The organism is Solicola agrisoli (assembly GCF_049059935.1).
Taxonomy (GTDB): domain Bacteria; phylum Actinomycetota; class Actinomycetes; order Propionibacteriales; family Nocardioidaceae; genus JAURVT01.
Window position 1 is genome coordinate 1 of record NZ_JBMGQR010000004.1, and the last position, 56,139, is coordinate 56,139.

Consider the following 56,139-nt stretch of genomic DNA (forward strand, 5'->3'; position numbering starts at 1 on the left):
ACGAGACCTGGAACGCCAAGGCCGAGCTGCAGGCGTACGGCGTGCAGCCCGACTGGTTCGGGCTCGGCGACCGCGACCTCGCCACCCACCTGGTGCGCACGCAGATGCTCTCGGCGGGCTACGGCCTGTCCGACGTCACGCGTGCCCTGTGCCGCCGCTGGGACACCGGCGTCGAGCTGCTGCCGATGAGCGACGACCGCGTCGAGACCCACATCGTGGTCGACGACGACGAGAGCCCCGCCGGGCAGAAGGCCATCCACTTCCAGGAGTACTGGGTGCGCCTGCGCGCCTCGGTGCCCGTGCGCGGCGTCGTCGCGGTGGGCATCGAGGCGGCCACCGCCGGCCCCGGCGTGGTCGAGGCGATCGAGGGCAGCGACGTCGTGGTCGTCGCCCCGTCCAACCCCATCGTCTCGGTGGGTCCGATCGTCGGCGTCGCCGAGATCCGCGACGCCTTGCGCCGCACGTCGGCGCCCGTGGTCGGGGTCTCCCCCATCGTCGGCGGCGCCGCGGTGCGCGGCATGGCCGACCAGCTGCTCTCGGGCCTCGGGGTCGAGGTCAGCGCGGCGGGCGTCGGACGGCACTACGGCTCGCGGGCCCGCGGCGGGCTGCTCGACGCCTGGCTGGTCGACAGCGGCGACGAGGACGAGGTCGCCACGCTGCGCGAGGCCGGCGTCGAGGCGCACGCGCGTCCCCTCCTGATGAGCGACGACGCGCTCACCGCGGCGCTCGCCGCCGACACGCTCGAGATCGGGCTGGCCCTGCGCGACCGGGCGTCGTCGTGACCCTCGAGGTCGTCCCGGCCCGCGGCTTCCCCGAGGTCGCCGCGGGCGACGACCTCGCCGCCCTCGCGGTGCGGCACCTGCCCGGGCTGCGCGACGGCGACGTCGTCGTGGTGACCAGCAAGGTGGTGAGCAAGGCCGCCGGCCTGGTCGTCCCCGGCGACCGGGCCGACCTGCTCGACGCCGAGACCGACCGGGTGGTCGCCGCCCGGGGGCCGCTGCGGATCGTCCGCACGCACCACGGCCTGGTGCTCGCCGCCGGCGGCATCGACCGCTCGAACACCGCGGTCGGGACGGCCGTCCCGCTGCCGCGCGACCCCGACGGCGACGCGCGCACGATCCGCCGGGCCCTCCACGACGCGACGGGCGCGACGGTGGCCGTGGTCGTCACCGACACGGCGGGCCGCGCGTGGCGCGAGGGCCAGGTCGACCTCGCGATCGGCGCGGCCGGGCTGCTGCCGCTGCTCGACCTCTCGGGCACCACCGACCCCCACGGCAACGACCTGCAGGTGACGGCCCCCGCCGTCGCCGACGAGGTCGCCTCGGCCGCCGACCTGGTGGCCGGCAAGCTCGCCGGGGTGCCCGTGGTGCTCGTCCGCGGCCTGGACCCCGCGCTGCTCACCGCCGACGACGGGCCGGGCGCCGCGGCGCTCGTCCGCGCCGAGGACACCGACCTGTTCGGGCTCGGCGCCGTCGACGCCGTGCGCGCAGCCGTCCGTCGCGACGGCCACCGCGGCTTCCCGGTGACGGGGCCCGGCGCGCTCGAGTCGGTCCTGCGGGACGCGTCGGAGGGCACCCCGGTCGAGCTGCGCGCCGAGCGCGACCGCGTCGAGGTGGTGCCCGCCTCGACGCAGGTCGACGCCCTCGTCGAGGCCGGCGCCGTCGCCGAGCGGGTGCGGGTGCTGGCCGCGGCCCACCGGCTCGCGGTCGAGGTCGTCGTCACCACCTGACACGCTGGGGGCGTGCCCCACGACACCGTCCCCGCCCTGATCGCGTCCGCCCTGGCGTCCGACCCCGGCCGCCCGTTCGTCACCTACTACGACGAGGCCACCGGCGAGCGCATCGAGCTCAGCGTCGCCACCACCGCCAACTGGGTGTCCAAGACGGCCAACATGCTGCAGGACTCACTGGCCGCCGACGACTCCACCACGGTGTCGCTCCGGCTGCCCGCGCACTGGGAGTCGGTGGTGTGGCACCTCGCGTGCTGGAGCGTCGGCTGCACCGTGGTCGCGGCGAACGCCGACGCCGACCTCGTGGTGCTCGGCCCGGAGGTGCTGACCGACGACGTGCCCGACGCCGACGAGGTGGTGGCGCTGTCGCTGCGTCCGCTCGGCGCCCGCTTCGCCGAGGCGCTGCCCGCGGGCGTCGTCGACTACAACGCCGAGGTGCTCGGCCACGGCGACGTGTTCTCCGCCTACGCCCCACCCACGCCGGCGTCGCACGCCGACCTGGTCGACCGGGGCCGCTCGGCCGCGCTCGAGCCCGGCGAGCGGGTGCTCGTCGTCGGCGACGTCGACGTGGTCGAGCCCCTGCTGGGCGTGCTCGTGGCGGGCGGGTCGCTCGTGCTGCTGCGCGACTCCTCGGGCGCCGAGGTGCCCGCCGGTCGCGCCGACGACGTCGCCGCGACCGAGCGGGTCAGCAGGCCGACGCGAGGTCCTGCGTCTCGTTGACCGTGGTCGAGCGCTCCTTGTCGACGTCGGGCGCCTGACCCGCCGTCTTGGCCTTCGCCGCCTTCTCGGCCGCCACCTGCTTCTTCGGCTTGGGGACGGTCTTGCCCTCGGAGACGTCGACGGCGCGCGACACCATCGCCCGCACCTCGTCGAAGTCGGGGTTGGAGGTGTTGATCGCCGGCGGCACCACCGACACCGTCGACACCTTGGCCGAGCGGGCCTTGAGCGCGAGGTCGATGAACGTGTCGAGCTCGCTCTGCGGGATGTCGGTCTCGAGCATCCGCTTGGAGGAGTTGGCCAGCGAGTTGACGTTCATCAGCACGGTCTGCGGGCTGAGCTGCTGCAGCATCGCGCTCATCACGCACTTCTGGCGCGCCATGCGCGAGTAGTCGTTGTTGGCGACGCGGCTGCGGGCGAACCAGAGCGTCTCCTTGCCGTCGAGCTTGTAGGTGCCCTTCTTGACGTACCCGGTGATCGGGGCGCCGATGCCGCCGATCGGGACGCGCTCGGGCACCGTCAGGCGCACGCCGCCGACGGCGTCCACGAGGTCCTTGAAGCCGTGCAGGTTGACCATCGCGTAGTAGCCGATGTCGAGGCCGGTGGCCTGCGAGACGGCCTGCTTGGTGGCGGCGATGCCCGGGTGGGTGACGCCGGGGAACAGCTCCTTGTGGTCCTCGGCCCAGGTGTTGACGCCGTTGAGGTAGCAGCCGTCGCAGTCGAAGCCCTTGGGGAACTGCTCGCGCATCGTCGACCCCTTGGGGAACGGGACGTTGGCGAGGTTGCGCGGAAGGCCGACGAGGACGGTGCGGCCGGTGTCGGCGTCGATGCTCGCGACCATCAGGGAGTCCGGACGCAGGCCGACGCGGCCCTTGCCGGAGTCGGCGCCCAGCAGCAGCACGTTGTAGCGGCCCTGCTCGGCGATCGAGACGGTCTGCTGGCCGAACACGTCGTCCATGAAGCTCTTCTGGACGGCCATCACGTGGGCGCCGAAGAACAGGCTGCCGGCGGTGACGAAGCACAGCACCGAGTTCACGCCGGTCATGGCCAGGCGGTGCGGGCGGCGCAGCTCGAGCGGCGCGCCGAGGCGCCAGGCGTCGACGAAGAGCACGACCCACCCGAGCGCGGCGCCGATGAGCAGCATCCGTCCGACCCACAGCAGCGAGCCGCTGGTGAAGACGCTGAGCAGGCTGCTGCGCGACGTCATCGCGAGGAGGACGAGCACGAGCAGCACCGTCCACGCGGCGAGCCAGCAGCGGATCGCGATGCGTCCGACGCGCTTGTTGCCCAGGACGAGCTGGGCCGAGCCGGGCATGACGAGGGTCATCGCCATCAGGACGAGGGCCCGGCGGAACCGGACCCGGGCCGAGACGTCCTCGGCCGGTTCGGGCCCGAACAGGGGCGTGCGGGGGTGCGACATGTAAAGAGATCCTCACGGGGGAAGACGCGAGCAGTGCCCGTCAGTATCACCTCGCCGACGGCCGTGACCTGCGCCGACGCGCCGTGCGCTCGGGTACCGTCGTCGCCATGCCCAACCGCGACCACGGGCCCGGCGAGGGCTCCTCGTCCGAGGACAAGTACGGCTGGCTCTACGGCGGCCCCTCGGACTCCAGCAGCCCGCCGGCCTCCCCGCCGCGGTCGGACCTCCCCCCGCCCGCGCTGCCTCCCCCGTCGTGGGCCAGCACGCGGGACGCCTCGAGCCGCAGCGGCGGTGGAGGCCCGGTCCCGCCGACCGATCGTCGGGCGTCCCGCTCCCCGCGCCCCAAGGGCAACGGCCGGCGCACCCGCCGCATCGTGCTCGCCCTCGTGCTGGCGTGGGTCGTCTTCCTCGTCGCGGTGCCGATCTGGGCGTGGAGCAAGATCAACAAGGTGGACGCCGCGCCCGACGGCGACCGTCCGGGCGAGCAGCCCGGCCAGACCTTCCTGCTCGTCGGCTCCGACAGCCGCGCCGGGCTGAGCAAGGAGCAGCAGAAGCAGCTCACCACCGGCTCGGTCGGGGGCAACCGCACCGACACGATCATGCTGATGCACACCGGCAGCGGCCCGACGCTGCTGCTGTCGATCCCCCGTGACTCCCAGGTCCAGATCCCCGGGCGCGGGCGCGGCAAGATCAACTCCGCCTACGCCATCGGCGGCCCGAAGCTGCTGGTGGAGACGATCGAGGAGAACACCGGGGTGCGGGTCGACGACTACGTCGAGATCGGCTTCGGGGGCTTCGTCAACATCGTCGACGCGGTCGGCGGCGTGCAGATCTGCCCGAAGAAGAACCTCAAGGACAAGGACGCCGGCATCAACCTGAAGGCCGGCTGCCAGGAGGCCGACGGCCCGACGGCCCTGGGCTACGCGCGGTCGCGCAAGCAGTACGCCGACTCCGACATCAGCCGCGTGCAGAGCCAGCGCGAGGTGCTGGGGGCGATCGCGGGCGAGGCCAAGTCGCCCTGGACGGTGCTCAACCCCGTCCGCTACGCCCGCGTGGCCGGCAGCGGTGCGTCGTCGTTGACGATCGGCGAGGACGTCGGGCCCCTCGCGCTCGGGCGCTTCGCGCTCGGGCTGTCGTCGGCGATGGGCGGCGGCGGGCTCAACTGCACCGTGCCGATCGCCGACCTCAGCGTCCGCTGGGACCGTGAGAGGGCGCTGAAGATGTTCGGGTACATCAAGCAGGACCGCACCGCCGACATCGGTGACCTGTGCACCGCCAACGGCCAGGTGGGCGGCTGACGTGGCACTCGTCCCCGCCGCCGTCCTCCTCGACGACGCCCGTGAGGCCGACGTCGCCGTCGGCGCCTTCAACGTCATCACGCTCGAGCACGCCGAGGCGGTCGTCGCCGGCGCCGAGCGCGCCGGGCGTCCGGTCGTGCTCCAGCTCAGCGAGAACGCGATCGCGTTCCACCGCTCCCCCGACGCGATCGCCGCGGCGTGCGTCGCGGTGGCGCGGGAGGCGTCGGTCGACGTCGCGCTGCACCTCGACCACGTCACCGGCGACGCCCTGGTGCGACGCACGGCCGAGCTCGGGTTCAGCTCGGTGATGTACGACGGGTCGACGCACCCGTACGAGCAGAACGTCGCCGCCACCGCTGACGCGGCAACCTGGGCGTCGGAGAACGGCGTCTGGCTGGAGGCCGAGCTCGGCGAGGTGGGCGGCAAGGACGGTGCGCACGCGCCCGGCGTCCGCACCGACCCCGCCGAGGCCGCCGCGTTCGTCGACGCGACCGGCGTCGACTCCCTCGCGGTCGCGGTGGGCTCCTCGCACGCGATGACCACCCAGGACGCCCGCCTCGACCACGACCTGATCCGCGCCCTGCGCGACGCCGTGCCGGTGCCGCTCGTCCTGCACGGCTCGTCCGGCGTGCCCGACGACGAGCTGCGCGCCGCCGTCGAGGCCGGGATGGTCAAGATCAACGTCGGGACGGCGCTCAACGTCGCGTTCACCGGCGCGGTGCGTGCCCGCCTGGCCTCCGACGACGCGGTCACCGATCCGCGGAAGTACCTGGCCGGCGCGCGCGACGCGGTGAGCGACGTCGTCGCCCACGTGCTCGGCGTGCTGGCGCTCAGTCCTGGTTCGTGATGGACGCGCGGAACCGGTAGCGGTCGCCGCGGTACGCAGCCACGGTGTACTCCAGCGGCCGGTGGTCCTGGTTGTACGACAGCTGGGTGGCCACCAGCACCGGCACCGCGAGGCCGGCGAGCTCGAGCAGGCGCTCCTCGTCGGCGTCGGCCTGCCGCGCCTCGACCGAGTAGTCGGCGACGCGCGGCACCTGCGGCGGACGACCGGCCGCGAGCGTCGCGTACAGGGAGGCGTCCGCGAAGTCGGTGTCGGCCAGCGCCGGGCACATCGCGAGCGGCAGCCGGTTGCGCTCGTGCACGACGACCAGGCCCTCGAGCGAGCGGAGCCGGACGAGGTCGAACAGCTCGGTGCCGGGCGCCACCCGCAGCACCTCGGCCTCGGCGACGGTGCACGGACGCACCTGCTGCGCGAGCACCTCGGCGGTCGTCGCGATGCCGTGCATCGTCGCCCAGTCGGCGAAGCCCTGCACGTGGGCACCGGGCGCCGGCGCCGAGCCCTCGTCGTCGACGAACCAGCCGCGCGACGCCGACGGGCGCACCACCCGTCGGCGCTCCAGCTCGGCGAGCGCGGACCGCACCGTCACCCGCGACACCCCGTAGCGCTGGGTGAGCACCCGCTCGGACGGCAGGCGGTCGCCGGGACGCGCGCCCGCGTCGACGAGGTCGTCGCGCAGGCGCCCGGCCACCTGCTCGAACAGCGGCAGCGCGTCGTCGGAGAGGAGTCCCCGGGGCAGTCGCTCGTCTGACATACCGGTACCATACCAGTATCAGACAGTTGACGGACCGGTGAGCGCGGCCTACCGTCCGCACGTGACCTCGACCTCCACCAAGCCCCTGCTCGCCGCCGACGCCGACGGCGCGGGGGCCACCACGCAGGAGATCGCGCAGCAGCCGCGACTGTGGCGCGAGCTGGCCCAGCAGGCCGCGGACGACCGCGAGACCACCGACTTCCTCGCACCGGTCCTGTCCCGACCGGACCTGCGGATCGTGCTCACGGGCGCCGGCACGTCGGCCTTCGGCGGCGAGATCCTGGCGCCCGCGCTGCGCCGCGCCACCGGCCGCCGGGTCGACGCCGTCGCCACCACCGACGTCGTCAGCGACCCGTACGGCGCCTTCGCCGAGGACGTCCCGACGCTCCTGGTGTCGTTCGCGCGCTCGGGCGACAGCCCCGAGAGCGTCGCCGCGACCGCGCTGGCCGACCGGCTGCTCACCGACGTCCACCACCTGCTCGTCACCTGCAACCCCGACGGCGCGCTCGCCCGTGACCACGGGCAGCGGGTGTCGTCCCGGGTGCTGCTGATGCCCGAGGGCGCGAACGACCGCGGATTCGCCATGACCTCGAGCCTGACGTGCATGACGCTGGCGGTGCTCCTCGCGCTCGGCCGCGTCGACCGGGCCGACGTCGAGCGCCTCGCGTCCGCCGTCGAGGTCGCGCTCCCCACGCTCGAGCTGGACGCGGCCTCGCACGCCGACCTCGACCCCGTCGCGCGCGTCGTGCACCTGGGCAGCGGGCCGCTGACGGGCCTCGCCCGCGAGTCGGCGCTGAAGCTGCTCGAGCTCACCGCCGGCCGCGTGGCGACGTTCTTCGACTCGGCCCTGGGGTTCCGGCACGGCCCCAAGGCGCTGCTCGACGACAGCACGCTGGTCGTCGTCCACGTGTCGACCGACCCCTACACCCGCGCGTACGACCTCGACATCGTCACCGAGCTCACCGGTGCGCTGCCGGCCGGACGGCTCGTCGTGGTGAGCGCCGAGCGCCTGCCGCTCGACGCCGAGCAGTGGACCTTCCCGTCCCTCGCGGGCGACCGGGACGAGCTCGTCGCGCTCGCCTACGTCGTGGCGTCCCAGGTGCTGGCCCTGCGCACCTCGCTCGCACTCGGCCTGACGCCGGACGACCCGTTCCCGAGCGGGGAGGTGAACCGTGTCGTCGCCGGCGTCACCATCCACGCGCTCGACGCCTGACCGCCGCGCCGAGACCTACCTCGGCGTCGACGGCGGCGGCACCAAGACCGCGCTGTGCGTCCTGCGGGGCGACGGGCGGGTGCTCGCGCGAGTCGAGGCGCCCAGCTGCTACTACCTCGGCCAGGACATCTCCCTGGTCGAGAAGGTGCTCGACCAGGGCGTCACCGAGGTCTGCGCGGCGGCGGACGTCCGTCCGTCCGACCTCTCCCACGCGTTCTTCGGCCTGCCCGGGTACGGCGAGGTGAGCGGCGACCTGGCCGCCCTGGACGCCGCGCCCGCCGCCGTCCTCGGCCACGACCGGTACCGCTGCGACAACGACATGGTCTGCGGCTGGGCCGGCTCCCTGGGTGCCAGCGACGGCATCAACGTCGTCTGCGGCACCGGCTCGATGACGTACGGCGAGCGCCGCTCCCACGGGATGCGCGTGGGCGGCTGGGGTGAGGTGTTCGGCGACGAGGGCTCGGCCTACTGGATCGCCGTGCGCGGCCTCGGCCTGTTCTCGCAGATGAGCGACGGACGTCGTCCGCGCGGCCCGCTCCACGCGCTGCTCCGCGAGCACCTCGCGCTCGAGACCGACCTCGACCTCGTCGACGTCGTGCTCAACCGCTGGGGCGGCGCGCGCGGCGAGGTCGCCGCCCTCAGCCGGGTCGTCGTCGCGGCGGCCGAGCAGGGCGACGCCCTGGCCGAGTCGATCCTGCACGAGGCCGCGCACGCGCTCGTCGACCTCGTCGAGGCCACCCGCGTCGGCCTGGGCTGGGACGACGGCAGCACCGTCCCCGTCTCGTGGTCGGGCGGCGTGTTCGCCTCCACCGTCGTGCGCGAGTCGTTCACCCGCGGGCTCGAGCTGCGCTCGCCGCACTACGAGCTGCGCACCCCGCAGCACGACCCCGTCGTCGGCGCCGCCCTCTACGCCGCCCGCCTCCACGGCACCCCCGTCACCGCACCCCTCGAGGAGACCTGATGACCCGATCGCGCAGCTGGATCCCCTACGCGGGTCTGCTCGTCCTGTTCTGGGGCGTGTGGGGCGCCTTCTCCGGCGAGCCGACCTCGCGGTACGGCTACCCCGACGAGATGGTCTACGTGATCTGGGCGTTCACCATGCTCATCCCGTGCTGGTTCGCGCTCCGCGGCGGCGTCCGGATCGACCGGCGACCGGTCGCGATGCGCTACGGCCTGCTCGTCGGGCTGACGGGCGCCGGCGGCCAGCTGATCCTGTTCAAGGCCCTGACGATCGGCCCGGCCTACCTGATCTTCCCGCTCATCTCGATCTCCCCCGCCATCACCGTGCTCATGGCCGTCGCCCTGCTGCGCGAGCGCATCCCCCGCCTCGCCGTCGTCGGCGTCGTGGCCGCCCTGGTGGCCATCGTGCTGTTCAGCGTGTCGGGCGACGGCGGCGCGGCCGACGCGGGCCCGTGGATCCCGCTGGCGCTCGTGGTCATGGTGGCGTGGGGCGTCCAGGCGTTCTTCATGAAGAAGGCCGCCACCGTCGGCGTCAACGACGGCACCACCTTCATGTGGATGACGGTCAGCGGCCTGGTGCTGGTGCCCGTCGCGATCGTCATGATGGGCGGCCTGCCCACCGGCGCCCCGTGGCAGGCCCCGGCCCTCACCGTGGGCACCCAGCTGCTGAACGCCGTCGGCGCCCTGTTCCTCGTCATGGCCCTCAGCCGCGGCAAGGCCTCCATCGTCGCGCCGAGCACCAACGCCCTCGCGCCCGTGCTCACCATCGTCCTGTCGCTGCTGGCCAACCAGACCCTGCCCTCGGTCTACGCCGCCATCGGCATCGTCCTGGCCATCGGCGGCTCCACCCTGATGGTCTACGCCGACGAGTCGCGCGGCGAGGACCTCCAGCACGCCCCGGAGGAGTCGCTACGCGGCCAGAGCCCCGCGTCGAGATGAGCCTCACTCGCCCGTGATTGCAGGCGAAAGTGACTGTCGGAGGGTCCCGCTAGGTTGGGTTCATGGCCGCAGAAGCATGGTTCGACGCTCGTGAGGAGCTCGCCGACGTCATCGACGTGAGTGCCGAGATCTCGCGACTCGAGGCGGCTCGCTTCCGTGGTGTCGCGGCCTGGGCCGTCGGTGGGACGAGGTCGCAGCGCGGGCCCGTCCGCGTGCTGCCCGGTCAGGAGCAGATGGTCCAGCTCGGCGGTGCCGGGTCGCCTGCGGTGCCCGAGTTCCTGGCCGCCGAGCTCGGCCCCACACTCGGCCTGTCGGCATGGGCGGCGCAGTCGCTGCTCGCCGACGCGCTCTCGCTGGTCCACCGGCTCCCGCACCTGCTCGAGGCCCTGGATTCCGGGGTGGCCGAGGTGTGGAAGGTCCGGATGGTCGCCGCCGGCACCCGCGGCCTGTCCGAGACCACCACGAGGATCGTCGACTGCCACCTGGCCAACCCGGCCCGTGACGGTGTGAAGCCACCCATCGCCCGGATCACCAGGTCGAGGCTGCAGCAGGTGATATCCCAGTACGACTACCTGGACCAGGCCGACGACGAGTCCGCCGAGGCCCGCACCGCGCACGCGTTGTCGCAGCGGTTCCTGCGGGTCCAGCACGGCCTGGACGGCACCGCCGACCTCACCGGACGCCTGTCCTCAGAAGTCGCCGAACGACTCGAGCAGGCCGTCGAGGACATCGCCACCGAGATGGCCGACACCGAGGACGACACCCGCCCCCGCCAGGTCCGCCGCGCCGAAGCCCTCGGACGGCTCGTCGTCCACCCCGGCCTGGCGCAGACCGTCCTGTACGTGCACCTTGATCACGCCACGGGCACCTGGTCGGCCGACAACCTCGGCGCGATCGACCAGACCGAGGCAGAGCACCTGGTCGGCCACGGGAACGTCACCATCAAGCCCGTCATCGACCTCGCCCACGAGATCACCGCCACCGGGTACGCCTCGCCGCCTCGGCTGCGTGAGCAGCTCAGGTTGGCTCAGCACGACACCTGCGCGTTCCCGTACTGCGACCGCCGCGCCGCCAAACGGGCCGACGTCGACCACGTCATCCCCTACGACAGCGGCGGGGCCACGTCGTCAGAGAACACCCACCTGCTCTGCCGCTACCACCACCGCGTCAAGACCCACGGCCGGTGGAAGGCGACCAAGACCGCGCCGGGCACCACCCGCTGGACCAGCCCCACCGGCCAGATCTTCGAGGTCGCCCACGGGCTGACGACACGACTACGAACCTGACGTCGACGGCTGGAGGCTCGACTCCGTGACGGCCTCGGCGCCGTCCTGTGACGAGTAGTCCGTCGATGCCAGCGAGGACGGGACGACGTCCTCCCGCTCGGGCACCTCGGCGTGCGGCGCCCGCTGCCTCGGCGGCGAGGCCGACCAGGCGCGGAGCGAGCCGAGGACGTCTGCGTAGAACTCGTCGACGGCGACGAGCACCGAATCGATGAAGGACCCGCGCCCGCGTCCCCGCTTGGTCCCGAGTGGGCGATCGACCGCGACCCTGAAGCTCCGGAGCTCCCTGGTCGGATCGACGACCAGGACCGAAGCGTCCTCCCGGACGGCCGAGAGCAGCTCGGCCGCCGCCGACCCTCGACCTCGAGCGACGAAGGCCTCGACCCGGATGGACTCCGGTGAGTTCTTGAGCTGTCTGACCAGCCAGTTGACCCGGGTCGTCGGACGACCCTCGCGAGGTGCCTCGATGTCGACGTGGCAGGTGACCTTCCCGGCGCGAAGGTCGGCGGTGACGACCAAGTTGCCCACCGTGTCGGGGATGCGTATCGCACCTGAGAGCTGGGCCGTCTCGCACAGCGCAGTCGCCAGGTGCTGGGACCGGACGGCAGGGTCGGCAGCCTCCTGGCGCGTCAGTGCGGGGATGACCTCGGTGCCCAGCTGCCTCCCGAGCTGGAGACTCGCGAACCGGAGCAACGCGTCGAACCGCGCCGCGACCTCGGCGATGCCCTTGTCGGAGGACCTCAACGTTCCGGCCGCGACCGACTCCCTGGTCGGGACCCAGCACTCGCCCATGTCGTCGAACTCCAGGGCGCCCGACTTCCGGTGCTCCAGGTACCGGATCAGCTCACCGAGGATCCACGCCTGCTCCGGATCGGCCACTCCGCGGAACTCCTTCTGCAGCACCGCCTGCGCGAGCACCTGGCTCCACGAGAGGTGATGGAGGGCCACCCTGCGCAGCTTGCGCCGGTCGACCTTGGTCGGGTGCTGACCTGCCGCGGGCGGGATCTCGTTCGAGATGGTGAGGACCGCGTCGAAACCCTGCTCGCGCGCGATGTCGAGGTAGTTCTCGAGCTGTTCGGCCGAGAGGTCGTTGCTGCCGGTCTTGACCTCGACCAGTGCCGTCCACGTCGTCGAGCCGCGCTTCACCCGGATCAGCCCGTCGGGGTAGAGACGTCGCTCACCCAGCATCATCGGGACCTCGATGTAGCAGTCGATCGCGCCGGCCGGCGCCCCGAACGGCTTGACGAGCCCCCGTCCGAACTCCTTCACGGCCCCGACGACGGCGAGCAGAGCCGACGTGGCCCGTCGCTCCTGCTCCTCGGCCCCGTTGATGCCCGAGGTCGGGATCAGACGCGCTTCGTGCCAGGTCTCTTCGCTCATGTCGCCCCCGAGATTCGATGGTCCGCAGACGGTACCCACATCAAGCGGACTCCGAGGTCGAACCGGAGATCTCGCCCCTCAGACCTCGAACACCGACCAGCAGATCTCGTTCCGCAGCCGCTGGTCGTCGAGCACGAGGTCGCGGACCGCGGCGGGGAGCTGGTCGCGCTGCCACCGACACTCGGCGCGCCCTGCGACGTCGGCCTGGCCGGGTGTCGCCGCGGCCCGAGCGGCCTTGATCGCGTAGGCGGCCGCGCCGAGCTCGTGGGCGGCGACGTGGGCGACGACACCTGCCTGGCCGGCGGCGTAGGCCGCGTGCCGGGGCGCGCCGGACAGGTCGCGGGCCGCGCCCATGGCGTGACCGCCTGCCGCGCGAGCCTCCATCATCCGCAGGTCGCCGCGCACCCAGGCGCGCGCCGCCTCGACGGCCCGTCGCGGTCGCGGGTCGTCGGGGCGGACGGACTCGAAGAGGTCGAGGACGTGCTCGGCGCAGGCGGCCGCCCAGAGCGCGAGCAGGTGGTGGTCCGCGTCGGTGAGCGTGCCGCCGCGTCGGAGCGTCACGAACCGGGGGTCTGGCACCGTCGGGAGGATCATGGTGCGGCCATTGTCTTCCGCCACCGCCCGAACGGGAGCACCATGGCCCGATGACCCACCCCCTCAGCCGCCGCGTGGGCACCGTGGCGCTCGCCGTCGCCGTGCCGCTCACCGGCCTCGCTGCCGTCCCCGCGTCCGCCGCCCCGGCCGGAACCGTCGTGACCAGGCGCGACGTCGACGGCGACAAGCGCAAGGACGCCGTCCACTTCTCCTCCGACGGCAGCGTGCTGACGATCAGCGTCGACCGCGCCCGGGGCAGGACGCTCAGCAAGCGGCTCCGCACGTCCGGCGTCGACGGCGGGATCTGGCACGGGGCGGCGGCGATCGACGGGCGACGCGGGGCCGAGCTGGTCGTCGTGGTCAAGGCCGGGGCGCACACGCTCTACAACACGGTCCTGACGATCCGCGGCGGCAGGCTCGTGACGGCCAGGACGCCGGCGGGCGCGGCCCGGTGGGTCACCGACAGCGCCAATTCGGCGAACATCGGGTGGCGACGCTTCAAGGACGACGGGCGCACGTACGTCACCAAGCGGTCGGTGGGCCGGGACGAGGACGGCGCCTGGGTCGGACGCGCCGTCACCTACCGGTGGACGTCGGACGGCTGGCGCAAGTCGGGCAAGGCGCGGACCCTGCGGCCCACGTCCGACCGCGTCGCCTACCGACTCGGCGGCTGGCGGGTCGCGGGCCTGCGCGTCTTCCCCTAGCGGCTACTCGCCCGCGAGGAACGCCGCCACCCGCGGGACGACGACGTCGGCGTCCTCGTCGAAGAAGCCGTGCCGACCGCCGGGCGTCAGCTCCACCCGGGTGTCGGGGATGCGCGACGCGAGCAGGTCGGCGTTGGCGGCCGGGACCATCAGGTCGTCGGTGCCGTGCAGCACCAGCGTCGGCGCCGCGACCGACGGGAGCCGGTCCCACGCGTCGTGGCCGTCGCTCACCCGCAGGTGGGCGCGGGTGGCCGCCGTCGACATGCCGGGGAAGCCGAGCAGGTGGGTGCGACGTCCGGACGCGCGCCAGGCCGGTGTGTAGAACAGGTCGACGAGCACCTCGCGACGGGCGTCGTCGTCGCGCTGGGCCAGCGAGCGTCGCACGTCCTGGCTCCGCTCGACGGCTTGCGCCCCGCCGGGCGAGCTGCAGGTGAGCACCAGACGGTCGACGCGGTCCGGGTGCTCGATCGCGAGCATCTGCGCGACCCGACCGCCCATCGACGTGCCCCAGACGTGCACGCGGTCGAGCCCGAGCCGGTCGAGCACCGCCACGGCGTCGGCGGCGAACGACGACGTCGACCAGCCGCGCTCGTCGCCCTCGGCACCCACGCTGCCGCCGGTGCCGCGGTAGTCGAACGTGACGGTCCGCCAGCCGACGAGTCGCTCGCGCAGTCCGCTCCACCAGTCGTGCGAGTTGGCCTGCCCGGGGAGCAGCAGGACGGTGGGGGCGCCGGGGCTGCCGACGTCCTGGACGGCGAGGTCGCTCACGGGACGACGCTAGCCCAGCCGCCGGTCCCTGATCCGCTCGAGCCTGGTCCACCCACGCCACCCGCGCGCCTCCATCAGCTCGAGCAGACGGGGCGCGAACGGCACCAGGTCGAGGAACATCGAGTCGAGCATCCGCACCAGGTCGTCCGGCATCTGGTCCTCGAGGTCCTCGGCCCCGCTGTCGGCGTAGGCGTCGAGCAGCCTCGCGAGCCGGTCGGCGATGTCAGCCAGCTCCGCGTCGTCGGGATCGCCGTCGACGGCCTTGGCGACGTCCAGGTAGAAGGCCATCGCCTCGGGGTCGTCGAGCTGCTGGTTCTTCAGCCGCATGTAGAACGCCATGTGCTCGGGCACCTGGGCGGCGACGAGGATCCACGCGTCGCGCTCGCCGCCGACGAACCGCTCGGACAGGCCCAGCGAGCGCAGCCGGTCGAGGTAGGCGACCGCCTCGGCCGGCAGGGCCAGGTCGGGCCCCGCCGGCAGGTGGGCGATGCGCTCGCGGTGCACGCGCAGCTGCCTGATCTCCGCACGCAACCGCCGGTCGATCTCGGCGACGGCCGCCTCCAGCTCGTCGCTGTCGGCCACCATCAGCTCGTGCACCCGGGCCAGGGGCACCCCGGCCTCGGCGAGCGTGCGGATCTTGATCAGCTCCACGGCGGCCGACGCGTCGTAGCGGCGGTAGCCCGAGTGGTCCCGCTCGGGCTCGGGCAGCAGACCGCGCGCGTGGTAGTGCCGCACCGCGCGCACGGTGACGCCGGCGTACGCGGCCAGCTGGCTGATCGTCAGCACGGTCCTGAGTCTCCTACCTGGACGGCACGCGCAGGAAGAGCCGGCGCGACCAGACGAACCCCACCATCGCGATGACGACGCACCAGCCGACGGCGAGCCACACGTCCGAGCCCGTCGGCGCCCCGGTGACCAGGGCCCGCAGCGTGTCGATCATGGGCGTGAACGGCTGGTGCTCGGCGAACAGGCGCAGGCCCGTCGGCATCGCGTCGGTGGGCACGAAGCCGCTGCTGACGAACGGCAGGAGCACCAGGAACATCGGGGTGTTGCTGGCCGTCTCGACGCTGTCGGCCGCCAGCCCCATGCCGACGGTCAGCCAGGTCAGCGAGAAGGCGATCAGCACGAGGAGCCCGAACGTCCCGAGCAGCTCGAGCGGCCCGGCGTCGGAGCGGAACCCCAGCCCGAACGCGACCGCGGCCACCACGACGACCGCGAGCACCGTCTTGATGACGGCGCCCAGCACGTGCCCGGTGAGCACCGAGACGCGCGCGATGTCCATCGTCCGGAACCGGGCGATGATCCCGGTGGTCATGTCGGTCGCGGTGGAGATCGCGGTGCCCAGCGCGACGCTGGCGACGGTCTGGATCAGGATGCCCGGCGTGATGAACACCAGGTAGTCGCCGCGGTCGCCGCCGCCGTCGACGCCGGGCAGCCCGGCGCCCATCGTCCCGCCGAAGACGTACACGAACAGCAGCAGGAAGACGATCGGCTGGACGACCAGGATGACCGACAGCGACGGGTAGCGGCGGACGTGGAGCAGGTTGCGACGCAGCATCGTGGCCGAGTCGCGGACGGTGTGCGTGGCGCTCATGCGTGGACCTTTCCGGTGAGGGCGAGGAAGACGTCGTCGAGGTCGGCCGACTCGACGGTCAGTGCGGTGACGGCGTCGTCGTCGAGGCCGGCGAGCACCTTCTGCAGGCCGGTGACGGTGCCGTCGTGGGGGAGCTGGGTGACCGAGCCGTCGGCGAGCTGGGCCGTGACGTGGCCGCCGGGAACCCGCCGCTTCAGCTCGGCCGCCGTGCCCTCGGCGACCAGGCGTCCGCCGTCGAGCACCCCGATCCGGTCGGCGAGCTGGTCGGCCTCCTCCAGGTACTGCGTGGTGAGCAGGACGGTGACGCCGTCGGCGACGAGCTCGCGGACGATCTGCCACAGGTCGCGGCGGCTGCGCGGGTCGAGGCCCGTCGTGGGCTCGTCGAGGAAGATCAGCCGCGGTCGCGCGACGAGCGTCATGGCGAGGTCGAGCCGTCGCTTCATCCCGCCGGAGTAGGTCTGGGCGCGGCGGTCGGCGGCGTCGACGAGGTCGAACCGCTCGAGCAGGTCGTCGACGGTGCGCGTCGCCGCGGTCCGGTCGAGGTGCGCGAGGTCGGCCATCAGGCGGAGGTTCTCGCGACCGGTGAGCAGCTCGTCCAGCGCCGAGAACTGGCCGGTGACGCCGATGGCGGCCCGCACCCCGGCGGGCTCGCTCCTCACGTCGAACCCGGCGACGCGCAGCGCGCCGTCGTCGGGGCCCAGGAGGGTGGACAGGATGGTGACGACGGTCGTCTTGCCGGCGCCGTTGGGGCCGAGCAGCGCGTAGACGGAGCCCTCGGGCACCGTCAGGTCGACGCCGGCCAGGACGACGTGGTCCCCGTAGGACTTGGTGAGGCCGTGGACCTCGATCGCAGGTGTCGTGGTGGTCATGCGGCCACTGTCGGACCCTGACCCTGCGTCAGGGTCAAGCGTGACTCCCGAGGATCAGAGGTTCGACTGGATCCCGGCGAGGAGCTGGCGGGCCATCACGATCCGCTGGACCTGGTTGGTGCCCTCGTAGATCTGGGTGATCTTGGCGTCGCGCATCATCCGCTCGACGGGGTAGTCGCGGGTGTAGCCGTACCCGCCGAGCAGCTGGACGGCGTCGACGGTCACCTGCATGGCGACGTCGGAGGCGAAAGCCTTGGCGGCGGCGCCGAAGAACGTGAGGTCCTTGTCGCCACGCTCGGAGCGGCCGGCGGCGGCGTAGGTGAGCTGGCGCGCGGCCTCGAGCTTCATGCCCATGTCGGCGATCATGAACTGCAGGCCCTGGAACTCCGCGAGGGCCTTGCCGAACTGCTGGCGCTCCTGCACGTAGCCGAGCGCGTAGTCGAGCGCCCCCTGCGCGACGCCGACGGCCTGGGCGGCGATCGTCACGCGGGTGTGGTCGAGGGTCTTCATGGCGGTCTCGAAGCCGGTGCCCTCGGCGCCGATCATCCGGTCGGCGGGGATGCGGACGTCGTCGAGGTAGACCTCGCGGGTGGGCGAGCCCTTGATGCCGAGCTTGGTCTCGGGGGCGCCGAACGACACGCCCTCGTCGGCTTTCTCGACCACGAAGGCGCTGATGCCGCGCGAGCGCTGGTCGGGGTCGGTCGTGGCCAGCACGGTGTAGAAGTCGGACTCGCCGGCGTTGCTGATCCAGCGCTTGACGCCGTTGAGCACGAAGTGGTCGCCGTCGCGGACCGCGCGCGTGCGCTGGTGGGCGGCGTCGCTGCCGGCGTCGGGCTCGGACAGGCAGTACGAGAACATCGACTCCCCCGACGCGACCGCCGGGAGGTACTTCTGCTTCAGCTCCTCGGACGCGGCGATGACCAGCGGCATCGTGCCGAGCTTGTTGACCGCGGGGATCAGCGACGCGGAGACGTCGGCGCGGGCGACCTCCTCGATCACCAGCACGGTCGCGAGCGCGTCGGCACCGGCACCGCCGTACTGCTCGGCGATGTGCGGGGCGTGGAAGTCCGACGCGCGCAGCGCCTCGTAGGCCTCCCGCGGGAAGCGCGCCTCGGCGTCGACGGCCGCGGCGTAGGGCGCCACCTTGTCGTCGCAGACCGCCCGCACGGCCTCGCGGATCGCGCGGTGCTCCTCGGACAGGGTGAACATCTCGTCGGCGCTCATGGGGTCCATGTTAATCGTCGGTAACATCTGGGACCAGCCCGGCCGCCTAGGATCGACACGTGCCCCAGACGCGTGAGATCACCACCGTCGACGAGCTGCGCGACGTCGTCGGCCACCCGAACGAGCGAGCGGCCGGCAAGGTCCGCGACCGGCTCGACGACCTGCACCGCGCGTGGCTCGCGCGGTCGCCGTTCCACCTGGTGGCGACCACGGGCGCGGACGGCTCGATGGACGTCTCGCCCAAGGGCGACCCGGCCGGGGCGGTGCACGTGATCGACGACCGCACGATCGCGCTGCCCGACCGTCCGGGCAACCGACGCGTCGACGGGTTCGAGAACATCCTGCAGAACCCGCGCGTCGGCCTGATCTTCCTGGTGCCGCGTCGCGGCGACACCCTGCGCGTCAACGGACGCGCGCGCCTGCTCGTCGACGCCCCCTACGCCGAGGCGATGGAGGTCAAGGGCCACCGTCCGACGATCGTCACCGAGGTCGCCGTCGACGAGGTGTTCTTCCACTGCTCCAAGGCGTTCCTGCGCTCCGACCTGTGGGACCCCGAGGCGTGGCCCGCGGACGACCTCCCGACTCAGGCCCAGATCGCCAAGGCGGCGAGCCCGGACACGCCGATGGCCGAGCTGCAGCAGCACTACGACCCCGAGCACTACCGCTCCCTGATGTACTGACCCTTCGCGCGCGCCACGTCGGCCAGCTCGGCCTGGAACGCGATCATCTTCTCGCGCAGACCCTCGTCGGACGCGGCGAGGATGCGGACGGCCAGCAGCCCCGCGTTGCGTGCGTTGCCGATGGCGACGGTGGCCACCGGGACACCCGCGGGCATCTGCACGATCGACAGCAGCGAGTCCATGCCGTCGAGGTACTTCAGCGCGACGGGGACGCCGATCACCGGGAGCGGCGTGACCGCGGCGAGCATGCCGGGCAGGTGGGCCGCTCCCCCGGCGCCGGCGATGATCACCTGGATGCCGCGGGTGTGGGCCTCGCGGCCGTAGGCCAGCATCTCGTCGGGCATCCGGTGGGCCGAGACGACGTCGGCCTCGTACGGCACGCCGAGCTCCTCGCACGCGATGCCGGCGGCCTCCATCGTCGGCCAGTCCGAGTCCGAGCCCATCACGATGCCCACGCGGGCCTGCTGGTCGGCCATCGTCACTCCTGCTCGTCGGGGAGGGTGCCCTCGAACCAGGCGGCGGCGTGCCGCGCGCGCTCGAGGACGTCGTCGAGGTCGTCGCCGTAGGCGGTCACGTGACCGACCTTGCGTCCGGGCTTCACCGCCTTGCCGTACAGGTGCACCTTGACGGCGGGGTCGCGCGCCCAGACGTGGGCGTAGCCGTCGTGCAGGTTGCCCACCTCGCCGCCGAGGATGTTGACCATCACCGTCCACGGCGCGCGGGCCTGCGGCGCGCCGAGCGGGAGGTCGAGCACGGCACGCAGGTGGTTCTCGAACTGGCTGGTGATCGCGCCGTCGATGCTCCAGTGCCCGGTGTTGTGCGGACGCATGGCCAGCTCGTTGACGAGCACGCGACCGTCGGCGGTCTCGAACAGCTCGACGGCGAGCACGCCCACCACGTCCAGCTCGGACGCGACGCGCATCGCGACGTCCTGCGCCTCGAGCGACAGCTCGTCGGACAGGTCGGGTGCCGGGACGACGACCTCCTTGCAGATGCCGTCCAGCTGGTACGACTGCGCGACGGGGTACGCCGCCACCTGCCCCGACGGCGAGCGGACGACGAGCGCCGACAGCTCGCGGACGAAGTCGACCTTCTGCTCGGCGAGCACCTGCACGCCCGACGCGAACGCGTCCGCCGCGCCCGCCTCGTCGTGCACGACCCAGACGCCCTTGCCGTCGTAGCCGCCGCGGGTGGTCTTGAGCACGACCGGGTAGCCGTCCTCGGACCCGGCGAACGTCGTCACCTCGGCCGGGCTGCCCACCAGCGCCCACCGCGGGCACGGCACGCCCATCTCGGACAGCCGGCGACGCATCTCGCCCTTGTCCTGCGCGTACAGCAGCGCGTGCGGGCCCGGGCGGCACGCGTGGCCCTCGGCCTCGAGCGCCCGCAGGTGCTCCGGCGGCACGTGCTCGTGGTCGAACGTGACGACCGCGCAGCCCTCGGCGACGCGGCGCAGGTCGTCCAGGTCGGTGTGGTCGCCGACCTCGGGGTCGCGCGCGACCTGCGCGGCGGAGACGTCGGGCCCCTCGGCGAGGAGCCGGATCGGCACGCCCAGGGCGACCGCCGCCTGCTCCATCATCCGGGCGAGCTGCCCGCCTCCGACGATCGCGATGACCGGCGCCTGCGTCGGGTTGTCCACGGCCGCGAGCCTAGACCAGGTCGGCCCGGTCAGCGGGTGCGGTCGTCGACGGGGGTCAGGACGAACCCCTCGGCCACCGTGCCGAACCGGCGCACGTCGTGCGGGCGCCGGGCCGCGTGCAGCGCGACGTAGGCGCACACGACAGCGTCCACGCGGTCCTCGACGGCCTTGAGGTGGCTCTTGCGCGTCGCACCCTCCACCTGCGCGACGACGTCGTGCCACACCGGGCCGTCCAGCGTCAGGGACGGGTCGGCGTCGGCGAGGCCCTCGAGCAGGCGGCAGAGCCGCAGCAGCTCGGACCGCAGCAGGGGCAGGTCGCGTCCGGGCTTGTGCTTGTAGGTGAGCACCCGGTCGAGCCCGAACAGGGCGACGGTGGCGGCGTGCGGGTAGACCTCGAGGGCGACGCGATCGGTGTCCGACGCGTCCGGGTCCAGGCCGAGGCCGAGCGCCGCGGCCAGACGGTGGGCGCGGCCGCCGTCGGCGAACTCCGGACGCGCCAGGCTGGTGGGGTGGCAGCCCGCGCCGTAGCGGGCGAACACCGCCGACAGCGCGGCCTCGGCCGGCCGCCGCCCCGACGCGTTGCGCACCACGAGCGGTGCGTCGAAGGCCACCAGGCACGGGCCCTGCACGTGCGGCTCCAGCCAGGCGAGGACGTCGGCGTCGTCCCGCCCCTCGGCGAGGTCGAGCAGCGCGCCGTCGTCGTCGAGGGCGGCGAGGCCGGTCCGGGCCCGGGTGCCCCAGGCGAGGTCCACACCGACGTAGCGCACACCGCAGGCTAATCTCGGAGGTCGACCTTCCCGAGGAGTCCCCCATCGTCGCCCTGATCCGTGCTGCGCTGATGCGTCTCGCGGACCGCGGACTCGGACGCGAGGTGGTCCTGTTCGGACTGGTCGGGCTCACCGGGTTCATCACCGACGTCGGGTTGTTCAACCTGCTGCGCTTCGGCGAGGGCGCCCCGCTGGCCGACAAGCCGGTGACCGCCAAGATCATCTCGGTGGTCGTCGCGACCGTGATCACCTACATCGGCAACCGCCAGCTCACCTGGCGCCACCGCCCGCGCGGCGACCACCGCCGCGAGCTGGTGCTGTTCTTCGTCTTCAACGGCCTGGGGCTGCTGATCTCGGTGGGCTGCCTGGCCGTCTCGCACTACCTGCTGGGGTTCACCAGCCAGCTCGCCGACAACCTGTCGGCCAACGGCGTCGGCCTGGTGCTCGGCACGACGTTCCGCTTCTGGGCCTACCGGACGTTCGTGTTCCCGCCGGAGAAGGCCGAGCCTCAGCCCTCGTAGGCCCAGGCGCGGCGGACGGCGATCGGCTCGATGTTGCCGAAGCCGTGCAGCGGACGCGGCGGCAGCGTGCGCCACTCGAAGCCCTCGTCGAGGCGGTCGGCGGTGGGCTGGTCGGTGATGGTGCGGTTGCGCCGGGCCACCGACGTGAGCCGTGCGGCGAGGTTGACCGGCGGGCCGTAGACGTCGCCGAGACGGCTGATCACCGGACCGGTGGCCAGGCCGACCCGGACGTCGGGCAGCGAGGAGTCACGCCCGATGCCCTCGATCACCGCGAAGGCGATCTCGACGGCCGCCTGCGGGGACTCGGCGACGAACAGCACGGCGTCGCCGAGGGTCTTGATCGGGCGACCGCCGCCGGCGGTGACGAGGTCGGCGCACCGGCTCTCGAAGCCCTCGACGAGGTCGCCGAGCGCGGCGTCGTCGATGCCGTTGGACAGCGCGGTGAAGCTGACGAGGTCGACGAACCCGACGGTGAGCACCTGGTGCAGGAGGTCCTCGTCGGCGGCACCGAGCGCCTCGACGCGCACGAGCGCGGCCGCGAGGTGGCGCCGCCAGGCGTAGACGAGCAGCCGCTCGAACGCGGGGCCGACCTGGCGCACGAGGTCCAGGCCCGAGCCGAGCCGGCTGGACGACGAGCCGTCCTCGACCCGTCCCTCGACGAGCTCGGCCAGCGTCGAGACCTGCCAGTCGGCCAGGCGCGACATGGTGTTGCCCAGGGCGCGCGTGAGGCGCATGGCCGTCACGCGGTCGAGCACTCCGGACTCGACGGCCTGGTGCACGGTGCGCAGGGCGTCGAGGTCGGCGTCGACGAAGGCGCGCGAGCCGCCGGAGTCGGGGAACCCGAGGGCGCGCCACAGGCGGTCGGCCTCCTCGACGTCCATGCCGGTCAGCTCGGCGACCTCGTCGTTGGTGTACGTGGGGTCGCCGCCCAGGATGACGCGCGAGAGGGCGTCGCGGGGGTCGGGGGCGCCGAGGTCAGACTCGCTCATCGCCACCTCGCTGGTGCACGTCGAAGACCAGGGTGCTGAGCGTGCGGTGGACGGACTCGACGTGCGGCACGTCGGGCAGGCGCAGGCCGCTCTGCTCGCTGGCGTTGGAGACCACGAGCGTGCCACAGCCCAGGATGCGGTCGTTGAGGTTCTTCTCGAACGCGACGTCGTTGACGAGGTTGAGCGGGATGACACGTCCCGAGCGCGTCAGGATGCCCTTCTGCTCGATCAGGCGCCGGTTGGTGATCGTGTAGGACGTGGTGAACCACCGCAGGAACGGCCGCAGCACCCACCACAGGACGACGACCGCGGCCACCACGAGCACCGCGATGGTGAGCGGCTCGGCCGAGCCGGTGTCCTGCGCGAGCGCGACGAGGAACCCGCCGAGCCCGCAGGTGGCGATCAGGACGACCACCGGCAGCGCGAGCACCTTGACGTGGGTGCGGACCGAGAGGACGACGTCCTCGCCGTCGGTCAGGAGCTTGCGTGACACACCCATGAGGCTGATGGTGTCACGCGCGACGACGCACGTGCACGACGTCGCCGGCGCTCAGCGCGTGCCGCACGCCCTCGGAGCGGACGACCAGGCGGCCGCCGGCGTCGACGGCCTCGGCCTCGCCCAGCAGCGGCTCCTCGCCGGTCCGCTCGACCCGCACCTGCTGGCCGAGCGTGGAGCAGCGGCGGACGTAGGAGTCGAGCAGCCCCACCTGCGGGTCGCCCTCGGCGGCGGCCCAGGCGCGGTAGAGCGCCTCGAGCGTGCGCGCGTACGAGCGGAGCAGGACGGTGCGGTCGGTGGTGACGGCACCGGCGAGCGCGAGCGACGTGGCGGTGGGCACCGGCAGCTCGTCCTGCCTCTGGTGGACGTTGAGCCCGACGCCGACGACGGCGGCCGGCCCCACGTCGGTCGAGACCCGCTCGACCAGGATCCCCGAGAGCTTGAGGTCTCCGACGAGCACGTCGTTGGGCCACTTCAGGACGGCGTCGACGCCCGCGGCCTGCACCGTCTCGGCGACGGCGATGCCCACGAGCAGCGGCAGCCAGGACCAGCGGTCGGCCGGCACGGGGTCGGGGCGCAGGAGCACCGAGACGCTGATGGCCGCCTGCGCCGGCACCGTCCAGGGCCGGCCCATTCGTCCACGGCCGGCCTGCTGGTGGTCGGTGGTGACGAGCGTGCCCTCGGGCGCACCGTCGGCCGCGAGCGCGGCGAGGTCGGCGTTGGTGCTGGCGGTGCTGGCGCTGACCTGGACGTCGCGCCACCAGGTGCCCGGGCCGACCAGCGCGTGGGTCAGCGCCGCGGCGTCGAGGGGCGGCCGGTCCAGGTCGGAGAAGGTCACGCCCGTGAGCCTGTCACACGCGTCCGACGGGGGTCGGCGTTAGTGTGTCGCGCGTGAGCGAAGCCGCCGCCCCGGACGAGGGCCCAGACCTGCAGACCACCGCCGGCAAGATCGCCGACCTCGACCGCCGCCTCGACGAGGCCGTGCACGCCGGGTCCGCGCGCGCCGTCGAGAAGCAGCACGCCAAGGGCAAGATGACCGCCCGCGAGCGCGTCGAGAAGCTGCTCGACGAGGGCTCGTTCGTCGAGCTCGACGAGCTGGCGCGCCACCGGTCCACCGCGTTCGGCCTGCAGGAGAAGCGTCCCTACGGCGACGGCGTCGTCACCGGCTACGGCACGGTCGACGGCCGCCAGGTGTGCGTGTTCAGCCAGGACTTCACCGTCTTCGGCGGCTCGCTCGGCGAGGTCTACGGCGAGAAGATCACCAAGGTGATGGACCTCGCCATGAAGACCGGCAGCCCCATCGTCGGCATCAACGAGGGTGCGGGCGCGCGCATCCAGGAGGGCGTCGTCTCGCTCGGCCTGTACGGCGAGATCTTCCGCCGCAACGTGCACGCGTCGGGCGTCATCCCGCAGATCTCGCTCATCATGGGCGCCTGCGCCGGCGGCCACGTCTACTCCCCCGCGGTCACCGACTTCACCGTGATGGTCGACGGCACCTCCAACATGTTCATCACCGGCCCCGACGTGATCAAGACCGTCACCGGCGAGGACGTCACGATGGAGGAGCTCGGCGGTGCGCGCACCCACAACACCAAGAGCGGCAACGCCCACTACATGGGCACCGACGAGGACGACGCGCTCGAGTACACCAAGGCGCTGCTGTCGTTCCTGCCGCAGAACAACATGGAGGACGCGCCGGCCTACGACGAGCAGCCCGACCTCGAGCTCACCGACGTCGACCGCGCGCTCGACACGCTGATCCCCGACTCGCCCAACCAGCCGTACGACATGCACACGGTGATCGAGTCGGTCGTCGACGACGGCGACTTCCTCGAGGTGCAGTCGATGTTCGCGCCCAACATCGTCATCGGCTTCGGCCGGGTCGAGGGCCGCAGCGTCGGCGTCGTGGCCAACCAGCCGATGCAGTTCGCCGGCACCCTCGACATCGACGCGTCCGAGAAGGCCGCCCGCTTCGTCCGCACCTGCGACGCCTTCAACATCCCCGTGCTCACCTTCGTCGACGTGCCCGGGTTCCTCCCCGGCACCGACCAGGAGTGGAACGGCATCATCCGCCGCGGCGCCAAGCTGATCTACGCCTACGCCGAGGCCACCGTCCCGCTGGTCACCGTCATCACCCGCAAGGCCTACGGCGGCGCGTACGACGTCATGGGCTCCAAGCACCTCGGCGCCGACGTCAACGTCGCGTGGCCGTCCGCGCAGATCGCCGTGATGGGCGCCCAGGGCGCCGTCAACATCCTGTACCGCAACGAGCTGAAGAACGCCGACGACCCCGAGGCCCGTCGCGTCGAGCTGATCGACGACTACGAGCGCACCCTGGCCAACCCGTACACCGCCGCCGAGCGCGGCTACGTCGATGCCGTCATCCAGCCGCACGAGACCCGCTCGGAGGTCGTCCGGTCGCTGCGGCTGCTGCGCACCAAGCGCGAGACGCTGCCGCCCAAGAAGCACGGGAACATCCCCCTGTGAGCGACGCGAACGGGGAGGGACCTGTGAGCGAGGCTGCCGAGGCACCGCGGCCGCCGATGCTGCGCGTGGTCAAGGGCGAGCCCACCGACGACGAGCTGGTCGCGCTCGTCACGGTGATCGCCGCCCGTCGCGCCGCCGCGGCCGAGGCCGTGCGGGCGGCGAAGCCGCGTCGGCGGTCGGCCTGGGGCGACCCCGCGCGCGCCGTCCGTCCGCCGCACTCGCACGGTCCCGGCGGCTGGCGGGCGTCCGCGTTCCCGGGCTAGCGCGATGATCCGTCCGAGCACCGACCTGACGCCCGCCGCCTGGGTCGCCGAGGCGGGGCGCACCGAGCCGTGGCAGCGGCTCGTCTCGACGGGCCCGGCCGGGTACGAGGCCTACGCGCGGCTGCGGTTCACCGACGACGAGGACCCGCGTCACGACGAGCCCGGTGCGCTCTACCGCGCCTGCGCGACGCTGGCGGCGTTCACGACCACCCCGGACGACCTGCACGTCGCGCTGTGGGAGGGCTGGGGGCTCGACCTCGTCGCGCCGCGCTTCCACGTGCGGCCCCCGGGCGAGGTCGCGATGCGGTCGTACTGGCTGTTCACCGCGGCCGTCTCGGACCTCCCGGCCTGGCCGCACGAGCCGCCCGCGATGGTCTGGCCCGACGACCGCGCGTGGTTCGTCGCGTTCGACGTCGACCCGCCCGACGCGGGCATCGGCGGCTCCCGCGAGGCGGTCGACGCACTGCTGGCCGACCGGCTGGTGGACGTGGTGGCGGCATGAGGTTCGTGCTGGCGTCGCAGTCGCCGGCCCGTCTCGCCACGCTGCGGGCGGCGGGGATCGAGCCCGAGGTGATCGTGTCGGGCGTGGACGAGTCGCAGGTGACGGGGCCGGGCGCGGCGGACGTCGCGTCACGGCTGGCGCAGCTCAAGTGCCGCGCGGTCGCCGGCGACCTTCCGTCCGACGCGCTCGTGGTGGGCTGCGACTCCGTGCTCGCGCTCGACGGCGACATCCTGGGCAAGCCCGACGACGCCGCGGACGCGGTGGGTCGCTGGCGCCGGATGCGCGGCCGGTCGGCGGTCCTGCACACCGGGCACTGCGTCTCCCACGGCGGCCGCGAGATCACCCGCGGCGCGGCCACCACCGTCCACTTCGCCGACGTCGACGACGCCGAGATCGAGGCCTACGTCGCGAGCGGCGAGCCGCTGTGGGTGGCGGGCGCGTTCACGATCGACGGCCTCGGCGGCGCGTTCGTCCGCGGCATCGAGGGCGACCACCACAACGTCGTCGGCATCTCGCTGCCCCTGCTGCGCGAGGTGCTGGCCGAGCTGGGCGTGGCGTGGACCGACCTGTGGGCGCCGCGCCCGTGACGCGCGCGCGGTGGCTCGGCCTCGGACTGCTCGCCGCCGTGGTCGGGGTGGTGTGTGTCGCCGTGCTCACGCACCATGAGCCGGACGGCCCCGTCTCCGGCGACGATCCGGACCAGTTCGAGAGGCTCGCCCTGCCAGAGGCCCCCGGCACCGACGAACCTCAGCAGCCGGTGCGGCCTCCCACGTCGCTAGTGGAGTCCCGTCCCGTACGGGTGGGCACCACCGAGGTCACGTTGCTCGCGCTGCGGCTCGGCCCAGCCAGCACCTTCGACGGCCGGCGCATCCGTAACGTCGAGGTCGTGACCAGGATCGGCCCCGACGGGGCGGAACCAGCCCCGCTCCTCGGTGGTGACGCTCGCTTCGAGACGCCGGACGGCGGCTACATCGAGGCGCCATCCACCGGCTGCGCAGACGTGGACGACGAGCGGTGCGTCGCCTTCGAGGTGCCCACCGGCGCCGGCCGTCTGGTGATCGGACGGCTCGACCCCTTCCCGGTGGCGGTCGCGATCCCCGCCGCCTGACTCAGGCGAGCAGCGCGCCGCTCGCGGTGCCGCGGGTCGTGCGGACGGCGACGATCGCCCAGGCGGCGAGCAGGCCGAGGTAGAGCAGCACCGCGGCGACCGCCAGGACGTCGGCGCCCGAGACGTCGGCCAGGCCCGAGGTGCCCGTGACGACGGTGCCCAGCGGGAAGGTGAACGACCACCAGGTCAGCGAGAACGGGAGACCCTGCCGCGCGGTGCGGACGGTGAGGGCGACCACGAGCGCGAGCCACAGCATCGCGAAGCCCCACACCGGCACGCCGTAGACCAGGGCGAGCGCCTCGAACGCTCGCCCGTAGGGCGCGGGCAGGATGCCGTCCGCGGCGCCGCCGAGGTTGTGGGCGGCGGTGACCGACTGGCCGAGGAAGCCGAGCACGATCCACAGGGTCGGGACCGTGGCCGCGGCACCGACGCCGTGGTGCACCAGACGGCTCCAGATCGTCGCCGTGACGAAGACGCTGGCCAGCAGCGTCAGGCCGAACATCGCGTAGCAGGCGAGCAGCAGCGTCAGGCGGGGCTGGCCGGCGGGCACGTGCGGCAGCAGCAGGCTGCCGGTCGCGGCGCTGACCATCGGCGGGACGACCGGCATCAACCATCCGCCGAACGCCGAGTCGGGCTCGGTCCCGTGCTCGGTGAGCACGCGGTACGGGATCGCGACGGCGGTCCACAGTCCCAGCAGGGTGCCGGCGGTCCACAGCACGGCCGAGACGGGCGCAGCCGCCGCGCCCAGCACCGGCTGCCCGACGAGCAGGGCCCCGGCGCCGACCGTCATCAGGCCCATGGCGGGGGCGCCGTAGAAGTGCGACATCACCGGGTCGTGGATCCATCCGCGGGCGGCCTCGGTGTGGTGCATCCAGTGGACGGCCGTCGCCGCGGTCACGACCACGAGCAGCACGGCCGCGACGCCCCAGACGACCAGCGCGAACGGACGCAGCACGGCCGGCTGCCACGGCAGCGTCGCCGCCGCGTTCGCCACGATGCCGGTGCCCATGACCGACGCGAACCAGTTCGGTCCGAACGTCGCGAGCGAGCGACGGGCGCGGGCGGCGGGGCGGTCGGCTGTGGTGAACATGTCTCCATCGTCGTCGCGCGGCAGGCCCGCCAGTAGGCCCCGCGACGCTGTGCGTCCACAAGCGCAGGTTGTGGCAGGCGTCTACGGTGTCGTCGTGCCTCCCGGACCCCACCTGCCCGACCTCGCGACGCTCACGCTGCTCGTCGACGTCGCCCGGACGGGCAGCATCGGCGGCGCGGCGCGCGAGGCCGGCGTCACCCAGCAGGCGGCGTCGGCCCGGTTGAAGGCCACCGAGGCCCAGGTGGGCGTGCCCCTGCTGCAGCGTGGCGCGCGCGGGTCGGAGCTGACGGCCGCCGGGCGCGTGCTCGTCGAGGGTGCCGTGCGGCTGCTCGACGTCGCGGCCGAGGTGGAGCAGGCCGTCGAGGCGCTGCGCACCGACCGCGGGCGCGAGCTGCACGTCGGCGCATCCATGACGGTCGCCGAGCACCTGCTGCCGGGCTGGCTCGTCCAGCTCCGACGTCGTCAGGTCGCCGCCGGGCAGGAGCCCACGAGCGTCAGCCTGGTGGCCGCCAACAGCCGCGACGTCACTGACGCGGTGCTCGTCGGCGAGGCCGCCGTCGGCTTCGTCGAGGGCGTGGCCGCGCCGTCCGGGCTTTCGTCGTCGGAGGTCGGACACGACGAGCTGGTGCTCGTCGCGGCACCGGACGACCCGCTGCTCACCCGTCGGCGCGCCCTGACTCCCGGGGAGGTCGCCGCGCTCGCCCTCACCAGCCGCGAGCGGGGTTCTGGCACCCGTGAGGTCGTCGTGAGCGCCCTCGGCGACCACGGGCTGTCTCCGGCGACCCCGTCGGTCGAGCTCGGCTCGACCACCGCCATCCGCGAGACGGTCCGCGCCGGCGGTGCCCCGGCGTTCCTCAGCCGCCTCGCGGTGGGACGTGACCTCGACGCCGGCCACCTCGTCGAGGTGCCCGTCCGCGACCTCGACCTGCGTCGGAGCCTGCGCGCGGTCTGGGTCGGTGGCTCGACGCCCCCGGCCGGGCCGGTGCGCGACCTGCTCGCGATCGCGTCGGCGTCGCAGCAGTGACGCCCGACGAGCGGGCCGCGCGGACGGCGCGCGTCCACGAGCCACACGTGGCGCCGCTCAACGCGCTCGTGGAGCGCTGGCGTGCGGGACCTCCGGCGCGCACCGTTCCCTGGTTCGACCCCGACGGCGGCGGCGTGGACGCCACCGTGCTGCTGCTCATGGAGTCGCCGGGGCCACGCACGGTCGAGGCGGGGGCGGGTGCGATCACCACCGAGGACAACGACGACCCCACCGCGCGCCGCCTGCACCGACTGCGCGTCGAGTCCGGCCTCCCCCGCGAGCGGTGCGTGCGCTGGAACGTCGTGCCGTGGGCCCTGGGACGCACGCCCACCGTCGCCGACCTCGAGGAGGCTCGGCCCGCGCTCGCCGACGTCGTCGCGCTGCTGACCCGGCTGCGCGTCGTCGTCCCGTTCGGCACCGCGGCCCTCAACGGCTGGATGCGTCACCTGACGTTGACCACGGGCGCGGGCGTCGTCCCCACGCTCGGCGTGCCCCACCCCTCACCGGCCAACGGCCACCGACGGTCCGAGTCCGAGGCGAGGACGGTCGCGGCGCTGCGCACCGCGCGTGGGCTCTGACTACTCCACCGGCAGGCCGAGGCCGCGGGCGATGAGCATGCGCTGGACCTCGGAGGTGCCCTCGCCGATCTCGAGGATCTTGGCATCGCGGTAGAAGCGGGCGACGGGGTACTCCTCCATGAAGCCGTAGCCGCCGAACACCTGGGTGGCGATGCGGGTGGCGGTGACGGCCGACTCGCTGGTGTAGAGCTTGGCGATCGACGCGGCCTGCTTGATCTGCGTGGACGGCGCTCCGGCGTCCTTCATCGCGGCCGCCTGGTAGGTCAGCGCGCGCCCGGCCTCGGCCATCACGGCGAGGTCGGAGATCTGGAAGGCGACGCCCTGCTTGGAGCCGATCGGCACGCCGAACGTGGTGCGCTCCCCCGCATACTCGACGCACAGGTCGAGGCAGGCCTGGATGCAGCCGACAGCGAGTGCGGCGATCGCGATGCGTCCGTCGTCGAGGGTGGCCAGGAACTGCGCGAAGCCGCGGCCGCGCTCGCCGAGGAGGTGGTCCTCGGGGACGCGGGCGCCGGTGAACGTCAGCGGGTGGGTGTCGCTGAGGTGCCAGCCGAGCTTGTCGTAGGACTTCTCGGCCGTGAACCCGGGCGTGCCGGACGGGACGCAGATCGCCGAGATCTCCGGGCGCCCGTCGGGACGCTCGCCGGTGCGCGCCGTGACGGTGACCAGCGAGGTGATCTCCGACCCGGAGTTGGTGATGAACTGCTTGGCGCCGTCGACCACCCACTCGCCGTCCTCGAGACGGGCCCTGGTGCGGGTGCCGCCGGCGTCGGACCCGGCGCCCGGCTCGGTGAGCCCGAAGCCGGCGAGCGCGCGTCCGGCCACGAGGTCGGGCAGCCACTGCTTCTTCTGCGCGTCGGACCCGAACGCCTGGAGCGGCGCGATGCCGAGGCCCACGCCCGCCTCGAGCGTGATGCCGACCGACTGGTCGACGCGTCCGAGCTCCTCGATCGCGATGCACAGGCTGGTGAAGTCGCCGTCGGCGCCGCCGAACTCCTCGGGGGCCGTCAGGCCGAACAGGCCGAGGTCGCCCATCTCGCGCACGAGCTCGACCGGGAAGTGGTGGTCGCGGTCCCACTGGGCCACGTGCGGGGCGACCTTCTCGGCGGCGAAGTCGCGCACCATGGCGCGGAAGTCTGCGTGCTCGGGAGTCAACGTCATGCCTCGATGTTAATGGTCGTTAACACACCCTGTCACCCCCCGCGGCGCGCTCGCCCTAGACTCGGCTCGCTGCCGACCCAAGGAGTCCGACGTGAGCAAGCACCAGGGCAACCGCCCGTTGACCAAGGTCCTCGTCGCCAACCGTGGCGAGATCGCGGTCCGGGTGATCCGCGCCTGTCAGGACTCCGGCATCGGCAGCGTCGCCGTCTACGCCGAGCCCGACCGTGACGCCCTGTTCGTGCGGCTCGCGGACGAGGCGTACTCGCTCGAGGGCAGCACGCCCGGCGACTCCTACCTGTCGATCGAGAAGATCGTCGCCGCCGCGCAGCGCTCCGGCGCCGACGGCGTGCACCCCGGCTACGGCTTCCTGGCCGAGAACGCCGACTTCGCCCAGGCCGTCATCGACGCCGGGCTGATCTGGATCGGGCCGTCGCCCGAGGCGATCACCGCCCTCGGCGACAAGGTGCAGGCCCGCCACATCGCGCAGAAGGTCGGCGCCCCGCTCGTGCCGGGCACCAAGGACCCCGTCGAGTCCGCGGCCGAGGTCGAGGCCTTCGCCGACGAGCACGGCCTGCCCATCGCGATCAAGGCCGCCTTCGGCGGTGGCGGACGCGGCCTCAAGGTCGCCCGCAAGCGCGAGGAGGTCGCCGACCTCTACGAGTCCGCCGTCCGCGAGGCCGTCAGCGCCTTCGGTCGCGGCGAGTGCTTCGTCGAGCGCTACCTCGACAAGCCGCGCCACGTCGAGACCCAGTGCCTGGCCGACCAGCACGGCAACGTCGTCGTCGTCTCGACGCGCGACTGCTCGCTGCAGCGCCGCCACCAGAAGCTCGTCGAGGAGGCCCCCGCGCCCTACCTGACCGACGAGCAGATGACCACGCTCTACGAGTCGTCCAAGGCGATCCTGCGCGAGGCCGGCTACACCGGCGCCGGCACCTGCGAGTTCCTCGTCGGCACCGACGGCACGATCAGCTTCCTCGAGGTCAACACCCGGCTCCAGGTCGAGCACCCGGTCTCCGAGGAGGTCACCGGCCTCGACCTCGTCCGCGAGATGTTCCGCATCGCCGGCGGCGAGGAGCTCGGCTACGGCGACCCCGAGACCCGCGGGCACTCCATCGAGTTCCGCATCAACGCCGAGGACGGCGGCCGCGGCTTCCTGCCCGCGCCCGGCACCCTCACCGCGTGGTCGGCGCCGTCCGGCCCCGGCGTCCGCGTCGACGCCGGCTACGAGAACGGCGAGACCGTCCCGGGCTCGTTCGACTCGCTGGTCGCCAAGCTCGTCGTCACCGGACGCACCCGTACCGAGGCCCTCGAGCGGTCACGCCGCGCGCTGCGCGAGTTCGTCGTCGATGGCATGCCGACGGTGATCCCGTTCCACCGCGTCGTGGTCGAGGACCCGGCGTTCGTCGGCGGCGACGACTCGTTCGGCGTCTACACCAGCTGGATCGAGACCGAGTTCGACAACCAGATCGAGCCCTACGCCGGTGCGAGCGAGGCCGACGAGCCCACCGAGCGCGACCGCGTCACCGTCGAGGTCGGCGGCCGTCGCCTCGAGGTCGTCCTGCCCGGCGGGCTCGGGTCCGCCGCGGCCGCCACCGGCGGCAAGAAGCCCAAGCGCTCCTCGGCCAGCAAGGCCGGCGCCGCCGTCAGCGGCGACGCGCTCGTCTCGCCGATGCAGGGCACCGTCGTCAAGGTCTCGGTCGAGGACGGCGCGCAGGTCGCCGAGGGCGACACGATCGTCGTCATCGAGGCCATGAAGATGGAGCAGTCGCTCGTCGCGCACAAGGCCGGCACCGTCACCGGGCTCACCGTCGCCCAGGGCGAGACCGTCACCGCCGGCGGCGCCGTCTGCGAGATCAAGGACGCCGAGTAGGCCCGTGCGTCGCCGGGGGGCGCTGACGACGGTGCTGCTCGCAGCCGTCGCGGTGGGGACGTCGACACCTGCGAGCGCGGACGACGCCGTGCCCGTCACGGACGGCGTGCACACCGTCGCGGGCATCGTGGACGGTCTGCGCGACGACCCGGTGATGGTGCACCAGACCATGGCCTCGGGCGACACCGCCGGTGCGTACCGGCGTCTGTCGGCGCTGACGGCGCAGGTCCGCCAGGAGACGGGAATCCCGGCGTACGTCGCCCTCGTCAACGCGCCCGACGACGCGCTGTCGGACGCCCCGGCGAAGGACCTCGGCGTGATCCTCCCCCGGCGTCTCGGCGACGGGATCTACGTCGTCGCGACGCCCGACGGCGTCACCTCGGTCACCCAGCGAGGGACCGGTCTCGACGACACCCTGCTCGCCCTCGGGCGCGACCGGGTCGAGGACGCGGTGCTCCAGGACGACCGCGGGCTCCTGCCGCCGGTGGTGGACGCCGACCTGACACTGCGGCTGGTCCGCAGCGAGGACCCCCGGCTGCGCGACGGCACGCCCCGCGGGGACGACCAGGACGACTGGTACGCGACCCTCCCGGCCGCGCAGGTCGGCGAGCTGCGTGACCTGTACGCGCAGTCGCGCGACCCGGCGTCGGTGGACGAGGCCGCGTACGAGGACGAGGTCGAGCCCGCGTCCACCGGCACGCTGACCGTGTGGGGCGTGACGTCGGGCTTCCTGGCGTTCCTCCTCGTGCTGACCACGTTGCTGCGGCGGTGGCCGTTCACGCGCGGCCTCGCACCGGCGCTGCGGCGTCGCAGGACGGCCGACGCGACGACCGCGGTGGACCCCGCAGCGCTGCGCACCGAGCTGGACGACGACCTGACCACGCTGGCCGAGCGGATCGCCGCGGCACCGGCGGGGCCTCGCCACCCCGACGCGCTCGAGCGGGCGGTGGCGGCGCGCGAGGCCGCCGACGCCCTGGTGGGCACCGACGACGAGCGCGACCTCGTCGGAGCGGTGACGCTCGTGCGAGCCGGCCTGCACGACGCCCGCGCCGCGACCCGACGCGACGGCGCACCCCTGCGCACCTGCTTCCTGCACCCCCTGCACGGCGAGGCGACGCGCGAGGCCGCGGTCGCCGTCGACGCCACGAACCTCGACGTCCCGGTCTGCGACGCGTGCGCGCACGACCTCGCGGCGGGCGCGCGTCCGGACACCTACCGCCCGGCGCGGACCGGCCGCGACCGCCCGTACTACGAGCACGACGACGTCTGGGCGTCGACGGGGTACGGGTCGCTCGACGCCGACTACGCGCACACCGTGCTGCGCGAGCGGGCGGCGCGACGATGAGGCGCCCGGTCGCGGTCCTCGTCGCGCTCGTGGTCGGCTCGCTCGTCGGTGCCGGCGCCGTCACCTGGCGCGACGCCCGCACCACCGATCCCCCTGCTGCCGAGACCGCGGTCGCGGCCGCCCCGGGCGTCACGAGCGACCGGACCCAGGCGGCCGTCGACGCGCTGCCCACCTCCCCGCTGTTCGTCTCGGCCGAGCTCGCCGACCAGCTCGACGAGTCGCAGCGCCAGGCCGTCGTCGAGGCCCTGGAGACCGCGCCGGTGCCGACCTACCTCGTCTTCACCACCGTCTCGAGGGACGCCCGCACCGGCAACCAGTACGACATCGCCGAGCAGGTGGCCGGGCGGCTCGCCGCCGACGGCGCCCCCGCACGCGTCGCGGTGGTGACGCAGGACCGCCAGGCGATCGTCGAGAACGTGGGCGAGCACACCACCTACGCCGACCCGCGCCTGCTCGGCGGCCGGCTCCCGCAGGGCATGCTCCGGTACGCCCAGGACCTCGCGGGCGAGGAGACCGGGCCCGCGTACGAGGGCGGCAACCCCGAGGCCGACCAGTTCAACCTCGCCGGCGGCGACTACTACGGCGGCCTCGTCGGCGGGTTCTTCGTGGGCCTGCTCTACGGCGGCGGCATCTTCCTGGTCGTGCTGGTGGTCGCGGCGATCGGCGCGCTGCTGCTCCGGCGACGGCTCCCCGAGGAGGACCGATGAGCGACGACCCCGACCTCACCCCGGTGCAGCAGGCGCTGACCGCCACCGGCGTCTACGTCGACCCCTCGATGGCGGCCGACGTGCCCGCGTCGGTGGTCCGCGAGCTCATCGCGGAGGTGCGCGGCGCCGACCCGGCGGTCTACGTCGTCGTCTACCCGCTCGACAGCGGCGACGCCTTCAACGGCGACGGCAACGCCCTGGCCCGCACGATCGTCGACGACGGAGGTCCGGCCGGCACCTACCTCGTCGCGTACGAGGACTACTCCGGCCCCACCGTCGACGCCGTCACGCTCGGGGTCCCCGAGCAGGACCTCCGCGACTCCTCGGTCCCGCTCCTGGCCCGGGCCGCCGCCGACGGTGGCCTCGACGCCCAGCTGCAGGAGGTGGTGCCCGCGGTCGTCGACGGCACGGTAGACCGTGCCCTGGAGCAGGCCGAGGAAGACGGGCGGATCGAGTCGTACAGCTCGGGCACCGGGTCGGACGACGGCTCGGTCGTGGTGCCCGCCGTGGGCGGCGGCGTGCTCGTCGCCCTCGTTGCGATCGCGGTCGTGGTGCTGCGCCGACGCGCCCGGCGCCGCCGGCAGCTCGCCCTGCCCCGCGCCGTCCTGGGGCGCGTGCGCGCCGCCGCCGACCGCCGGCTCGCGACCCGCGCCGAGACCGAGGTGCTCGCGCTGGGCGAGGCGATCGACGCCCACGAGATCGCGCCGACGGACGACACCGACGCCTGGCAGGCGGCGCTCGACCACTACGAGCTCGCCCGTCGCGTCATGGAGCGGGCCGACGGCACGGCCGACGTCGTCGGGGCCGTCGTGCTGGCCGAGCGCGGCACGGCCGCGCTGCAGCAGGCCGACCGCGGCGCGGCGTGGGAGCCGCAGAAGCCTTGCTACCTCAACCCGATGCACGGCCGTGCCACCACGACGACGCGCTGGCACGACGCCACGTTCCCGGCCTGCCGGGCGTGCGACCGCGACGTCGAACGCGGACGCGAGCCCGACGCGCTGGTCGTCACGGTCGGCGGCCGCTCGGTGCACTACGCCGAGGCGGACGTGGAGCCGTGGGCCTCGACGGGGTACGGGTCCCTCGATCCGGACCTGGTCGCGGCCCTGAGGCGTCGCCTGTAGGTTGTTGCGCGCAGCCCCGACGACGTGGCCGCGCGTCCCGTCCGTTTCCCTCGATCGGAGACCGCCGTGTTCCGCAAGGTCGTCGTCGCCAACCGTGGCGAGATCGCCATCCGAGCCTTCCGCGCAGGCTATGAGCTCGGGATCCGCACCGTCGCGGTGTTCCCCTACGAGGACCGGGGCTCCGAGCACCGGCTGAAGGCCGACGAGGCCTACCAGATCGGCGAGAAGGGCCACCCGGTCCGCGCCTACCTCGACCCCGCGGGCATCGTCGCGACGGCCGTCGACGCCGGGGCCGACGCGGTCTACCCCGGCTACGGCTTCCTGTCGGAGAACCCGAACCTCGCGCAGGCGTGCGCCGACGCGGGCATCACCTTCGTCGGCCCGAGCGTCGACGTCCTCAAGCTCACCGGCAACAAGGCCCGTGCCATCGCCGCGGCACGCGAGGCCGGCGTCCCCGTGCTCGCCTCGGTGGAGCCCACCGACGACGCCGAGGCGCTCGTCGCGGCTGCCGCGGACCTGCCCTACCCGCTGTTCGTCAAGGCCGTGGCCGGCGGTGGCGGACGCGGGATGCGTCGCGTCGAGGACCCCGCCAAGCTGCGCGAGTCCGTGGACGCCGCCATGCGCGAGGCCGACAACGCGTTCGGCGACGCCACCTGCTTCATCGAGCAGGCCGTCGTCGACCCCCGTCACATCGAGGTGCAGATCCTCGGCGACGCGACCGGCGAGGTCATCCACCTGTTCGAGCGCGACTGCTCGGTGCAGCGCCGTCACCAGAAGGTCGTCGAGATCGCCCCGGCCCCGGGGCTGGACCCCGCGATCCGCGAGCGGATGTGTGCCGACGCGGTCAAGTTCGCCAAGGCCATCGGCTACACCTGCGCCGGCACCGTCGAGTTCCTGCTGGACCCCGACGGCAACTACGTCTTCATCGAGATGAACCCCCGCATCCAGGTCGAGCACACGGTCACCGAGGAGGTCACCGACGTCGACCTCGTCCAGTCCCAGCTGCGCATCGCCTCGGGCGAGACCCTGGCCGACCTCGGCCTGTCGCAGGACACCATCGCCGTCCGCGGCGCCGCCCTGCAGTGCCGCATCACCACCGAGGACCCCGCCAACGACTTCCGTCCCGACACCGGCCGGATCACCACCTACCGCTCCCCCGGTGGCGCGGGCATCCGTCTCGACGGCGGCACCACCTACGCGGGCGCCGAGATCGGCGCCCACTTCGACTCGCTGCTCACCAAGGTCACCTGCCGCGGCCGCACCTTCGAGCTCGCCGTCGAGCGCGCGCACCGGGCGCTCGCGGAGTTCCGCATCCGCGGCGTCACGACCAACATCGCCTTCCTGATGGCCGTGCTGTCGAACGACGACTTCAAGGCCGGCGGCGTCACCACGTCGTTCATCGAGGACCACCCGCAGCTGCTCAGCGAGGGCCAGTCGGCCGACCGCGGCACCAAGCTGCTGACGTACCTCGCCGACGTCACCGTCAACAAGCCGCACGGCGAGCCCGTGATCTCGGTCGACGGCCGCGCCAAGCTGCCCGACCTCGACATCCGCGCCACCCCGCCCGACGGCTCCAAGCAGCGCCTCGACGCCCTCGGCCCCGAGGGCTTCGCCCGGGCACTGCGCGAGCAGACGCAGGTCGGCGTCACCGACACCACGTTCCGCGACGCCCACCAGTCGCTGCTCGCCACGCGCGTGCGCACGATCGACCTGCTCCGCGTCGCGCCGTACGTGGCCCGCATGACGCCCGAGCTGCTGTCGCTGGAGGCGTGGGGCGGCGCGACGTACGACGTGGCGCTGCGCTTCCTGCACGAGGACCCGTGGGAGCGCCTGGCGCAGCTGCGCGAGCAGGTGCCCAACATCTGCCTGCAGATGCTGCTCCGCGGCCGCAACACCGTGGGCTACACGCCGTACCCGACGGCCGTCACCGACGCGTTCGTCGAGCAGGCCACCGCCACCGGCATCGACGTCTTCCGGATCTTCGACGCACTCAACGACGTCGAGCAGATGCGCCCGGCGATCGAGGCCGTCCGCGCCACCGGGAAGTCCGTCGCCGAGGTGGCGCTGTGCTACACCGGCGACCTGTCCGACCCGGACGAGACCCTTTACACGCTCGACTACTACCTGCAGCTCGCCGAGCGCATCGTCGACGCCGGCGCGCACGTGCTGGCGATCAAGGACATGGCCGGGCTGCTGCGCGCACCGGCCGCACGCACGCTCGTCACGGCCCTGCGCGACCGCTTCGACCTGCCCGTGCACCTGCACACGCACGACACCCCCGGCGGCCAGCTCGCCACGATCCTCGCCGCGATCGACTCCGGCGTGGACGCGGTGGACGCGGCGACGGCGTCGATGTCGGGCACCACGAGCCAGCCACCGCTGTCGGCGCTCGTGGCGGGCACCGACCACACCGAGCGGACGACGGGCCTGTCGCTGCAGGCCGTCAACGACCTCGAGCCGTACTGGGAGGCCACGCGCCGCGTGTACGCCCCGTTCGAGTCGGGCCTCGCCTCGCCGACGGGTCGCGTCTACCGGCACGAGATCCCCGGCGGCCAGCTGTCGAACCTGCGCCAGCAGGCCGTCGCGCTGGGCCTGGGCGAGAAGTTCGAGCAGATCGAGGACATGTACGCCGCGGCGAACGACATCCTCGGCAACGTCGTCAAGGTGACGCCGTCGTCCAAGGTGGTCGGCGACCTCGCGCTGCACCTCGTCGCCGCCGGTGCCGACCCGGCCGACTTCGCCGACGACCCGAGCAAGTTCGACGTCCCCGACTCGGTGATCGGCTTCCTGTCCGGCGACCTCGGCGATCCGCCGGGAGGCTGGCCCGAGCCGTTCCGCACCAAGGCGCTCGAGGGCCGCACGGTCAAGCCCGTCGAGGAGAAGCTGTCCGACGAGGACGCCGACGCCCTGGCCAAGGAGCCACAGCGCACGCTCAACCGCCTGCTGTTCCCCGGGCCCACCGAGTCGTTCGAGAAGGCGCGCCACGACCACGGCGACCTGTCGATCCTGCCGAGCCGCAACTTCTGGTACGGCCTGCAGCACGACGAGGACAGCGAGGTCGTGATCGAGGAGGGCAAGACGCTCATCCTCGGCCTGCAGGCGATCAGCGAGGCCGACGAGCGCGGCCTGCGCACCGTCATGTGCACGATCAACGGCCAGCTGCGTCCCGTCACCGTCCGCGACCGCTCGGTCGAGACCGACGTCGCCGAGGCCGAGAAGGCCGACACCTCCGACGCGAACCACGTCGCCGTCCCGTTCGCCGGCGTCGTGTCGCCGAGCGTGGGCGTCGGCGACACCGTCGAGGCCGGCCAGGCCGTCGGGTCGATCGAGGCGATGAAGATGGAGGCCTCGATCACCAGCCCCAAGGGCGGCGTGGTCGAGCGGCTCGTCATCTCCAGCCCGCGTCAGGCCGAGGGCGGCGACCTGCTGCTCGTGCTGAAGGCCAAGGACTAGTCGGCCTCCGCCCGGCCCCGCACGACCACGTCGCGGGCGCCGGGCGGGAACAGCACCCGCCGGGTGCCGCGGAAGCGCGGGTTGGGCCGCACCAGGTGCCAGGCGCGCAGCACCAGGTTGAGCAGCCGGTAGGGCAGCGTCAGCGAGTCGTGGACGACGCGCGGCGACCCGTCGTCGAGGTAGACCGACAGCAGGTCGTCGTTGAACACGAGCCCACGGGCGCTCGCCTGCTCGACCATCCAGGCGAGCGTCTCGTTGGCGATGCCGTGCTCGGCGTACCCGCCGCCGACGTCGGTGTGCACGCCGTCGAACCAGACCTGGAGCACCCGGGTCTCGTCGGCGTCGGGACCGCCCACCCACAGCAACGGCTCGAACGCGAGGCGTCGCTCGTCGATCGCGAGCGCCTGGCGGGCGTTGCGGACGGTGCGGCTCAGCTCGAGGTCGTGGAACTTCGCCCACGGGCCGAGAGCGCCCACGGTGTCGAAGACGCCGACGAACTCGATGGGCGTCTCGGAGTGGCAGTGCGCGGCCTTGAACTCCTCGTTGCGGGCGTCGGCGCCGGGCTTGCGCAGCTCGCGGTACAGGCGCAGCGCGTCGGGCAGGAACCCGTCGACGACGGCGCGCCGCGTCAGCAGGCCGATGCGGTCGACGATGCCGGCCAGGCTCCGCGCGGTGAACGCGCCGCGGCTGAAGCCGATGGCGTAGACCTGGTCGCCGGGCTCGTAGTTGAGCGCCAGCCACCGGTAGCCGATGACGAGGTTGCTGAACAGGCCGAAGCCCCAGATGCCGCCGAGCAGCCGGTTGGTGCGGTAGAAGTCGGACCCGACGCCGCCGACGTAGAGCACGCTCTGCTGGACGTCGGCGCGTCCCTCGCGGGACTCCACGGTGCGCGCGATCTTCTCGACGTTGGACAGGTCTTCGTCGGTCGGGCCCTTCCAGGTGCCGTCGAAGCAGATCACCAGGCGCTTCACCCCGTCAGGCTCCCACGCACGGCCGACAGCGCGGCGACCGTCAGCTCGCGGTTCGGACGGCCGGTGGCGCGGTCGGTGGTGTTCCAGGCGAGCGGGCTGGGGTGCGGGCAGGCGGTGGTCGCGACGTCGCGTCCGGGGTGGTGCTCGGCCGCGGTGGCCCTCGTCCAGGCCTCCTCCGCTGCTCGTCCGAGCAGGACGACGTGCTCCAGCCCGGTGAGGTGGTCGAGGAGGGTCGCCAGGTGGGGCGCGGCACGTCGGGTCTCGTCCGCGACGGACCGGCGACCGTTCGGGGCTTCGTCGGCGCCCGGGTCCTCCAGCCACCAGGGGACGACGTTCCAGTGCAGCCTCCGCGCGCGCCCGAGGTCCGCCGCCTCGCACGCGACCGAGAGGTTGTGCGCGGCGAGGTCGTCGGTGTCGGGGCTCGCCACGCGCGCGCCCCGGGCGGCCGAGCAGCGCGGGTCTCGTCCGAGCAGCAGCACGCGGGCGTCGGTGCCGCCGGAGTCGGGGTCGACCAGGGGGACGTGCTCGCCGTCGGCGGCGATCTGGTCGACCAGCGCGTTGAGGGACGCGACGTGCGGCTCGTCGCGGCGGGCCCGGCGTGCGGCGACCGACCCGGGCGCGTGCTCCTCGCTGAGCAGCGTCCCGTGGGCGTGCGCGTGCCGGTTGCGGATCGTCACGACACCAGCAGACCACGCCGCGTCGGGCACGTCAGCGCCACGTCGACCTCAGCCCGTGGACCGGGCATGGCGAGCACCAGCTCGACCGGCAGCGCCGGGCCCGGCGTCACGGCCGACGACGCCACCCTGACGTCGCGCGCACCCGGTGGCGCGAGCACCCGTCGTCCGCGGGCGAAGGCCGGGTCGGGTCGACCGATCCGGCACAGCCGGCGCCAGGCGTTGCTCAGCCGGTAGAACGGCGTCAGCGACGGGTGCAGCCGGGCCCGGGCGCCGGTGAAGACGTGGCGCAGGAGCAGCGCGTCGTCGACCTCCAGCCCCTCGGCACGTGCCTCCTGCAGCATCCACAGCAGCGTCGTGTCGGACAGGCCGCTCTCGGGGCCGCTGCCTCCCCCGACGTCGGAGTGCGCGCCCTGGAACCAGACCTGCTTGACCCGGTCGGGCCGGCGTCGGGCGTCCCCGTCGTCACCGTCCCAGAGCAGGGGACGGAACACGACGCGCTGCTCGTCGACGGCCAGCGCCTGCCGCGCGACGGCCACGACGTCGCAGAGCCCGAAGTCGTTGAAGCGGGCCCGACGTCCCAGGGCCGCGACCGTGTCGAACACGCCCAGGAAGGTGATCTCGGGGCTCGCGTGGCAGTGCGCGGCGCGGAACTCCTCGGCGCTGCGACGCGTCTCCCCCCTCCTGGGGTAGCCGCCGGTGTACCGCCGCACCGCCTCGTCCAGCCTGCCGTCCATCAGCCCCGGGACGTCGAGCAGCCCGACCCTCGAGATCATCCCCGCGAGGCTCCGCGCCGTCGCCGCCCCGCGACTGAACCCGAAGACGAACACCTGGTCGCCCGGCGCGTAGTTCAGGCACAGGAACCGGTAGCCGCGGACGAGGTTGCCCAGCGTCCCGAACCCCAGCGCCCCGCCCAGCAGCCGGTCGGCGAGGTAGTAGTTGGCCCCCACCCCCGGGATGTAGCTCACCACCTGCTGGACGCCGCTCTCGCCGCCGTCGGTCCGCACCGTCCGCGCGATCTTCTCGATGTTCGACACGTCCACGTCCGACGCGTTCTTCCACGTGCCGTCGAAGCACACCACCAGTCTCTTCATGCCGCTCAGGAGCAGGGTGGGGATGTGGTGATACTTGCCGGGTGTGCGACGGCATCGAGCTCGACCTCGACGAGATCCGCGAGGTCGCCGCGTTCGCGACGGTCTGCGCGCGCGAGGTGCTCGGACTGTTCGAGGCCGACCGACCCGACGACGCCCGGCCGCGGGCAGCCGTGGACGCGGCGTCGGCCTTCGCCATGGGTGGCGCCCGGACCATTCCGCTGCGGCAGGCGGCCACGGCGGCGAACCGGGCCGCCCGGGAGACCACGACGCCGGCCGCCCGCGAGGCGGCGCTGTCCGCGGGGCACGCGGCGGCCTCGGCCTACCTGCACCCGCTGGCACGCGCCCACCAGGTGAGGCACGTCCTGGGCTCGGCCGTCCACGCGGCGCGTGCCGTCGAGCTCGCGGCCGGGGACGACCCCGCCGTCGGACTCGGCCACCTCGATGAGCTGGCTCCGAACGCCTCGCCGGTGGTCGTCGACGTGCTCCGGCGGTACCCGGTCGCCCCTGCCGGCGCCGGTCGTGTGGCCGAGCTGCTCCGGCATATCGACGCAGCGTTGCGTGGCTGAGGACGGGCGGTCGCATCGAAAACGGACTGTCAGACCCTGGTCCTAAGTTGGGTCCATGGCCGCAGAAGTCTGGTTCGACGCTCGTGAGGAGCTCGCCGACGTCATCGAGATGCGTGCCGAGATGGGACGTCTGCAGGCCGCCGAGCTCCGGTCGGTCGCGGCGTGGGCGGTCGGTCGGACGAGGTCGCAGCGCGGGCCGGTCTCCGTGCTGCCGGGTCAGGAGCACATGGTCCAGCTCGGCGGGGCCGGGTCTCCTGCGGTGCCCGAGTTCCTGGCCGCCGAGCTCGGCCCGACGCTGGGGCTGTCGGCGTCGGCCGCGCAGTCGTTGCTGTCCGACGCGCTCTCGCTGGTGTACCGGTTGCCGCACCTGCTCGAGGCGCTGGAGTCCGGGGTGGCCGAGTGCTGGAAGGTGCGGATGGTCGCTGCCGGCACGCGCGGGCTGTCCGAGACCACCGCCCGGATCGTGGACTGCCACCTGGCCAACCCGGCCCGCGAGGGCGTTCGCCCGCCCATCGCAAGGATCACCCGCAGCAAGCTGCAGCAGGTGATCTCCCAGTACGACCACCTGGACCAGGTCGACGACCAGAGCGCCGAGGCCCGCACCGCGCACGCCCTGTCGCAGCGGTACCTGCGGGTCCAGCACGGCCTGGACGGCACCGCCGACCTCACCGGACGCCTGTCCTCAGAAGTCGCCGAGCGGTTGGAGCAGGCCGTCGAGGACATCGCGACCGAGATGGCCATTACCGAGGACGACACCCGCCCCCGCCAAGTCCGCCGCGCCGAAGCGCTCGGCCGGTTGGTCGTGCACCCCGGCCTGGCCCAGACCGTCCTGTACGTCCACGTCGACCACGCGACGGGAACCTGGTCGGCCGACAACGTCGGCGCGATCGACCAGACCGAGGCCGAGCACCTGGTCGGCCACGGCAACGTCACCATCAAGCCCGTCATCGACCTCGCGGCCGAGATCACCACCACCGGCTACGCCGCCCCAACCCGCCTTCGCGAGCAGCTCAGGCTGGCGCAGCACGACACCTGCGCCTTTCCCTACTGCGACCGCCGCGTCGCCCGCCGCGCCGACGTCGACCACGTCCACCCACACGGTGCAGGAGGGCCAACCACCTCCTCGAACACCCACCTGCTCTGCCGGTACCACCACCGAGTCAAGACCCACGGCCGGTGGAAGGCGACCAAGACCGCACCGGGCACCACCAGATGGACCTCACCCACCGGCCAGGTCTTCGAGGTCGCCCACGGCCTCACCACCCGGCTGCGGACCTAGGTCCGCAACCTGCACGGCGATCGCCATCACGCCGTTCGGCCGACCCCCGGCGTCCCGACCCGGCCGCTGACGAAGCCTCAGCGCCGCGAGGGCGACCACCCGTCGGCCACCAGGCACCCGCACCGCTCGCCGTCGAGCACCTTGCGGTTGCCCGCCTTGACCTGCACGTCGTCGACGTAGACGCCGCGGCCGTGGTAGTTGGTGTCGGTGGTGTGGGTCCAGCGGAGCGTGACCTTGCCAGGGGCACCGAGGAAGGCGGTGGCCTTCTTCCAGTGGCGCTGGGACTGGCCGGAGACCGAGCCGGTCGGGGCGCCGGTGAAGGGGACGGCGGTCCAGGTGGTGCCGCCGTCGCGGGAGGCCTGCAGGGTGGTCTTGTCGACGGCCTCGGAGTCGACGAGGTAGTCGAACGACAGGCGTGTGCCGGGGCGCCGCACGTCGACGGCGGGCAGGGTCAGCGTCGAGGTGGTGGCGTCGACCGAACCGGTGCGCCACGCGTCGCGTCCGGCGCGGGGCGTCAACTTCATGGCGTCGGCGACACCGTCGACGACGGCGCGACGGGCCGGGTTGATGGTGCCGAGGTCGCGGGAGGGGTGGACGCGGTTGGTCATCAGGATGGCGATCGAGCGCGAGCCCGGGTCGATGACCATCGAGGTGCCGGTGAAGCCGGTGTGGCCGGCGGTGCGGGCCGAGCCGAGGCCGCCCATGTACCAGATCTGGTCCAGCTCGAAGCCGAGGCCGTGGCTGTCGTCGGGGAACTTCTGGTTGAAGTTCGTGAACATGGCGTCGACGGTCGGCTTCTTCAGGATCCGCTTGCCGCCGTACGTCCCGCCGTTGAGGAAGGTCTGGCCGAGGACGGCGAGGTCGTCGGCGGTGGAGAAGACGCCCGCGTGGCCGGCGACGCCCGCGAGCGCCCAGGCCTTCTCGTCGTGGACCGAGCCGCGGATGATGCCGCGGCCGTGCGTGAGGTCCCACTCGGTGGCGGCGATGCGGTGCAGCTTGGACGCCGGCGGGTTGTACGAGGTGTCCCTCAGCCGCAGGGGCGTGGTGATGCCGTCGGCGACGGCGCGGTCCAGACCCTTGCCGGTGGCCTTCTCGACCAGGAGCCCCGCGACGATCATGTTGATGTCGGAGTAGACGTACTGGACGTTCGGGGCGGCCTCGGGCTTCACGGCCATGACGGCGGCGAGGCGCGAGGGGATGTCGGGGTAGGCGGTGTCGAGCGGCATCGACGCGGGCAGGCCCGAGACGTGCGTCAGCAGCTGGCGCGGGGTGATCGTGCCCTTGCCGTTCTGCGCGAAGGCGGGCAGGTAGGTGGCCACGGGCTCGTCGAGGTCGATGCGGCCGCGCTCCACCTGCTGCATCAGCGCGGTGGAGGTGAACAGCTTGGTGATCGAGGCGATGTCGAAGATCGAGTCGGTCTCCATCGGCTCGCGCTGGTCGGCGGGCAGCTCGGTGCCCTGCTCGTCGGAGTAGAGCAGCTCGTAGCCCTTGGCGTCGCGCGTGACGACCTTGCCGTCCCGGGCCACCAGCGTCACCGCCCCCGGGTACAGCGGACGGCCGGTCGCTGGCTGCGGCTGACGGTAGGAGTCGACCTTCGCCAGCATCGAGGTGAGCGTCGACGGGTCGAGGCCCACCTGCTGCGGGCGGCCGTCGCGCAGCCGGGTGTCGGCCGACATCCAGCCCGAGTACGGCTGGTCGTAGCCGCGGGCTCGGTCGTGGTGGCCGCCGTGCCCCGGCGAGGCGAGGGCGGGCGGTGCGGCCAGCGTGGCGCCGGCGACGGCACCGGCCAGGGCGAGGGCGAGGGTGCGGCGGTTCATCGGTGTCCCTTCTCGGGGTACAGCAGGTAGGGGCGGCGACGGTCGACGAACTCGGCGAGCTCGCGCCTCCACGCGCCGGTGATGGCGTCGACGGACGCGCCGTCCTCGATCTGGTCGCGGACGCGCGTCGAGCCCGTCAGCTTGTCGATCCAGCGCTTGTCGGCCGGGTCGCCGGCGCGCCAGTCGAACGTCCCGCCGCCCGTGCGACGCGCCTCGACGAGCATCGCGATGCCGAGGCGGACGGGGTCGAGCGCGTGCGGGTCGTCGACGTAGACCTGCACGCCGCCGCACACCTGGCCCAGGTGCTTGGAGAACGTCGGCACGAAGTAGGTCTCGCGGAAGCTCACGCCCCGCAGCCGCTGCTCCCGCAGGGCGGCCGCGTACGCGTACGGGACGCCGGGCGCGCCGACCGTCTCGAACGGACGGGTGGTGCCGCGTCCCTCCGACCAGGTGACGGCCTCGAACAGGCAGGTGCCCGGGTAGACGAGCGCGGTGTCGGGGGTGGGCATGTTCGGGCTCGGCGGCACCCACGCCAGCCCCGTCTCGGCGAACACCTGGTCGCGGCGCCACCCGCGCACCTTCACCACGTCGAGGCGGGTGAGGCGACCGCCGGTCTCGTCGGCCAGGAACTCGCCGTCGAAGAACCGTGCGAGCTCGCCCACCGTCATGCCGTGCTGCTGCACGATCTCCTTCTGCCCGACGCCCGAGGTGAACCCGGCGGTCATCATCGGGCCGCGGGCGGTGCCGCCCGTGGGGTTGGGACGGTCGAGGACGACGAACCGCGCCCCGACGTCGACCGCGGCGGTCATCGCCGTGTACATCGTCCAGACGTAGGTGTAGAAGCGGGCACCGACGTCCTGGATGTCGAACACGACCGTCTCGACCCGCGCCTCGCGGAACATCGCCGCGAAGTCGGCGCGGTCGGCTCCGTACGCGTCGTAGACGGTGACGCCGGTGCGCTCGTCGACGCTGTTGCCCTCGGACTCGCCCGCCTGGGCGGTGCCGCGGAAGCCGTGCTCGGGGCCGAACACGCCCACCAGGTCGACCTTCCCCGACGCAGCCATCGAGTCGACGATGCTCGTCAGGTCCGACAGGACGCCGGTGGGGTTCGTCACGACGCCGACCCGCTGCCCCGACAGCGGCGCCCAGTCGTCCGCGGCCAGCACGTCGGCCCCGGTGACCACGCGGCGCGGACCGTGACGCCCGCCGCCGCTCGCGCCCAGCGCGGGGGCGGCCACCACCGCCGGCACCGCCGCGCCCACCGTCGTCAGGAACCCTCGTCTGCCCATCGCATCCATGGCTCCACAGGTGCCCGGTCTAGACCAATCCCAAACATCGCGTTTCGGGTCACCGGGCACGGGGTAGGTGGGGCCCATGCGCCGCCTGACCCGAACCGCCACCGCCGCCCTCTCCGCCTGCCTCCTCGCCGGGGGGCTCGCCGCCGCCGCACCGACGTCCGCCGACCCCTCGCACGGCCGTCACCACGACCGTGCGACCTCGTGGGGCCCGACGCAGAAGGAGGTGCGCGAGGCCAGGAGATACGTCGCCGACCTGACGCTGTCCGAGCTCGCCGGCCAGGTGGTCGTGGCCCGGTACGCCGGTCCGGCCTCGCCGCAGAAGTTCATCGAGGACCGGCACCTCGGCGGCGTGACGATGTTCGCCGACAACATCGCCTCGGTCGAGGCGATCAAGGGCGTCAACGAGGGCCTGCAGGCCACCAACGACCGCCCCTACCCGCTGTGGCTCGCGGTCGACCAGGAGGGCGGACGCGTCGCGCGGCTCGGGGCGCCCATGACGCTGTTCCCGTCGTTCATGAGCAATGGCGCCGCCCGCCAGCGGCACCTGACGCGGGCCGCCGCGAAGGCGTCGGCACGCGAGGTGCGCGACGCGGGCTTCAACGTGGCGTTCGCGCCCGACGCCGACGTGACCGCCGGTCCGGCCGACCCGGTGATCGGCAGCCGCTCGGCCGGCAGCGACGCGGGCGTCGTCTCGCAGATGGTCACCGCCGCGCTGAAGGGCTACGAGGACGGCGGCGTGCTCTCGTCGATCAAGCACTTCCCGGGCCACGGCAGCCTCACCGTCGACAGCCACCTCGGGCTGCCCCGCTACGGCGGCACCCTCGAGGAACTGCGCGCCAAGGACTACAAGCCGTTCGAGGCGGGCATCAAGGCCGGCGCGCCGATGGTGATGATCGGTCACATCGACGTGCCACAGCTCGACGACGGCACGCCCGCCTCGCTGTCGCGTCCGGTGATCACCGGCGAGCTGCGCGAGCGGCTCGGGTTCGAGGGCGTGATCGTCACCGACGCGCTCGAGATGGGAGCGATCGTCGAGAAGTACGGCGCCGCCGAGGCCGTCGTCAAGACCCTGCAGGCCGGCACCGACGTCGCGCTGATGCCCGCCGACACCGACGCCGCCATCGCCGCGATCGACGCAGCCCTGCGCGACGGCACCCTGGACGAGAAGCAGGTGCGCGCCGGCGCCACCCGGATGGTCGCGCTGCTGATCCACGAGAAGAACCAGAAGCAGCCGCGGAACCAGATCGGCACGCACACCAAGGAGTCGCTCGACCTCTCGCGTGCCGCGCTCACCTCGGTCGCCGGCCCCTGCCGCGGACGCCTCGTGGGCGACACGGTCACGGTGACCGGCCAGAAGGTCCTGACCGACGCGTTCACGACCGCCGCGAAGGCGGCCGGCCTCACGGTCGCCCCCGGCGGCACCACCGTCGCACTGCTCGGACGCGCCGACGCCGCCACCAGCGCGGACGTCGTCGTCAGCACCGACACCCCGTACCAGCTGGGCACGAGCACGGCGACGTCGAAGCTGGCCACCTACGGCCAGGGACCCCAGGCGATGCAGGCGCTCGTCGAGGTGCTGCTCGGCGAGCGACGGGCGCGCGGCACGCTGCCGGTGCCCGTCGACGGCGTCGAGAGGACCGGGTGCTCTAGCCGGCGGTGAACCAGGTGGAGCGGAGGCCGAACACCGAGCGGGCCTTGTCGCCACTGATGTTCATCGACTTCTTCGAGCCGTGCAGACGCAGCGTCCTGACGCGGCCGCCCCAGCGGCCGTTGCCGTCCCGCGCCACCACCTGCACGCTGCGCAGCGTGCCGATGGAGGGGTAGGCCGAGGCCACGCGCGAGACCGTGATGGACGACTTCCAGGCGGTGGCGGGGTCGTACTCGTCGGCCTTGGCCGCCAGGTACGGCACGCTGCCCTTGGCCATGAAGCCGCCGGACGACGACGAGAACTGCGTGAAGGCCGAGGCGCCGCGGTAGGTGACGATGCGACCACGCGTGGCCTTGATCGCGTCGTTGGTGGTCGCCGCCTCCTTGCTGTAGCCGCCGTACACCTGGCAGGCCGTGGTGTCGCAGAGGTGGTACCACTGCTTGCTGCGCGAGCGCTGCAGCGTGACGGCGTAGGTGCGCGCCGCGACCGACTGGGCCTGCAGCGCGGCGGGTCGCCACGACGACGGCATCTCGGACGCGACGACGCCCTGCACGTACTTCTCCAGGCTGATCACGTTGAGGGTGCCGCGCGTGCCGCCGCCCGAGGGTGTCTTGGCGTTGCGCAGCCACCCGCGGTACTGCCGGGTCGTCCCGTTGGGGAGCACCAGGCGCGTCGGGACCGAGGCCTTGAACTCGCCCTGGCCCTTCAAGTTGGTCCGGCCGGGGATCGTCCAGCGACGCCACTTCCCGCCACTCAGGTACTGCACCTTGGACACCGAGGAGCCCTGGTGCGGCACGATCCGCCAGCGGCTCACCGAGGTCCAGGCCGGCAGCACGAACGTCTTGCCGTCGGCGGTGTCGCGGACCCGCAGGTTGCGCGCGGGCAGCACGGCGGTGTCCTTGCCGGTGTCGGCGGTGACGAGCACGCGCAGCGTGGTGCCGACCGAGCCCAGCGCCGTCCCCGGGTAGTAGTAGGCCAGGATCTGCGCGTAGGTCAGACCCTTGGCGGCGGCGCCGTTGGCTCCGTACTGCGACATGCCGTGGCCGTGGCCGTAGCCCAGCCCCGTCAGCGCGACCTTGCCGTTCGCGACCGGCACCGCCTGGTCGGCCTGCGCGGGGCCCGAGACGACGAGCGCGGAGGACGCGACGGCCAGGACCGCGACGCCGAGACCCAGGCGCCTCATCGGTACTTCACCGAGTACGTGTTGGTCTTGGGGTTGTAGCTGATCGAGCCGCCGGTGTACGTGGCCTTGTAGTTGCCCTTGCCGGTCCGGTAGATGCTGCGGGTCGGTGCGCCGAGGCGTCCGGAGACTCCCTTGAGCGCGCGGTGCTTCTTGTCGACCTTGCCGTAGCTCAGGTAGGACGTGGCCCCGCGGGAGTAGATGCGGCCCTGGGCGAACGAGGCGAACCACACGCCCCCGACCTTGGTGGCCTTGACGCTGCTGGTCGGCACGCCCATCACGCCCGAGGTTCCCTTGGCGGCGCGGTGGCCCTTGTCGATCGCGCCCCAGATCGCGTAGCCGGCCGAGCCCTTGGCGTACACGCGGCCGTTGCTGAAGTTGGCGTAGGTGTAGCCGCCCTTGGCGTTCCTGGTCGACGACGTCGCCGACCCGAGCTGCGCCCTGTAGCGGTTGTAGGTGGTCTGGATCGTCGGGCTCAGCCTCGGCGCGGCAGCCGGCGGCGTGACCGCACCGCCCCCGGCCATGCGTGCGGTGACCATCTGACGCAGGCCGTTGGCGCTGGTGTCGTTCAGCCAGGCGTAGCCGTAGCGGCCCGGGCAGGCGGTGGCCTTGACGTCACGGTGGCCGGAGATGCGGTTGATCGTGCGGCCGTCCATCGCCATCGTGCCGGTGGCCGGGGTGCCGAAGATGCTCAGGCGCCAGGCGATCAGGTTCGCGACGGAGGTCTTGAGGGGCGCGGTGAGGGCGGCGGTGTCGTAGTTGCCCATCATCGAGATGCCGACCATGTACTTGTTGGCGTTGGTGGTGCCCGAGTGCGCGCCACGGACCATCTTGGTGATGCCGCCGCGGCGGCCCTCGTAGATGGTGCCGTACTTGTCGACCAGGAAGTTGTACCCGATGTCGCACCACTTCTGCGTCTTGGTGTGGTACAGGTGCGCGGCTCGGACGTACGCCGGCGACTGCGCCTGCGTGTAGGTGTTGGCGCCGGCGGTGTGGTGGAGCAGCGCGCCGGACTGCGTGGTCGCGGTGGTCGGCGAGCTGCACGAGGACTGGTAGGTGGTGGTGGGCTGCCAGCTCGAGCGGAGCACGATCGCGGGCTGCGCGACCGCGGCGCTGCGCAGCGCCGTGCCGAAGGAGGCGCCGCTGACCTGGGTCGCCGAGGAGTCGAGCGAGACGTCCGAGGCCTGCGCGGTGATCGCGGCGTCCTCGGGCTGCTCGGGCGAGTCGACGACGGCGACCTTGACGTCCTCGGGCGAGGTGCCGTCGGCCGACAGCACGCGCGCCGCGACGCCGTCCGCGTCACCGACCCACATCGGGTCGGTGCCCGCGAGGGCGCCGGCGTCGGACGGGTCGGGCTCGGAGAGGTCGAGCTGCTGCCACGCGCTCCAGGTGCCGTTCTTGCGGGTGCGCACCTCGGCCGTCAGCGACGCGTCGTCCGCGCCGGGCTTCCAGGTGATGCCCACCATCTGGAAGGTGTCGGTGGCGGTCCGCTCGAGCGAGGCCACGACCTCCTCGCCGCCCGCGACCCGGGTCTGGGCCTGCGGAGCGACGTCGGGAACGGTGAGCGCCGTCGCGGTCGGCTCGGCCGCGGCGGACACGTCGGGGGCGTCACCGGCGTCGCTCGCGGTCAGGGCACCGACCGGGACGGTTCCGGCGAGGGCGAGCACCGGGGCGAGCACCGAGGCGCCGGCCAGCCGGACGAGGAGTGAAGACATGTGGGGGACGTCCTGTGACTCGTGTGACGGATGAGAATTCTGTGACTCGACTGCACGATTATGCGCACCGTAATTCGGGTCGCGCTACCGATACGCCAAATTAGGTAAATTCCATGAGCGTAATTACAGAGGTGTTATTCAAAGGCCGTGGAAATGCCCGGAAATGGGCACGACAAAGCCCCCCGAATGCCGTTCGGGCACGCGGGGGGCGAGGGGTGAGCGGGCGTCAGGTGCGCTTGTGCAGGCGTCGCGCGGCCTCGGCCACCGAGCCCGTCATCGACGGGTAGACGGTGAACGCCTGGGCGACCTGATCGACGGTGAGCGAGCAGGACACGGCCAGCGACAGGGCGTGCACCAGCTCGCTGGCGCGGGGCGCCACGACCACGCCACCGACGACGATGCCCGAGCCCGAGCGGGCGAACAGCTTGACGAAGCCGTCGCGCACGCCGTCCATCTTGGCGCGCGGGTTGCCGCTGAGCGGGAGCATGACGCACTCGGCGTCGATCTCGCCGTCGTCGACGGCCTTCTGCCCGTAGCCGACGGTGGCGATCTCGGGGGCGGTGAACACGTTGCTCACCACCTGGCGCAGGTCGAGCGGACGGACGGCGTCGCCCAGCGCGTGCGCCATCGCGATGCGTCCCTGCATCGCTGCGACCGACGCGAGCATGAGCACGCCGGTGCAGTCGCCCGCGGCGTAGACGCCGGGGGCCGAGGTGCGCGAGACCTTGTCGACGTTGACGAAACCGCCGTCGCCGGTCTCGACGCCGGCGGCGTCCAGGCCGAGGCCCTCGGAGTTCGGGATGGACCCGAGCGCCAGCAGGCAGTGGCTGCCCTCGACCGTGCGCCCGTCGGTGAGGGTGACGAGCACCCCGTCGCCCTTGCGCTCGACCGAGGCCATCCGCGAGCGGGACAGGACGTTCATGCCGCGCCGCTTGAAGACCTCCTCGAGCACCTCGGCGGCGTCGGAGTCCTCGCCGGGGAGCACGCGGTCGCGGCTGGAGACGAGGGTGACCTCGCTGCCCAGGGAGTGGTAGGCGCCGGCGAACTCGGCACCGGTGACGCCCGAGCCCACGACGACCAGGTGGCTCGGCAGCTCGTCGAGGTCGTAGACCTGCTCCCAGTTAAGGATGCGCTCGCCGTCGGGGACGGCGGTGGGCACGACGCGGGGGTGGGCGCCGGTGGCGACCAGCACGACGTCGGCCGAGATGCGCTCCTCGCCGGCGTCTGACGACACGGTGACGACGCCGCCGCCCTCGAGGCGGGCGGTGCCGCGGACGACGCGGATCTCCTCGCGGTCGAGGCGGCGGGTGATGTCGTCGGACTGCGCGAGCGCGAGCCGCTTGACGCGGGAGTTGACCGCGAGCAGGTCGGTGCTCACCGCGGACGACGACCGCAGCCCAAGCTCGGAGGCGCCCTCGACCTCGGTCATCAGGTCGGAGGTGGCGATCAGCGTCTTGCTCGGCACGCAGTCGGTGAGCACCGTCGAGCCGCCGAGACCGTCGCGGTCGACCACGCTCACCTGCCCGCCCAGCTGCGCCGCCACCAGGGCAGCCTCGTATCCACCGGGTCCTCCGCCGACGATCGCCACGTGAGTCACGGGATCCATCATCGCGCACGGCCCCGACGGGGCGAGCAGCAGATAGGCTGCGGACCGTGCCCCTCTACGCCGCGTGGGCGTCCAACCTCGATCCGGGCCGCATGGTCGAGCGGTGCCCGCACTCCCCCGTCGCCGACGTGGGCTGGCTGACGGGCTGGCGCCTCACCTTCGGCGGCGAGGACCAGCACTGGGACGGCGCGCTGCCAATGCTCGTGCAGTCGCCGGACGACCAGGTCTTCGTCGCGCTCTACGACATCTCCCCGCTGGACGAGCAGGCCCTCGACGAGTCCGAGGGCATCAGCCTGGGCCTGCACGACAAGCTGCACGTCCGCGTCGACACCCTCGACGGGCCGGCCGTCGCCTGGACGTACGTGCTCGACGCCTACGAGGGCGGGCTGCCGTCGGCGCGCACGCTCGCGATGATCTCCGACGCGGCCGAGGCCGCCGGCGCCCCCGACGAGTACGTGCTCGCCCTGCGCGAGCGTCCCTGCCAGGCGGGCTGAGCCGCGCCTTAGGGTGCTGGGGTGAGCGACGACACCCTGACCACCGACCCGCACGCCCTCGCCCAGGAGGCCGCCGCGCGGCTCCGCGAGCTCACCGGGGGCGGTGACCACGACGTCGCCCTGGTGATGGGCTCGGGCTGGCTGCCCGCCGCCGACGTGCTCGGCGAGGCCGAGCACGAGGTGGCCCTGGCCGACCTCCCCGGCTTCAGCGCCCCGGCCGTCGCCGGCCACGGGGGCACCGTGCGCTCGGTGCGCATCGGCGGCCTGCGAGTGCTGGTGTTCCTCGGACGCACCCACCTGTACGAGGGACGCGGCGTCGGCCCCGTCGTCCACGGCGTGCGCACCGCCGCTGCGGCGGGCTGCCGCGCGATCGTCCTCACCAACGGCTGCGGCGGGCTCGACCCGTCCTGGTCGCCCGGCACGCCGGTGTTGATCTCCGACCACGTCAACCTCACCGCGACCTCGCCGCTCGTCGGGGCGACGTTCATCGACCTCACCGACCTGTACTCCCAGCGGCTGCGCGACCTGTGCCGCACCGTCGACCCCGGCCTGGCCGAGGGCGTCTACGTGCAGTTCCGCGGGCCGCACTACGAGACGCCCGCCGAGATCGCGATGGTGCGCGCCATCGGCGGCGACCTGGTGGGCATGTCCACCACGCTCGAGGCCATCGCCGCCCGCGAGGCCGGCCTGGAGGTGCTCGGCATCTCGCTGGTCACCAACCTCGCCGCGGGCATCAGCGGCGAGCCGCTCGACCACGCCGAGGTGCTCGAGGCCGGACGCGCGTCCGCCTCGCGCATGGGCGCCCTGCTCGCCGACGTCCTCCCCCGCCTCTGATGCGCGTCCTCGTCACCGGCGCGGCCGGGTCCATCGGCCGCACCCTCGCGCAGGGCCTGCCCGCGCTGGGCCACGAGCTGCGCGCGCTCGACGTCGTCGACGCCCCCGAGCTCGCACCGGCGTTCTCGCTCGGCTGGACGGTGGGCGACTGCCTCGACGCGGCCGTGGTGGACGCCGCCGTCGCGGGCGTCGACGCCGTGGTTCACCTCGCGGGCAACCCCGACGAGGGGTCACTGACCGCCAGCCTGGAGTCGCACGTCCACACCACCGGCCACCTGCTCGACGCGATGGTGCGCCACGGCGTCGGCCGGTTCGTCTACGCGGGCAGCAACCACGCCGTCGGGCGCACGCCGCGCACCGACCTGGTGCCCGCCGACGCCGAGCCGCGCCCCGACACGTTCTACGGCGTCAGCAAGGTGGCCGCCGAGGCCGTCATGCGGCTCTACGTCGACCGGCACGGCCTCGACGCCGTGTCGTGCCGGATCGGCAGCTTCCTGCCGCAGCCCGAGACGCGACGCAACCTCGCCACCTGGCTGTCGCCGCACGACTGCGTGCGGATGGTGCACGCCTCGCTCACCGCGCCGTCGCCCGGCTTCGTCCAGGTGTGGGGCATCTCGGCCAACACCGACCGGTGGTGGGACCTCTCGGCCGGCCGGGCCATCGGCTACGACCCGCAGGACGACGCCGCCGGCTGGGCGGGCGACCTGCCCGCCCGTGCCGCCGACGACGCGGAGGCGGCCTACGTCGGCGGCCCGTTCGCGACGTCCGAGCACGAGCGCCCGGCGTTCGACCCCGTCCAGGAGGCGTGATGACCGACCTCGTCCAGCAGGCCCGCGACTGGGTGGCGCAGGACCCCGACCCGCTGACCCGCGGCG

General features: G+C 73.1%; 56 protein-coding genes (1 of these 56 only partly in view). 31 read left to right on the top strand and 25 right to left on the bottom strand.

The window, feature by feature from the left end:
• From cofD to ACI6PP_RS02575, 3 genes are all read left to right on the top strand, one after another.
• Nucleotides 1–782, top strand: a 782-nt coding sequence (gene cofD / locus ACI6PP_RS02565; protein WP_421108814.1) for a 2-phospho-L-lactate transferase, incomplete at its 5' end; no start/stop codon positions are given.
• Nucleotides 779–1,729 (top strand): coenzyme F420-0:L-glutamate ligase, encoded by a 951-nt coding sequence (gene cofE / locus ACI6PP_RS02570; protein WP_421108816.1) that lies wholly within the window; start codon nt 779–781, stop codon nt 1,727–1,729. The genes cofD and cofE, both read left to right, overlap by 4 nt.
• A 12-nt stretch (nt 1,730–1,741) precedes the next feature.
• The gene (locus ACI6PP_RS02575; RefSeq protein ID WP_421108818.1) at nt 1,742–2,449 is read left to right on the top strand and encodes a TIGR03089 family protein; all 708 of its coding nucleotides are present in this window, start codon (nt 1,742–1,744) and stop codon (nt 2,447–2,449) included.
• Here the strand turns inward: ACI6PP_RS02575 and ACI6PP_RS02580 are convergent.
• Nucleotides 2,415–3,866, bottom strand: a complete 1,452-nt coding sequence (locus tag ACI6PP_RS02580) for an LCP family protein (RefSeq protein ID WP_421108820.1) — start codon at nt 3,864–3,866, stop codon at nt 2,415–2,417. The two genes, ACI6PP_RS02575 and ACI6PP_RS02580, sit on opposite strands and share 35 nt — an antisense overlap.
• 107 nt (nt 3,867–3,973) lie before the next feature.
• Between ACI6PP_RS02580 and ACI6PP_RS02585 the strand changes: the two genes are divergently transcribed.
• Nucleotides 3,974–5,164, top strand: coding sequence for an LCP family protein (locus ACI6PP_RS02585; RefSeq protein WP_421108822.1), 1,191 nt, complete (start codon nt 3,974–3,976; stop codon nt 5,162–5,164).
• 1 nt (nt 5,165) lies between these two features.
• Nucleotides 5,166–6,011 (top strand): class II fructose-bisphosphate aldolase, encoded by an 846-nt coding sequence (locus tag ACI6PP_RS02590; RefSeq protein WP_421108823.1) that lies wholly within the window; start codon nt 5,166–5,168, stop codon nt 6,009–6,011.
• Here ACI6PP_RS02590 and ACI6PP_RS02595 read toward each other — a convergent pair.
• Complete coding sequence (locus tag ACI6PP_RS02595; protein ID WP_421108824.1) at nt 5,995–6,759, bottom strand: GntR family transcriptional regulator; 765 nt, start codon at nt 6,757–6,759, stop codon at nt 5,995–5,997. The two genes, ACI6PP_RS02590 and ACI6PP_RS02595, sit on opposite strands and share 17 nt — an antisense overlap.
• 61 nt (nt 6,760–6,820) lie before the next feature.
• Here ACI6PP_RS02595 and ACI6PP_RS02600 point away from each other — a divergent pair, with 61 nt between their 5' ends.
• From ACI6PP_RS02600 to ACI6PP_RS02615, 4 genes are all read left to right on the top strand, one after another.
• A complete protein-coding gene (locus ACI6PP_RS02600) occupies nt 6,821–7,972 on the top strand; it encodes an SIS domain-containing protein (RefSeq protein WP_421108825.1) in 1,152 nt (383 codons plus the stop codon).
• Nucleotides 7,932–8,933, top strand: coding sequence for an N-acetylglucosamine kinase (locus tag ACI6PP_RS02605; RefSeq protein ID WP_421108827.1), 1,002 nt, complete (start codon nt 7,932–7,934; stop codon nt 8,931–8,933). Before ACI6PP_RS02600 ends, ACI6PP_RS02605 begins: the two co-directional genes overlap by 41 nt.
• Nucleotides 8,933–9,871, top strand: coding sequence for a DMT family transporter (locus ACI6PP_RS02610; protein ID WP_421108829.1), 939 nt, complete (start codon nt 8,933–8,935; stop codon nt 9,869–9,871). Before ACI6PP_RS02605 ends, ACI6PP_RS02610 begins: the two co-directional genes overlap by 1 nt.
• Before the next feature lie 62 nt (nt 9,872–9,933).
• On the top strand, nt 9,934–11,157 hold the full coding sequence (locus ACI6PP_RS02615; RefSeq protein WP_421108830.1) for an HNH endonuclease: 1,224 nt from the start codon (nt 9,934–9,936) through the stop codon (nt 11,155–11,157).
• On the opposite strand, the gene ACI6PP_RS02620 is transcribed toward ACI6PP_RS02615, so the two are convergent.
• Together ACI6PP_RS02620 and ACI6PP_RS02625 are read right to left on the bottom strand one after the other, a co-directional pair.
• Nucleotides 11,146–12,534: a hypothetical protein gene (locus ACI6PP_RS02620; RefSeq protein ID WP_421108832.1), complete on the bottom strand. Its 1,389-nt coding sequence runs from the start codon at nt 12,532–12,534 to the stop codon at nt 11,146–11,148. The genes ACI6PP_RS02615 and ACI6PP_RS02620 overlap by 12 nt on opposite strands.
• Before the next feature lie 78 nt (nt 12,535–12,612).
• On the bottom strand, nt 12,613–13,095 hold the full coding sequence (locus ACI6PP_RS02625) for a putative immunity protein (protein ID WP_421108833.1): 483 nt from the start codon (nt 13,093–13,095) through the stop codon (nt 12,613–12,615).
• An 83-nt stretch (nt 13,096–13,178) separates the two neighbouring features.
• Between ACI6PP_RS02625 and ACI6PP_RS02630 the strand changes: the two genes are divergently transcribed.
• Entirely contained in the window at nt 13,179–13,832 is a 654-nt protein-coding gene (locus ACI6PP_RS02630; RefSeq protein WP_421108835.1) for a hypothetical protein, read from the top strand.
• 3 nt (nt 13,833–13,835) lie between these two features.
• Here the strand turns inward: ACI6PP_RS02630 and ACI6PP_RS02635 are convergent, their stop codons facing one another.
• Genes ACI6PP_RS02635 through ACI6PP_RS02655 form a run of 5 tightly spaced genes read right to left on the bottom strand, consistent with a single transcriptional unit; the run spans nt 13,836 to nt 18,287 of the window.
• Nucleotides 13,836–14,600 carry an alpha/beta fold hydrolase gene (locus ACI6PP_RS02635; protein ID WP_421108837.1) on the bottom strand — a complete coding sequence of 255 codons (765 nt, stop codon included), beginning with the start codon at nt 14,598–14,600 and terminating at the stop codon, nt 13,836–13,838.
• Between the two features lie 9 nt (nt 14,601–14,609).
• Nucleotides 14,610–15,386, bottom strand: a complete 777-nt coding sequence (locus tag ACI6PP_RS02640; protein ID WP_421108838.1) for a MerR family transcriptional regulator — start codon at nt 15,384–15,386, stop codon at nt 14,610–14,612.
• A 13-nt stretch (nt 15,387–15,399) separates the two neighbouring features.
• A complete protein-coding gene (locus ACI6PP_RS02645; protein ID WP_421108840.1) occupies nt 15,400–16,194 on the bottom strand; it encodes an ABC transporter permease in 795 nt (264 codons plus the stop codon).
• Entirely contained in the window at nt 16,191–17,063 is an 873-nt protein-coding gene (locus ACI6PP_RS02650; protein ID WP_421108841.1) for an ABC transporter ATP-binding protein, read from the bottom strand. Before ACI6PP_RS02650 ends, ACI6PP_RS02645 begins: the two co-directional genes overlap by 4 nt.
• 54 nt (nt 17,064–17,117) lie before the next feature.
• On the bottom strand, nt 17,118–18,287 hold the full coding sequence (locus tag ACI6PP_RS02655; protein WP_421108843.1) for an acyl-CoA dehydrogenase family protein: 1,170 nt from the start codon (nt 18,285–18,287) through the stop codon (nt 17,118–17,120).
• A gap of 59 nt (nt 18,288–18,346) precedes the next feature.
• On the opposite strand from ACI6PP_RS02655, the gene ACI6PP_RS02660 reads away from it, so the two are divergent.
• The gene (locus ACI6PP_RS02660; RefSeq protein ID WP_421108845.1) at nt 18,347–18,967 is read left to right on the top strand and encodes a pyridoxamine 5'-phosphate oxidase family protein; all 621 of its coding nucleotides are present in this window, start codon (nt 18,347–18,349) and stop codon (nt 18,965–18,967) included.
• Here ACI6PP_RS02660 and purE read toward each other — a convergent pair.
• The 3 genes from purE to ACI6PP_RS02675 are packed head-to-tail and all read right to left on the bottom strand — an operon-like array spanning nt 18,946 to nt 21,373.
• Complete coding sequence (gene purE / locus ACI6PP_RS02665; protein ID WP_421108847.1) at nt 18,946–19,443, bottom strand: 5-(carboxyamino)imidazole ribonucleotide mutase; 498 nt, start codon at nt 19,441–19,443, stop codon at nt 18,946–18,948. The genes ACI6PP_RS02660 and purE overlap by 22 nt on opposite strands.
• A gap of 2 nt (nt 19,444–19,445) precedes the next feature.
• Nucleotides 19,446–20,606 (bottom strand): 5-(carboxyamino)imidazole ribonucleotide synthase, encoded by a 1,161-nt coding sequence (locus ACI6PP_RS02670; protein WP_421108849.1) that lies wholly within the window; start codon nt 20,604–20,606, stop codon nt 19,446–19,448.
• A gap of 29 nt (nt 20,607–20,635) precedes the next feature.
• A complete protein-coding gene (locus ACI6PP_RS02675; RefSeq protein WP_421108851.1) occupies nt 20,636–21,373 on the bottom strand; it encodes a DUF429 domain-containing protein in 738 nt (245 codons plus the stop codon).
• A 71-nt stretch (nt 21,374–21,444) separates the two neighbouring features.
• Between ACI6PP_RS02675 and ACI6PP_RS02680 the strand changes: the two genes are divergently transcribed.
• Nucleotides 21,445–21,894: a GtrA family protein gene (locus tag ACI6PP_RS02680; RefSeq protein ID WP_421108853.1), complete on the top strand. Its 450-nt coding sequence runs from the start codon at nt 21,445–21,447 to the stop codon at nt 21,892–21,894.
• Here ACI6PP_RS02680 and ACI6PP_RS02685 read toward each other — a convergent pair.
• The 3 genes from ACI6PP_RS02685 to ACI6PP_RS02695 are packed head-to-tail and all read right to left on the bottom strand — an operon-like array spanning nt 21,882 to nt 24,217.
• Complete coding sequence (locus ACI6PP_RS02685) at nt 21,882–22,883, bottom strand: adenylate/guanylate cyclase domain-containing protein (protein WP_421108855.1); 1,002 nt, start codon at nt 22,881–22,883, stop codon at nt 21,882–21,884. The two genes, ACI6PP_RS02680 and ACI6PP_RS02685, sit on opposite strands and share 13 nt — an antisense overlap.
• Nucleotides 22,870–23,376, bottom strand: coding sequence for a PH domain-containing protein (locus tag ACI6PP_RS02690; RefSeq protein ID WP_421108856.1), 507 nt, complete (start codon nt 23,374–23,376; stop codon nt 22,870–22,872). The genes ACI6PP_RS02685 and ACI6PP_RS02690 overlap by 14 nt, the downstream gene beginning before the upstream one ends.
• Before the next feature lie 19 nt (nt 23,377–23,395).
• Complete coding sequence (locus tag ACI6PP_RS02695) at nt 23,396–24,217, bottom strand: biotin--[acetyl-CoA-carboxylase] ligase (protein WP_421108858.1); 822 nt, start codon at nt 24,215–24,217, stop codon at nt 23,396–23,398.
• A 53-nt stretch (nt 24,218–24,270) separates the two neighbouring features.
• Here ACI6PP_RS02695 and ACI6PP_RS02700 point away from each other — a divergent pair, with 53 nt between their 5' ends.
• Genes ACI6PP_RS02700 through ACI6PP_RS02720 form a run of 5 tightly spaced genes read left to right on the top strand, consistent with a single transcriptional unit; the run spans nt 24,271 to nt 27,739 of the window.
• Entirely contained in the window at nt 24,271–25,866 is a 1,596-nt protein-coding gene (locus tag ACI6PP_RS02700; RefSeq protein WP_421108859.1) for an acyl-CoA carboxylase subunit beta, read from the top strand.
• A gap of 23 nt (nt 25,867–25,889) precedes the next feature.
• On the top strand, nt 25,890–26,129 hold the full coding sequence (locus ACI6PP_RS02705; protein ID WP_421108861.1) for an acyl-CoA carboxylase subunit epsilon: 240 nt from the start codon (nt 25,890–25,892) through the stop codon (nt 26,127–26,129).
• A gap of 4 nt (nt 26,130–26,133) precedes the next feature.
• Complete coding sequence (locus tag ACI6PP_RS02710) at nt 26,134–26,631, top strand: hypothetical protein (RefSeq protein ID WP_421108862.1); 498 nt, start codon at nt 26,134–26,136, stop codon at nt 26,629–26,631.
• Nucleotides 26,628–27,218 carry a Maf family protein gene (locus ACI6PP_RS02715; protein ID WP_421108864.1) on the top strand — a complete coding sequence of 197 codons (591 nt, stop codon included), beginning with the start codon at nt 26,628–26,630 and terminating at the stop codon, nt 27,216–27,218. Before ACI6PP_RS02710 ends, ACI6PP_RS02715 begins: the two co-directional genes overlap by 4 nt.
• The gene (locus tag ACI6PP_RS02720; RefSeq protein ID WP_421108865.1) at nt 27,200–27,739 is read left to right on the top strand and encodes a hypothetical protein; all 540 of its coding nucleotides are present in this window, start codon (nt 27,200–27,202) and stop codon (nt 27,737–27,739) included. Before ACI6PP_RS02715 ends, ACI6PP_RS02720 begins: the two co-directional genes overlap by 19 nt.
• A 1-nt stretch (nt 27,740) precedes the next feature.
• Here ACI6PP_RS02720 and ACI6PP_RS02725 read toward each other — a convergent pair whose 3' ends face one another.
• Nucleotides 27,741–28,829, bottom strand: a complete 1,089-nt coding sequence (locus ACI6PP_RS02725; protein WP_421108867.1) for a TDT family transporter — start codon at nt 28,827–28,829, stop codon at nt 27,741–27,743.
• 94 nt (nt 28,830–28,923) lie between these two features.
• Between ACI6PP_RS02725 and ACI6PP_RS02730 the strand changes: the two genes are divergently transcribed.
• On the top strand, nt 28,924–29,853 hold the full coding sequence (locus tag ACI6PP_RS02730; RefSeq protein ID WP_421108868.1) for a LysR family transcriptional regulator: 930 nt from the start codon (nt 28,924–28,926) through the stop codon (nt 29,851–29,853).
• A 47-nt stretch (nt 29,854–29,900) separates the two neighbouring features.
• Nucleotides 29,901–30,431 (top strand): uracil-DNA glycosylase, encoded by a 531-nt coding sequence (locus ACI6PP_RS02735; RefSeq protein ID WP_421108869.1) that lies wholly within the window; start codon nt 29,901–29,903, stop codon nt 30,429–30,431.
• Here the strand turns inward: ACI6PP_RS02735 and ACI6PP_RS02740 are convergent, their stop codons facing one another.
• A complete protein-coding gene (locus ACI6PP_RS02740; RefSeq protein ID WP_421108871.1) occupies nt 30,432–31,592 on the bottom strand; it encodes an acyl-CoA dehydrogenase family protein in 1,161 nt (386 codons plus the stop codon).
• Nucleotides 31,593–31,683: 91 nt separating this feature from the next.
• Between ACI6PP_RS02740 and ACI6PP_RS02745 the strand changes: the two genes are divergently transcribed.
• From ACI6PP_RS02745 to ACI6PP_RS02765, 5 genes are all read left to right on the top strand, one after another.
• Complete coding sequence (locus ACI6PP_RS02745) at nt 31,684–33,462, top strand: acetyl/propionyl/methylcrotonyl-CoA carboxylase subunit alpha (protein WP_476712918.1); 1,779 nt, start codon at nt 31,684–31,686, stop codon at nt 33,460–33,462.
• 4 nt (nt 33,463–33,466) lie between these two features.
• The gene (locus ACI6PP_RS02750) at nt 33,467–34,807 is read left to right on the top strand and encodes a hypothetical protein (protein ID WP_421108873.1); all 1,341 of its coding nucleotides are present in this window, start codon (nt 33,467–33,469) and stop codon (nt 34,805–34,807) included.
• Complete coding sequence (locus ACI6PP_RS02755) at nt 34,804–35,514, top strand: hypothetical protein (protein WP_421108875.1); 711 nt, start codon at nt 34,804–34,806, stop codon at nt 35,512–35,514. Before ACI6PP_RS02750 ends, ACI6PP_RS02755 begins: the two co-directional genes overlap by 4 nt.
• Nucleotides 35,511–36,635, top strand: a complete 1,125-nt coding sequence (locus ACI6PP_RS02760; RefSeq protein WP_421108877.1) for a hypothetical protein — start codon at nt 35,511–35,513, stop codon at nt 36,633–36,635. Before ACI6PP_RS02755 ends, ACI6PP_RS02760 begins: the two co-directional genes overlap by 4 nt.
• Nucleotides 36,636–36,701: 66 nt before the next feature.
• Entirely contained in the window at nt 36,702–40,088 is a 3,387-nt protein-coding gene (locus ACI6PP_RS02765) for a pyruvate carboxylase (protein ID WP_421108879.1), read from the top strand.
• Here the strand turns inward: ACI6PP_RS02765 and ACI6PP_RS02770 are convergent.
• The 3 genes from ACI6PP_RS02770 to ACI6PP_RS02780 are packed head-to-tail and all read right to left on the bottom strand — an operon-like array spanning nt 40,085 to nt 42,827.
• Complete coding sequence (locus ACI6PP_RS02770) at nt 40,085–41,059, bottom strand: DUF2235 domain-containing protein (protein WP_421108880.1); 975 nt, start codon at nt 41,057–41,059, stop codon at nt 40,085–40,087. The genes ACI6PP_RS02765 and ACI6PP_RS02770 overlap by 4 nt on opposite strands.
• Entirely contained in the window at nt 41,056–41,736 is a 681-nt protein-coding gene (locus tag ACI6PP_RS02775; RefSeq protein ID WP_421108881.1) for a uracil-DNA glycosylase family protein, read from the bottom strand. The genes ACI6PP_RS02770 and ACI6PP_RS02775 overlap by 4 nt, the downstream gene beginning before the upstream one ends.
• Nucleotides 41,733–42,827, bottom strand: coding sequence for a DUF2235 domain-containing protein (locus tag ACI6PP_RS02780; RefSeq protein WP_421108882.1), 1,095 nt, complete (start codon nt 42,825–42,827; stop codon nt 41,733–41,735). The genes ACI6PP_RS02775 and ACI6PP_RS02780 overlap by 4 nt, the downstream gene beginning before the upstream one ends.
• Before the next feature lie 41 nt (nt 42,828–42,868).
• Here ACI6PP_RS02780 and ACI6PP_RS02785 point away from each other — a divergent pair, with 41 nt between their 5' ends.
• On the top strand, nt 42,869–43,393 hold the full coding sequence (locus tag ACI6PP_RS02785) for a putative immunity protein (protein WP_421108884.1): 525 nt from the start codon (nt 42,869–42,871) through the stop codon (nt 43,391–43,393).
• Nucleotides 43,394–43,448: 55 nt separating this feature from the next.
• Nucleotides 43,449–44,672, top strand: a complete 1,224-nt coding sequence (locus ACI6PP_RS02790) for an HNH endonuclease (RefSeq protein ID WP_421108885.1) — start codon at nt 43,449–43,451, stop codon at nt 44,670–44,672.
• A 77-nt stretch (nt 44,673–44,749) separates the two neighbouring features.
• On the opposite strand, the gene ACI6PP_RS02795 is transcribed toward ACI6PP_RS02790, so the two are convergent.
• Nucleotides 44,750–46,489: a serine hydrolase domain-containing protein gene (locus ACI6PP_RS02795; RefSeq protein ID WP_421108887.1), complete on the bottom strand. Its 1,740-nt coding sequence runs from the start codon at nt 46,487–46,489 to the stop codon at nt 44,750–44,752.
• Complete coding sequence (locus ACI6PP_RS02800; protein WP_421108888.1) at nt 46,486–47,778, bottom strand: exo-beta-N-acetylmuramidase NamZ family protein; 1,293 nt, start codon at nt 47,776–47,778, stop codon at nt 46,486–46,488. Before ACI6PP_RS02800 ends, ACI6PP_RS02795 begins: the two co-directional genes overlap by 4 nt.
• Nucleotides 47,779–47,863: 85 nt before the next feature.
• On the opposite strand from ACI6PP_RS02800, the gene ACI6PP_RS02805 reads away from it, so the two are divergent.
• On the top strand, nt 47,864–49,447 hold the full coding sequence (locus ACI6PP_RS02805; RefSeq protein WP_421108890.1) for a glycoside hydrolase family 3 protein: 1,584 nt from the start codon (nt 47,864–47,866) through the stop codon (nt 49,445–49,447).
• Here ACI6PP_RS02805 and ACI6PP_RS02810 read toward each other — a convergent pair.
• The 3 genes from ACI6PP_RS02810 to ACI6PP_RS02820 all read right to left on the bottom strand — a co-directional run bounded on the left by ACI6PP_RS02810 (nt 49,434) and on the right by ACI6PP_RS02820 (nt 53,936).
• Nucleotides 49,434–50,618 (bottom strand): SpoIID/LytB domain-containing protein, encoded by a 1,185-nt coding sequence (locus ACI6PP_RS02810; protein WP_421108892.1) that lies wholly within the window; start codon nt 50,616–50,618, stop codon nt 49,434–49,436. The two genes, ACI6PP_RS02805 and ACI6PP_RS02810, sit on opposite strands and share 14 nt — an antisense overlap.
• Nucleotides 50,615–52,330 carry an N-acetylmuramoyl-L-alanine amidase gene (locus ACI6PP_RS02815; RefSeq protein ID WP_421108894.1) on the bottom strand — a complete coding sequence of 572 codons (1,716 nt, stop codon included), beginning with the start codon at nt 52,328–52,330 and terminating at the stop codon, nt 50,615–50,617. The genes ACI6PP_RS02810 and ACI6PP_RS02815 overlap by 4 nt, the downstream gene beginning before the upstream one ends.
• Before the next feature lie 226 nt (nt 52,331–52,556).
• Nucleotides 52,557–53,936 (bottom strand): NAD(P)H-quinone dehydrogenase, encoded by a 1,380-nt coding sequence (locus tag ACI6PP_RS02820; RefSeq protein WP_421108896.1) that lies wholly within the window; start codon nt 53,934–53,936, stop codon nt 52,557–52,559.
• 47 nt (nt 53,937–53,983) lie between these two features.
• Between ACI6PP_RS02820 and ACI6PP_RS02825 the strand changes: the two genes are divergently transcribed.
• The 4 genes in view from ACI6PP_RS02825 to ACI6PP_RS02840 are tightly spaced (at most 21 nt apart) and all read left to right on the top strand, a layout consistent with a single transcriptional unit that may run on beyond the window.
• Nucleotides 53,984–54,430 (top strand): gamma-glutamylcyclotransferase, encoded by a 447-nt coding sequence (locus ACI6PP_RS02825; protein WP_421108898.1) that lies wholly within the window; start codon nt 53,984–53,986, stop codon nt 54,428–54,430.
• Between the two features lie 21 nt (nt 54,431–54,451).
• Nucleotides 54,452–55,264, top strand: coding sequence for a purine-nucleoside phosphorylase (locus ACI6PP_RS02830; protein WP_421108899.1), 813 nt, complete (start codon nt 54,452–54,454; stop codon nt 55,262–55,264).
• On the top strand, nt 55,264–56,073 hold the full coding sequence (locus ACI6PP_RS02835; protein ID WP_421108901.1) for an NAD-dependent epimerase/dehydratase family protein: 810 nt from the start codon (nt 55,264–55,266) through the stop codon (nt 56,071–56,073). Before ACI6PP_RS02830 ends, ACI6PP_RS02835 begins: the two co-directional genes overlap by 1 nt.
• Nucleotides 56,073–56,139, top strand: the 5' end (the start) of a protein-coding gene (locus ACI6PP_RS02840) for a phospho-sugar mutase (protein ID WP_421108903.1). 1,571 nt of this gene lie beyond the right edge of the window; 67 of the gene's 1,638 nt are visible here — the first part of the coding sequence; it begins with the start codon at nt 56,073–56,075; its stop codon lies beyond the right edge, outside the window. Before ACI6PP_RS02835 ends, ACI6PP_RS02840 begins: the two co-directional genes overlap by 1 nt.

Coding starts and splice junctions, on each gene's coding strand:
- ACI6PP_RS02820 (WP_421108896.1), bottom strand. CDS start 53,936: ATGGATCCCGTGACTCACGTGGCGATCGTCGGCGGAGGACCCGGTGGA.
- ACI6PP_RS02755 (WP_421108875.1), top strand. CDS start 34,804: ATGAGGCGCCCGGTCGCGGTCCTCGTCGCGCTCGTGGTCGGCTCGCTC.
- ACI6PP_RS02620 (WP_421108832.1), bottom strand. CDS start 12,534: ATGAGCGAAGAGACCTGGCACGAAGCGCGTCTGATCCCGACCTCGGGC.
- ACI6PP_RS02800 (WP_421108888.1), bottom strand. CDS start 47,778: ATGGGCAGACGAGGGTTCCTGACGACGGTGGGCGCGGCGGTGCCGGCG.
- ACI6PP_RS02715 (WP_421108864.1), top strand. CDS start 26,628: ATGAGGTTCGTGCTGGCGTCGCAGTCGCCGGCCCGTCTCGCCACGCTG.
- purE (WP_421108847.1), bottom strand. CDS start 19,443: ATGGCCGACCAGCAGGCCCGCGTGGGCATCGTGATGGGCTCGGACTCG.
- ACI6PP_RS02685 (WP_421108855.1), bottom strand. CDS start 22,883: ATGAGCGAGTCTGACCTCGGCGCCCCCGACCCCCGCGACGCCCTCTCG.
- ACI6PP_RS02645 (WP_421108840.1), bottom strand. CDS start 16,194: ATGAGCGCCACGCACACCGTCCGCGACTCGGCCACGATGCTGCGTCGC.
- ACI6PP_RS02815 (WP_421108894.1), bottom strand. CDS start 52,330: ATGTCTTCACTCCTCGTCCGGCTGGCCGGCGCCTCGGTGCTCGCCCCG.
- ACI6PP_RS02835 (WP_421108901.1), top strand. CDS start 55,264: ATGCGCGTCCTCGTCACCGGCGCGGCCGGGTCCATCGGCCGCACCCTC.
- ACI6PP_RS02650 (WP_421108841.1), bottom strand. CDS start 17,063: ATGACCACCACGACACCTGCGATCGAGGTCCACGGCCTCACCAAGTCC.
- ACI6PP_RS02810 (WP_421108892.1), bottom strand. CDS start 50,618: ATGAGGCGCCTGGGTCTCGGCGTCGCGGTCCTGGCCGTCGCGTCCTCC.
- ACI6PP_RS02585 (WP_421108822.1), top strand. CDS start 3,974: ATGCCCAACCGCGACCACGGGCCCGGCGAGGGCTCCTCGTCCGAGGAC.
- ACI6PP_RS02795 (WP_421108887.1), bottom strand. CDS start 46,489: ATGAACCGCCGCACCCTCGCCCTCGCCCTGGCCGGTGCCGTCGCCGGC.
- ACI6PP_RS02595 (WP_421108824.1), bottom strand. CDS start 6,759: ATGTCAGACGAGCGACTGCCCCGGGGACTCCTCTCCGACGACGCGCTG.
- ACI6PP_RS02680 (WP_421108853.1), top strand. CDS start 21,445: ATGCGTCTCGCGGACCGCGGACTCGGACGCGAGGTGGTCCTGTTCGGA.
- ACI6PP_RS02580 (WP_421108820.1), bottom strand. CDS start 3,866: ATGTCGCACCCCCGCACGCCCCTGTTCGGGCCCGAACCGGCCGAGGAC.
- ACI6PP_RS02710 (WP_421108862.1), top strand. CDS start 26,134: ATGATCCGTCCGAGCACCGACCTGACGCCCGCCGCCTGGGTCGCCGAG.
- ACI6PP_RS02655 (WP_421108843.1), bottom strand. CDS start 18,287: ATGAGCGCCGACGAGATGTTCACCCTGTCCGAGGAGCACCGCGCGATC.
- ACI6PP_RS02615 (WP_421108830.1), top strand. CDS start 9,934: ATGGCCGCAGAAGCATGGTTCGACGCTCGTGAGGAGCTCGCCGACGTC.
- ACI6PP_RS02740 (WP_421108871.1), bottom strand. CDS start 31,592: ATGACGTTGACTCCCGAGCACGCAGACTTCCGCGCCATGGTGCGCGAC.
- ACI6PP_RS02780 (WP_421108882.1), bottom strand. CDS start 42,827: ATGAAGAGACTGGTGGTGTGCTTCGACGGCACGTGGAAGAACGCGTCG.
- ACI6PP_RS02725 (WP_421108867.1), bottom strand. CDS start 28,829: ATGTTCACCACAGCCGACCGCCCCGCCGCCCGCGCCCGTCGCTCGCTC.
- ACI6PP_RS02805 (WP_421108890.1), top strand. CDS start 47,864: ATGCGCCGCCTGACCCGAACCGCCACCGCCGCCCTCTCCGCCTGCCTC.
- ACI6PP_RS02790 (WP_421108885.1), top strand. CDS start 43,449: ATGGCCGCAGAAGTCTGGTTCGACGCTCGTGAGGAGCTCGCCGACGTC.
- ACI6PP_RS02630 (WP_421108835.1), top strand. CDS start 13,179: ATGACCCACCCCCTCAGCCGCCGCGTGGGCACCGTGGCGCTCGCCGTC.
- ACI6PP_RS02610 (WP_421108829.1), top strand. CDS start 8,933: ATGACCCGATCGCGCAGCTGGATCCCCTACGCGGGTCTGCTCGTCCTG.
- ACI6PP_RS02760 (WP_421108877.1), top strand. CDS start 35,511: ATGAGCGACGACCCCGACCTCACCCCGGTGCAGCAGGCGCTGACCGCC.